Below are 56967 nucleotides of genomic sequence, written 5' to 3'. Positions count from 1 at the left end.
CGGACCAGGGGGACAGCAGGAGCGTGACGGTCCCTAGCTGCGACGAACGAGGCGGTGATAACTAGCTTGCCCGGGTCTGCCTGGCCGTTGGAAATGATCGAGGCGGGCTCTCCTAGTTCTTTATCAACCACGGCGTAGAGCAGGATCGCGCCCCGGCGGGACCGGTGAAACTCGCTGGCGTACGGATCGTCGTCGACGAGCGGGAGTGCACCAGCGATGCGCTCAGCGGACTGGCGGTGGGCCATACCTGAGATGCGGTTGAAGATGCCCGCTTTGCGGCTTCGCTGGACGAGGCTGATGGGAGCACTGCCGAGGATGCTGGCCGAAGCAGACCTTGCATCCTTTGTCTGGGGCGCGATGACGACCCAGTCATCCGTGCCGCAATCCGCACCGGAGGCGTCCCGCAGGTATTGCAGATGAGGAGCGAAGAGTTCAGGCCGCGCCCAGATCAGTCCGCTCATGATGTCCAGCAGCTGGCTGTGAGGGATGACGTACGTCTTTGCGGCGTACGTCGTGTAGTCACCGCGGTCGCTGGCAGGGAGGTGGACGAACGGTACGGGGTCCTGGCTGAGACCTGTGAGAATCGGCCGCCACAGTTCCGCGTTGTGCCGCAGGTCCGCTGTCGTCTCCGGATAGGCGGTCGGCTCCACCAACTCTCCCGGCTTCCGTATCTCCACCAGTTCGGCGTTGAACATCTTGTTCCGGGCTGACGGCTTGATCCAGGGCAGGTGCTGCGAGACCAGTGGCGGGATTTGGGCGGGGATTACCTGCGGTTTGCCGTCGATGAGAGTCGCATAGCGGGACAGTTCCGCGCGGAACGCCTCCTCGTCCCGGCATATTGCCTCGAACGCCTCGTAAAGATCGACGGTCTTCGTTCTGGTCAGCGGCTCCTCGCGGCCGATAAAGAGGCGGACCAGGTCGCGGTACCCCGGACGGAAGCCGAACCAGCGGCCCATTTGCATCAAGGTGTCGGCTTGCTGTGTGGTGCGGCGGTAGTAGGTGATCGTGAGGCCCTCCACCGTGAAGCCGCGAGACAGCTTTGTGCCGCCGACCAGGATCTTCCAGACATGCGGGGTGCGGTCGAAGTCCAGGTCGATCTGGGAGAAGTACCTATCGGTGTCGCCGTTGACGACGATGACCGGATTGCCGCCCGAGTTGATGAGCTGTCGAGCCCGGGAGACGTAGGGCTTCAGATCGGCGTACGAGGCTGGGGTGGGCAGGTCCTCGTCGGTGTACCGCTGGAAGTCAGCTGTGAGCAGCGCCTCCAGGCGGGCGTGGCCGGCCGGGCCCGTGTAGGCCGCTTGGTGCCACATGGTGTTGATGCGCAGAGCGAGCTCCGCGTGGTCGTTCGTCCGGACGGACTCGTGAACGAGCATCGTGTGGTGGCGGAAGGGGCCTTCCGGCACGTCGTGGTCGGCGCGGTACAGCTTCAGGGCGCCCGTCAGGAGGAAGGAGTCCATCGCCTCCTGGAGACGATCGCCCGTGGCGTCGTAAATGCCACGGATATAGGTTTCCTCGGCGTTGCTGTTGGAGCCGTCGAGGTCATGGAAGTCCTGGACGCCCATGTAACCCGAAGGCCGCGGCAGGGAGATCAGGAAATCGCGCGGGAAGATGTTCTCGCCGTCCCCCGGGTCAACGAAGACGTTGGCGAAGGGGGTTGCCGTGTAGCCGACGTACTGAGCGCGGGGGAGAAGCTTCAACAGGTCGGAGATTTGCCCGTTGATGGCCGACCGCGTGACCTTGCCGGCCTCCCACTTCTTCGGGTCCGTTGTATTGACGGATGCCTGGTCCGATTCGTCGTCGATGATCAGGGCCGGGATCTCTCCGAGAATCGGGCCGATCCTTCTGAGGTCCTGAACGAGCTTCGTCAGCACTGACTTGTTCTTTTTGACGACCATGACGCGGGCTGCCGCGTGGTGCAGATTCTCCGGGGCATGGAGGGGGAGTGGGCGGGCCTGCTTCTCGAATTCGAGGGCGCGGATACCGCCCAGCAGCGACTTGTAGTCGACTTCGCGAGTGGTGAGGCGCTCGATGTCGAAGGCGCCGAGCGTGGATGGACGGCCGCCGTGGGAGACGAACTCGGTCGGCCAGTCCTCGTCGTCCTGGTAATCGACGCCCACCAGCGCATCCAGATCCTGAGGGTCGGCGCCGCGCAGGATATTTTCCTGGCCGATAAGTTCCATGTCGAGGCGGCGCTGCGTCTGTCCGCGCAGCAGGTTGAGGGTGCCGCCCAGGACGATGACCAGGCGGTAGCCGGCGTCGATGGCCTTGGCCGTGACACCTGTGAAGTTGGCGGTCTTGCCGGACTGCACGTATCCGACAACCAGCCCCCGGGCCCGGTATGCCTCCATGCGCGTCGGGTCCGAGAGGCGTTCGACGACCGCGTGCGACGCCTCGTCCAGTGAGCAGATGGCCGCGTCGCTCCAGCCTTTGCGGCGCAGCAGCCGCTCATACGAAGCCCAGTAGAAGGAGCGGTTGGCCGCCGACTCACGGGTGTACCAGGCTTCGAAATTCTTGCTGATAATGACCGCGCCCGGCTCCTTGAAGACTGGGGTGATGGTATCCAGCGCCTTGCGCAGTTCGGCGCCGAAGTCGAGCCGGCTGTACGTATCGGCGCGCCTCTCTTCCGTACGCGGCGGGGAGTCCGACCAAGTGGCATGTTCATCGAGATCCCAGGCGGTGAGGGCTCGGTGCCACAGTGTGGTGAGTTCGTCGCCGGTGGAGGAGGTCACCAGGCGGTCCTGGAAGTGAGTGAGGGTGGCGTCAGTGGGCTCTTCTGCCTCGGAGAGTGCGAAGGCCAGTTTGGAGAACGGCTTGGGGCCGCGTCGCATCGCGGCCAGCACGTCGCCGTGCAGATTGAGCATGTGGTCGGGCATCTGGGGTCCTCAGCGGTCGTTCTCGAAGCGGGAGATCTCACAGCGGGCGGCCGAGAGCAGGACGCTGTTCCACAGAGCCATCTCGTCATCACGCTGGGCACTGGAGCGGCCCATCCGGAAGTTCTTCTCCAGCATCAAATAGAGCATGGCCTTGAGCGCGGGAGCATCGTTCGATCCGGCTCGCCGGTCGCCGTTAAAGGCCTGCCGGTACTCCTTGTTGAGGCGTACGACGTGTTCCTCCCGGACAATGTCGAAGAAGACCTCCTCCGGGAGGGCCTCCCATCGAAAGGTGATCGGATCCTCGCCTTCCAGCTCCGGCAGCTCGTCGCGCAGCGTGCGCTTCAGCCTGGGGTCTATGCCCTTGCCTGGCGGGACGGCCTCCTTGCGGTGCACCTCAGATGAGCGGCGCGCGGCCTCACGGTAGGTCGTCTCGGCCTCAGCGAGGTACGCGGCGAAGGTGTGGCCGTTGGCATCCGTGGCCTTTTCCAAGCCGCGGGCGAATGCCGGAGTGACGTTCACACCGTCCTTCTTGACGGTAAGGGAGAAGACGTCGTTGGGTTGGGGCGGAAGATCGATGGCGATACGGCTCAGGTTGTGGTGTGTCTCGCCACTGCGCGTGCCGTTCCAGCCGCCGGCCTGGACGAGGCGGTCGTTGCGGTAGATATAGAACCCCTGGCGCTCGGTCAGCGCTCCGATGCCGCGGTATGCGACGAGCGGGGACTTTGGCGGCCAGATGTGCGCGGACATCCGCAGTTCACCGACACCTTCGATGGGCGCGGTGTACGTACGCGGGTACCCGGCGCGTCCAGTGACGCGGTGGCCGAAGGGGTCGATTGCCTCGATGCCCCGGTGGTCGAGCTCGTCGCGGGTACTGACATCCTCGACGACGATGTCCACGTGGAAGCCCTCGCGGCCCAGGAACCGGTGCAGGTAGAGCCCCAAGTGGGTCTCCAGCCGCTCGATCGTCTCGTTGAGGAACCGGTCGGTCTGGCCGGCGGTGATGGTCTCGAAAGAACGGACGCCGTCCCAGCGCACGATTGTGCCGTGCCAGCCGATCACGCCGTCGTACCGGTCGATTAGATCCTGGCAGTACTTGGCGTCGACGATGTCACAACTGAAGTCAGCTTGTGCCCGGGTGGTCAGCCAGCGCCGACCCGTGGACGGGCTGCGCTTGGTACGGCTAATGACTGTGAGCGCGTCGGCGTGCGAGAGCGAAGCTGCTTTCAGGCCGGCGCCGAAGTGGCCGAGCGCGGAGGCGGCGTAGCCCTGGCGGCCACCGACGGTCATGGCGACATCCACCTGCTCGTCGTTCATTCCGCCGCCGTCGTCGATGACGAGTAGCGAGACGAGATGGTCCTCGTCGCGCAGGAAGCTGATGACGACGTTGTGCGCGCCCGCGTCGATGGAGTTGTCGACTAGGTCCGCGATGGCGGCTTCGAAGCCGTATCCCTGATGGGTCAGGGACTCGATGTAGCGAGCCGCAGGCGGGAGTCGCTTGCTGCCGCTCGTCGGGACGTCGTACTGCCAGCCGGCACCAGGCTCGTAAGGCATGGATCTTCCTTGCACACAGGGACTGGGTCTGTGTGGGGGACAGAGTGGGCCAGTCGGACGGCAACGTTCAATGTGAAAGTACTGTAAGTGAGTGGGAAAGGGCAGACGGTTACGCTGATATGGGCCCAATCGCATGGAGATTGGCGCCAGGTGCAGGCTCAGAGTGCTGCGTATACCGCCAGCGCCACGGGCGAACACACGTAGCGAGACGCCCTACGCCATCATCGGACGTGGCGTGTACGTCTTATTCGTGTTCTTTCACCGCGCGGGTCGGGGCCCTCGTTGTTGACCGAGGTGTCCTTGGGCAGCCCCGGGTGGTGGTTGGTGTTCAGGGGGCAGGGCGAAAGACCTGGCCTGAGAGGGTATGCCAGCCTGGGGGTGGGGCCCTCGAGGCGGTGGCCGCGCGCTATGACGCCCCTTGTACGGGTGCCCGGACGCCCAGCGGACGCATGCCGCGCAGGCCCTGCGGGGCGGAGTGAATCGCGCGGGCTCCGAGTGCGAGGGCGGAGCTGATGAGCAGGCCGAACAGGCTCATGACTGGTGGGGCGTCCCGTGGCAATCCCGGTACGCCGCCCCCGACCCGCACCAGCACGCCGCCCCCTTCGCCGGCGGCCATGCCACCGCTCGGCCCCTCGCCGCCAGTGTCGTTGCGTACTGCGGGAGCAGGTCCGCGTTCGCCGGTGACGACTGTTCCGAGGCCGCGAACGCCTCGTACGACGGGACCGTCGCCGTCACGATGCCCAGGTTCTCCGTGCCCGTCGACGACAGGTCCCGCAGCGAGGCCTCGATGTCCGTCAGGTGGGCCGTCCGGGTCGGGTACTCCGATTCCAACTCGGGGTAGGCCGCGAGCAGTTCGTTCAGTTCGTCCTCGGGCCAGTGGAGGACCGCCACCGGGAACGGGCGCGACAACGCCGAGCGGTACGAGCCCAGTTCGGACCTCAGGCGGGCGATTTCCGCCTTGAGTTCGGCCGGGTTTTCCGAGCCCAGGGCCCACAGGCGCTTCGGGTCGTGGAGTTCGTCCAGCGAGATGTCCGCCGTGTGGGACGTGTGGATCGTGTCGGCCAGGGCGTCCCGCTCGTCGTGCGGCAGGCCCAGGAGGCGGCGGACGCGGTGGCGGCCCGTGAGGAGGGACTGGGTCGCGTAGGAGACCTCGTCCTCGCCCGGGGGGAGGAGCAGGGTGAGGGCCGCGGTGAAGCAGTCGTGGGACGCCTCGAGCTCGTCGTGGGACTCCAGCGTCTCCGCGACGATCTCCCAGGGCGCCGGGTCGGCCGGGGCCGCCGTGCGGATGCCGGTGATCAGGGCGCGGGCCTCCGCCTCGTGGCCGTACTCCCAGAGGTTCGCCGCCTGCAGGGCCTTGATCAGCAGAGGGCGCTCGGGGTCGGCCGCGAGCAGGCGGTCGTAGAGGGTGGAGGCCTGTTCGCGGTCGCCCGCCAGTTCCAGGTGGGCCGCGGCCTGGAGCAGCAGTGGCTCATGGTCCTCGGGGTACTGCGCCGCGGTACGCAGCAGGCGCTCGGCTTCGGTGGTGTGATCGGCAGGCGTGTCGGGGCGCATGGTGGACACGGTACTGCTGTACGGGGGTTCAGAGGGATGAGCCGATTCTCACGAGTACCGCCATGAGCGATCCGAGCCAGAGCGCCGTGCCCAGGGCCAGCGTGAGGAGCGCCGACGAGCGGGCGGCCGGCGAGTCGATCTGGGCGTGTTGCGGATTGTGCGGGGTGTAGAGGACGCGGACCTGCGAGCCCTCGGGGAGCCGGTGCGGGCTGCCGCTGCTGTCGATCAGCGGCTGCTCGACCTCCGTGCCGTCGTCCGTCGTCCAGCGCACGACCGGATGAGCCGTGGAGTAGGAAGCCTCGCGCGTGGCTATGTGCCCCGTCACCGTGCCGAGCGCGCTGCGGCCGGTGCTGCGTACGAGCTCCGCAAGGATGTAGTTCGTGCCTTGTACGGCGCAGATCGCCAGCCCTGCGAGTAAGGGTACGAGGGTCAGAAACCAGAAGGGACTCATACGGCGCCATCGTAGGAGGTCGTGGGTCTGGTGAGTTGATGGACCAGCACCTATCGTGCCGCCGTGCGGCAGCGGGCGAGGGAGCGGGAACGGATACCGGTCGTGGTGCAAGGGCGCGGCTCGCGGCGTCGGGCCCGGTTCGCCCGTGGGCTGTGGACGAGCGCCGAGGTCACCGTCACCCTCGGGGTCGTCGTACTCCTCCTCGTCGTACATCAGCTGTGGTGGACCAATCGGCAGGCCCGGCAGGGTGCCGAGCACAAGGTCCAGGCCCTGGAGCGGGAGTGGGGGAGAGAAGGGGGAGAGGGGGAAGGGGAGGCGCGGTCCGTCGATGTGCCGGGCCGGCCCGTTCCGGTCGGGACGCCCACCGCCGGGGAGACCGGCACCGGCACCGGGACCGAAGCGCCCGACGCGCCGCCCGCCCGCGCTCCCCGCTGGGACCAGGCCTACGCCGTCCTCCGCATCCCACGGCTCGGCGTCGTCGCGCCCGTAGCCCAGGGCATCGCGAAGAGGGGCGTACTCGACAAGGGGTACGTCGGGCACTATCCGCAGACCGCCCAGCCCGGCCAGGCCGGGAACTTCGCCGTCGCCGGGCACCGCAACACCCACGGCGAGCCCTTCCGGTACATCAACCGGCTGCGCGGCGGTGACGAGGTGCAGGTCGAGACCCGCGAGGGGGTCTACGTGTATGTGGTGGACAAGAGGGTGGCGCAGACCTCGAGCCGGGACACCGGAGTGATCGCGGCCGTGCCGCGCAGTCTCGTGAAGACCGGCGCCGGGTACAGCGCGCCCGGGTACTACCTCACTCTCACCACCTGCACGCCGGAGTACTCCTCCACGTACCGGCTCGTCGTGTGGGGGAAGTTGACGTCGATGCGGCCGCGCTAGGGTCCCGGACGTGCTCAAACGTCGCCCTCAGCTGCTGTGGCTGCTCGTTCCGTACGTCGTCTTCCTCGGCGCGCTGCCGCTGGTGAACCGCGTCCGGCCGCTCGTCCTCGGACTGCCGTTCCTCTTCGTATGGCTGCTCGGGGCGACCCTCGTCACGCCCCTTGCCGTGTGGATGGCCTGGCGAGGGGATCACAAGTGAACGGCGCGATCGCGACGTCGATCTTCGGCGTCTTCATGGTGGCGACCGTCGCCCTCGGGCTGCTCGCCGTCCGCGGCCGCGGCGGCGGGACCGGTGGGCTCGCCGAGTGGTCCGTCGGCGGGCGCAGCCTCGGCGCCGTCTTCATCTGGGTGCTGATGGCGGGCGAGGGCTACACCAGCTTCAGCTATCTCGGCGCCGCCGGCTGGGGCTACAACTACGGGTCGCCGGTGCTCTATGTGGTCGCGTACCTGTCCTGCGGTTACGCCGTCGGCTATGTGGTCGGGCCCATGTTGTGGGACTACGGCCGCAAGCACGGACTCGTGGGGATCACCGATATGGTCGCCCACCGCTACGGGCGGCCCTGGCTCGGCGCGGTCGTCGCCGTACTCGCGACCGTCTTCCTGCTGCCCTACATCCAGCTGCAGATCACCGGCATGGGTGTGGTCGTCTCGACGATCTCGTACGGCGCGATCAGCCTCAACTGGGGCTATTTCCTCGCCTTCGCCGTCACCACCGGCTTTGTGGTGGTGAGCGGCCTGCGCGGCAGCGCCTGGGTCTCCGTCCTCAAGGACGGTCTGGTCATCGCCACCCTCGCCTTCCTGGCGATCTATGTGCCGCTGCACTACTTCGACGGGTACGGAGCGTTCCTCGGGCGGCTCGTCGCCGAGAAGGGCGAGTGGCTGACCCTGCCCGGGCACGGCGGCAGCGGGTTCGGCGAGGCCTGGTTCGCGACGACGACCGTCCTCAACTCCCTCACCGTCGTGATCTTCCCGACCACCGTCGCCGGCTATCTCGGCGCCCGTGACGCGGACGCGCTCCGTCGCAACGCCATCTGGCTGCCCGTCTACAACGTCCTGCTCTTCGTCCCGATGCTGCTCGGCATGGCCGCGATCTTCGTGGTGCCCGGCCTCGTCGGCGCGGAGTCCAATCTGGCCCTGTTCAAGCTGGTCGTCGACTCGCTGCCGGCCTGGGCGGTCGGGATCATCGGGGTCGCCGCCGCGCTCTCCTCCATCGTGCCGATGGCCGTCTTCATGCTGGTCATCGGGACGATGTGGGGGCGGAGTGTCCTCTCGCTCGCGCCCTGGCTACGACAGCGGCAGAAGGGTGCGGCGCAGACCGTCGTCGTGGTGGCGGGCGGGATCGCGCTGCTGTTGACGTACACCGCGCCCAACACGCTCGTACGGCTCTCCCTCATCTCGTACGAAGGGATGGCGCAGCTCCTGCCGATGCTGCTGCTCGGCCTGGTCTGGCGGCGGCTGACCCTCGCCGGAGTGGTGAGCGGGCTCGCGGCCGGAGTGGCGATCGTCTGCGTGCTGGTCTTCACCGGGCGCGATCCGGTGTGGGGCGTCAACGCGGGGATCGTCGCGCTCGCCGCCAACCTGGTCGTGGCGCTGGCGGTGACGTACGCCGGTCCGCCCGATCGTGATCCGCGGCCGGACGAGGACGTGCTTGCGGAGGATCCGCTCCCCGATGCCGATCGTGTATAACGGCTGGAGGTTCGAATTCGACGAGTGCGTCAGTGGCGAGTACGTCAGTGACGAGTGCGTGAGTGAGAGGAGGAGCATGACCGGTCGTACGACGCGGCTGCTCCGGCCCGCCGCGCTGCTGATCCTCCTCCTCGTCGAAGTGCTGCTGATCGACGGAGGCAGCCTCTCCGCCGCGGTGGCGCTCGCCGCGACCGCCACCGCTGCCGCCGGTTCCGCGCTCGTCGTCTGCGCCGTCATCAGCGCGCGCTGCGCGCCTGCCGTGCCACGCACCCGGGTCCGCACCGCCATTCGCGACCGCGAGCAACGCACCGCGTTCCTGCCGCAGCGCGACCCCGACGCGAAGGGCCGGACCCGGCCCCGAGCGCCCGGCCGTTCCCTCCTGACGGCCGCGTAGGGGTATCCCCACCTCGTACAACACCCCTCGCGGGTCGTCATGCCGCCATGTCCTCATCCCGGCACGACGAGACCCTCGGAGGGCTCACCCATGTCCGTTTTCGCCAGCCTGGTCGCACACCTCGCCGACCTGCTCCAGCCGCTCTTCCACGCGTCCGCCACGGCCGCCGCGATCATCGTCTTCACCGCGCTCGTACGGCTCGCCGTCCATCCGCTCTCCCGGGCGGCCGCCCGCGGCCAGAAGGCCAAGGCCAGGCTTTCGCCGCAGATCGCCGAGCTGCGCAAGAAGCACGGCAAGAACCCGGAGCGGATGCAGAAGGCGGTCATGGAACTGCACGCCGAGGAGAAGGTCTCGCCGCTCTCCGGGTGCCTGCCGAGCCTGCTGCAGCTGCCGGCGTTCTTCCTGATGTACCACCTGTTCTCCAGCACGCGGATCGGCGGCGAGCCGAACGGTCTGCTCAGCCACACGCTCGGCGCCGCGCCCCTCGGCGACCGCTGGTCGGACGCGCTCGCGCACGGCGGTGTCTTCGGCGGCGCGGGACTGGTGTACGTCGCGCTCTTCGCGATCGTCGCCGCCGTGGCCACCTTCAACTACCGGCGTACGAAGCGTCAGATGGCGGCCGCGCCGCTCTCGTCCGACCAGCAGATGCCGGGCATGGCCGCGATGGGCGCGATGACGAAGGTCATGCCGCTGCTCTCCTTCGCCACGCTCCTGACCGTGGCCTGGGTGCCGCTGGCCGCCGCGCTCTATGTGGTCACCACCACGACGTGGACGGCGGTCGAGCGGGCCTTTCTCTACCGGGACATGCCTGTCGCGGGCGCGCTTGCTACCGCCGCGTAACGGTCCAGGTTGTGAACGGGGTCTTGCAGAGTGGTCCGATGTCTTGGAGGATCGGCCAATCCTCCGATCCCCCGATGGCCGCTACCCATCGACCGGGCTCGCACACGACCAGGGGAGATTGACCATGAAGCTGCTGCGAGTCGGTACAGCGGGCGCCGAGCGCCCGGCTCTGCTCGACGAGGACGGGACGACACTGCGCGACCTGTCCGGCCTTGTCGCGGACATCGACGGTGAGCTGCTCGCCGATGCGTCGGCGCTCGCCCGGATACGGGCCGCGGCCGACGACGGTGAGCTGCCCGTACTGGACGCCGACGGCCTGCGTACGGGTGCGCCGCTCGCCCGTATCGGCAAGGTCGTGTGCATCGGGCTGAACTACCACGACCACGCCGCCGAGACGGGCGCGGAGCCTCCGGCCGAGCCGGTCGTCTTCTTCAAGGCGGCCGACACGGTCGTCGGCCCGTACGACACCGTGCTCGTACCGCGCCGCAGCCGGAAGACCGACTGGGAGGTCGAGCTCGCGGTCGTGATCGGACGTACGGCCCGCTATCTGGAGGACGACGAGGACGCGCTGTCGTACGTCGCCGGGTACGCGGTCTCGCACGACGTCTCGGAGCGCGAGTTCCAGATCGAGCGCGGCGGCACGTGGGACAAGGGCAAGAACTGCGAGACGTTCAACCCGCTGGGCCCATGGCTGGTGACGGCGGACGAGGTGCCGGACCCGCAGGCGCTCTCGCTCAGGCTGTGGGTGAACGGCGAGCTGAAGCAGAACGGCAGGACCGGCGACCAGATCTTTCCGGTGGCGGAGGTGGTGCGGTACGTCAGCCAGTTCATGACGCTGTACCCCGGGGACGTCATCAATACGGGTACGCCGGCGGGCGTCGCGCTGGGGCAGCCGGAGCCGAAGCCGTTCCTGCGGGCGGGTGATGTGGTGGAGCTGGAGGTCGAGGGGCTTGGCCGGCAGCGCCAGGAGCTGAAAGACGCGTAGCGCCTTCCGGCGGGGGCCGTGGGGGTGGGTGCCGTGTCCCGTTGGTGCGGGCTGCCTTGGTGCGGGGTGCGTTGGAGCGCCGGGTCCGTCCGGGGGGCGGGTCCGTCCTCAATCGCCGGACGGGCTCAAGACGGGTCCCCCGGGAGGCGGGGCGTTCTCGATCGGCGGACGGGCTTCATTCCCCCGGCCGGGGCCGTGGAGCTGCGTTGGAGGGCCGGGTCCGTCCGGGGCGCGGGTCCGTCCTCAATCGCAGGACGGGCTCAAGAGTCCAGGTGGCGAGGGGTTCTTGATCGCCGGATGGGCTTCATTCCTCCGGGTGGGTGCCGTGGCCCCTGGGGTGGGCCCGTCCTCAATCGCAGGACGGGCGCATTGTGAGCCCGGCCGGCGATTGAGGACAGCGCTGCCGAAGGCAGCGCAGCCTTGGCTCAAGCAGTGATGAAACGCTCCAGCGCCTCGACCACCATCGCGTGGTCCTCCGCCTGGGGCAGGCCCGAGACCGTGATCGAGCCGATGACGCCCACGCCCTCGACCGTGATCGGGAACGAGCCGCCGTGGGCCGCGTACACGTCCTGGTCGAGGCGCGAGGACTCCTCGAACGTCGTGCCCTTCGCGCGGTGGCGGGTGCCGACCAGGAACGAGCTCTGGCCGTACCGCTCGACGACCCGCCGCTTGCGGTCGATCCATGCGTCGTTGTCGGCGCTCGAGCCCGGCAGCGCGCAGTGGAAGAGCTGCTGTGCTCCGCGCCGGATGTCGATCGCGACCGGCGACCGGCGCTCGCGGGCCAGCTCGACGAGCAGGCTGCCGAGCATCCAGGCGTCCTCGTATGTGAACCGGCGCAGGGTCAGTCGGCGTTCCTGGGCGACGAGCTCGTCGACGGTGAGCGGTGCGGGCGCGGCCGGGCTGGAGGGGATCGGCGAGGCGGAAGGGGTGGGCGAGGCGGACGGCGTGGGCGAGGCGGTCACGCGGAGACCTCCACGGTGATGCCCTCACGGGCGGAGCGGCGCGCGGCCTCCAGGACGTCCAGCGCGGCCGCCGCCTCGAGAGCGGTGACCGGCGGGGCCGTGCCCTCACGCAGAGCGGTGGCGATGGCCGCGTAGTACGCCGGGTAGTCGCCCGGAACCGTCTCGACCGGGCGGCCGCCGCCGGTCAGCGGGGACTCGCCCGCGCCGACGCGGCCCCACAGCGACTCGGGCTCGACGCCCCAGCTCGCGTCGGAGTCGGGACGCCTGCCGTCGCGGAGGGCGGCCTCCTGCGGGTCCAGGCCGTACTTCACATAGCCCGCCGTCGAGCCGAGCACCCGGAAACGCGGGCCGAGCTGCGCGGTCACGGCGCTGATGTGCAGATGCGAGCGGACGCCGTTCGCATGCGTGAGCGCGATGAACGTGTCGTCGTCGGTCTGGGCGCCGGGGCGGCGGACATCGGCCTCGGCGTACACGCGCACGACCGGGCCGAACAGGGTCAGCGCCTGGTCGACGACATGACTGCCCAGGTCGTACAGCAGACCGCCGATCTCCTGCGGGTCGCCCGACTCGCGCCAGCCGCCCTTGAGCTGCGGGCGCCAGCGCTCGAAGCGCGACTCGAAGCGCAGTGCGTCGCCGAGCTCGCCGTCCGCGATCAGCTTCCGGACAGTGAGGAAGTCGTTGTCCCAGCGGCGGTTCTGGAAGACGGAGAGCAGCAGACCGCGCTCCTCGGCGAGGGCGGCGAGCTCACGCGCCTCGGCGGCGGTGCCGGCGATGGGCTTGTCGACGACGACCGGGAGGCCTGCCTTGAGGGCGGCCGTGGCGATCGGGACATGCGTCTTGTTGGGGGAGGCGATCACGATCAGATCGAGCTCGTCGGCCCGCTCCCACAGCTCGTCGGGCGAGGCCGCGAAGCGCACGTCGGGGAACTCGGTGCGGGCCTGCTCCTGCCGCTCCGGGTTCGAGGTGACGATCGTGTCGAGGGCGAGCCCCTCGGTCGCGGCGATCAGCGGGGCGTGGAAGACGGAGCCCGCCAGGCCGTAGCCGACGAGTCCGACGCGGAGGGGGGTGCCGGTGCCAGTCATGCATTCCACTTAAGCAACGGTGTTGCCAAAGTGCAAGCGGAGGGGACAATGGGGTCCGTGAACAGGACCGTGAGGAGCAGTACGGGAGCTATGGGAGCTACGGGCGCTACGGTCGCTACGGGAGCGAACCTGCTGGCGTTGCGCAGCCATAACGCGGCGCTGGTGCTCGACCTGCTGCGTACGGCGGGTGAGAGCGGCATCAGCAGGATGGAGCTCGCCGAGCGCACCGGGCTCACCCCGCAGGCGGTCAGCAAGATCACGGCCCGGCTGCGCGAAGAGGGGCTGGCGGTGGATGCGGGCCGCCGCGCGTCGACCGGTGGCAGACCGGGCACGGTGCTGCGGCTGGTCCCGTCGGCGGGCCACGCGGTCGGGCTGCACCTGGACCGCGACGAGCTGACGCTGGTGCTGCTGGACCTGGCGGGCGCTCCGGTCGCGGTCAGCACGGTGCCGCTGGACCTGGGCGCGCGGGCGGAGGCGGTCGTGGAGCGGGTGGCGACGGAGGTCGAGGCGCTGTCGGTGCGGGCCGGGGGGAGCCCTCCCCTCACCCGCCCCTTCCCGAAACTTGGGGCGGGGCCCCAGCCCCCCGGGCCGGCGGTGCAGGCTTCGCCGCGTCGGGGTGAAACGACGGGGTCGGGGCCCCAGCCCCCCGGGCCGGGGGTGCAGGCTTCGCCGCGTTGGGGCGAAACGACGAGGTCGGGGCCCCGGGCCGTGGGCCCGGCCGAGCATGCGCCTGCGGCGCCTGCGGCCGTCCCGCGCGGGGCCGGGTCCGCCGTGCGGCCTGGGGCCACGGATACGGCCGGCGCCCGGCCAACTGCCGGGCGTGAGCCCGCAGCACCCGAGCCCGCAGCACCCGAGCCCGCAGCACCCGAGGCCGCCTCCTGCCGACCCGAGGGCGGCCCGCCGCTCGTGCTTGGTGTTGGCGTGGCCATGCCCGGACCGCTTGATCACGCCACCGGTGTTCCGCATCGCGTCACCGGGTTTCCGCAGTGGGACGGGTTTCCCCTCCGTGACGCGCTCGCCGCGCGGCTCGGGTTGCCCGTCGTCCTTGACAAGGACACCAATGCCGCCGCCCTCGGGCTCGCACTGCGCGGGTCCGGTGACTCCTTCGCGTATCTCCATCTCGGTACGGGACTCGGCGCCGGTCTCGTCCTCGGCGGCTCGCTCTACCGCGGCGCGCGCACCGGCGCGGGGGAGTTCGGGCATCAGGTCATCCAGCTCGACGGGCCCGAGTGCGGGTGCGGAAAGCGGGGCTGTATCGAGGCGCTCTGCCTCGCGGCCGTCGACCGTGGCGATCTCGACCTGGCCGCCCGCGTCCTCGGTACCGGCGCCGCGAACCTCGTCGAGCTGCTCGACATCGACCGGGTGCTGCTCGGCGGCCGGGTCGTCGCCGCGGCCGCCGAGCCGTTCGTACGGGGAGTCGGCGAGTGTGTCCGCGTCCCGGTCGGCCTCGCCGAAGGCGGCGCACACGTCGTCGCGGAGGGCGCCGCGCAGTTGGTCCTTGCGCCCGTCTTCGGACGTGCGGAAGCGTCTCCCGCCGCACCGAAAATAGGCTGATAGGGCGAAATTGCGAGGCTGTGCGGCCGCATGAGGCCGTGGTGTCCGCGCGCGCGTGGCAGGGTCTCGGAGTACGACCGGGTGATCCCCCGGCGGTTCGTGAGCAGCCGAGCAGCAAAGGTCACCCATGCGACTGCGCAATGTCCTCGCCGCCGGAGTCACCGCAGCCACGATCGCGCCCGCGGCGCTCACCGGCTCGGCCGCGGTGGCCGCCGCCGTGACCGCACATGCCGCCGCCGAAACGTCCGCCGAGCCTGCCGAGCTTGCCGAGCCTGCCGAGGCGCCTGAGCAGGTAGCGGCACCTGAGCAAGCAGGGGCGCCTCAGGCGGCCACGGTGTCTCAGTCGGCCGCGGCACCTGGGACCGCCGCCGCGCAGGTGCCGGGACCCGGTGCCGGAAAGCCCGCAGCCGACAAGCCCGGAGAGCAGCAGCCCACCTGCGGCAAGGTCTCCGACCCCGACTTCCCCATCGACACCCGCATCCACGGCGGCCCCACCGTCCACCGCGCCGGCGGCGGCTTCCAGGAGTGGTCGGTCGACCTCGCCAACACCACCGACGAGAGCTGCCGCAGCATCCACCCGGTGATCATCTTCAGCGGGCGCGACCCCGGTCTCACCCCGGCGCGGATCACCTTGGAGTTCCACGACGACAAGGCAGCCCTCTGGCGCCCCGTCACCCTCGAGACGACCGCCGAGGACGAGGTCGTCGGCGTCCTCGACGGCGGATTCCCCGGCTTCGTCGTCCCGGCCCGTAAGTCGGTCACCGCCAAGGTCCGGCTCTCCCTCGCGCCCGACACCCCGCCCAACCAGGTCACGGTCAATGCCGCGGTCGTGCAGCGGAAGGGCAACGACGGCGACTGGGTGGGTGAGTCCGGCGACTACCGCTTCGCCGTTATGGACGACGACGGTTCCGGGGCGTCCGTCACCCTCGACGAGCTCGCCACGACCGGCATCGGCTCGCTGCTCCGCCTCGGTGCCGCCCTCGGTGCCGTACTGCTGTGCAGCGGGGCGCTGGTCCTGGCCTCCCGGCGGCTGCGTGCCTGGCGGCGCTGAGCGTTCACATCCGTCTGCGAGCATTCCCGGGTGGACTACCCGAACGACCAGGCGCCCGGCGCCGCTGTCCGCTCCGGCATCCCGGAGCACGGACGCATCCCCAAGTACTACGCCGTCAAGGCCCGTGTCTCCCTCCTGATCGAGGAGTTGGGCGAAGGGGGACTGCTGCCCACGGAGCGCGATCTCGCCGTACGGTACGAGGTCTCGCGCGAGACGGTGCGCCAGGCGTTGCGCGAACTGCTCCTGGAGGGCCGGCTGCGCCGCCAGGGCCGCGGCACGGTCGTCGCGGGCCCCAAGCTGGAGCAGCCCCTTTCGCTCGCCAGCTACACCGAGGGCGTACGGCGCCAGGGGCGCAGGCCGGGCCGCAGCCTGATCAGCCTCGACCGCTTCCCGTGTTCCGACGCGCTGGCCGCCGAGATCGGGGCGGCGCGCGGTGAACCGGTCTGGCACATGGAGCGGGTGCTCCTCGCGGACGACGAGCGGGTCGGCCTGGAGAGTACGTATGTCCCGGTGGCCCGAGTGCCGCGGCTGGACGCCGACTTCGACCCCGATTCGTCCTTCTACGCCTATCTGCGCGAGCGCCTGGCGATCTCCTTCGGCGACGCGGACGAGCGGATCGAGACGGTGCTCGCGACGCCGCGCGAGGCGCTGCTGATCGGTACGCCGCCGGCCCTGCCGATGCTGCTGCTCCACCGCGTCTCGCGGGACACGGCGGGCAAGCCGCTGGAGCGGGTGCGCACGCTCTACCGCGGCGACCGCTTCAGCTTCACTGCCCATCTGGGGAATCAGGGCTGAGGGCCGAGGGTCGGGCGACGGCTGACTCAACTTCGCAACGGCCTCTGGACGCATCACCCTGATAACGAGAGGGTAACGGGTCTAGTCCAAGTTTGGGTGCCCGTTCACCCTCCCGTTGCTGCCCGGAGTCATCCGGGTCACCAGCCCCCAGGAGCGTTGCCGCCGTGAGAGTCATCGTCGTAGGAGCCGGCGTGGTGGGAACCATGCACGCCTGGCACGCAGTGGAACGCGGCCACGAGGTCGTCCAGATCGAGCGCGAGACGGAGGCGCGAGGCGCGAGTCTGCGTAATTTCGGGCAGATATGGGTCAGCGGCCGCGCGGGCGGCGAGGAGCTCGAAACCGCGCTGCGCGCCCGCGAGTTGTGGGAGTCCATCGGGGAGCGCGTGCCCGGTCTCGGCTTCCGGGCCATCGGCTCGCTCACTCCCGTACGGAACGACCTGGAGCTGGCCGTCGCCGAGGCGGCCGTGGCCAGGCCCGACGCGGCCGCTCGCGGCTACAAGCTGGTCACCGCCGCCGAGGCGCGCCGGATCAACCCGGCGCTGCGCGGCGGGTTCGCGGCGGCGCTGTGGTGCGAGCGGGACGCCGCCGTCGAGCCGCGACCCTCCCAACTCGCCCTGAAGAATGCCCTGTTGGCGTCCGGGCGATACACGTATCTCGGCGGGCGCGAGGTCCGCGATGTGCTGGGTGAGGGATCCGTCCGCGACGACCACGGCGATGTGCACACCGGCGACGCCGTCGTCCTCTGTACGGGCGCATCGCTCTCCGGTCTCGTCCGCGAGCTCGCCCCCGGCCTCCCCGTACGCCGCGTGCGCCTCCAGATGATGCAGACCGACCCGCTCGGCGAGCCGCTCACCACGTCCATCGCCGACGCCGACAGCTTCCGCTACTACCCGGCGTATGCGAGCGATGCCCTGGATGCGCTCAACGCGGGGCAGGCCCAGGCGCCGACCGCCGCCGCGCACAAGATGCAGCTGCTGATGGTGCAGCGCCGCGACGGGGGGCTCACCATCGGCGACACCCACGAGTACGAGCACCCCTTCGCCTTCGACATCCTCGAGGATCCGTACGAGCACCTGGCCGAGGTCGTCGAGTCCTTCCTCGGCCGGCCGCTGCCGAAGATCCGCCGCCGCTGGGCCGGGGTGTACGCGCAGTGCACCGACAAGAGCCGTGTCGTGCACCGGGAGCAGGTGCGCGACCACGTGTGGCTGGTGACGGGACCGGGCGGGCGCGGCATGACCTGCTCGCCCGCCATCGCCGAATCAACCGCGAACGAACCGGGCTGGTGAGGAAATTGACGAAGCTGAACCTCGTCGTACTGGACATGGCCAGTACGACCGTCGCCGACGGCGGACTGGTCGAGCAGGCCTTCGCGTCGGCCGCGGAGCGCGTGGGAGCCGAGCCGGACTCGATGCCCGGCATGCTCGACCACGTCCGCGCGACCATGGGCGAGTCGAAGATCTCCGTCTTCCGGCATCTCTTCGGTGACGAGGCGCGCGCCCGGCAGGCCAACGCGGCGTTCGAGGAGGCGTACGGGGAGCTGGTCGACGCCGGCCGTATCGCGCCGGTTCCCGGCGCGCGGACGGCCGTCGAGGAGCTGCGGGCCCAGGGCCGCACCGTCGTGCTGACCACCGGCTTCGCCCGCCCCACCCAGGACGCGATCCTCGCCGCGCTCGGCTGGCAGGACCTGGTGGAGCTCACCCTCTGCCCGGCCGACGCGGGCGGCCGCGGCCGCCCCTACCCCGACATGGTGCTCGCCGCGTTCCTGCGCACCGGCGCGGTGGACGGCGTCCAGCAGATCGCGGTCGCGGGGGACACCTCGTACGACATGCTCAGCGGCGTACGCTCCGGCGCGGGCGTCGTCGCGGGAGTGCTGACCGGCGCACACGACAAGGAGCAGCTCGAGCAGTACGGCGCGACCCATGTGCTGGGCTCGGTCGCCGAGTTGCCGGGCCTGCTCGCCGGAGCGGACCGATGACGAGCGGCATCCGCTTCGAGAACGTCTCGGTCGCGTACGGGAGGCACGGCGAGACCACAGCGCTCGACTCGCTCGACCTCTCCGTCGAGCCGGGAGAGTTCATGGCGCTGCTGGGGCCGTCCGGATCGGGGAAGACGACGGCGCTGCGGGCGGTCGCCGGTTTCGTGCAGCCGGTCTCCGGGCGGGTGTTCATCGGCGGGCGGGACGTCACCGGGCTGCCGCCGCACCTGCGCGGCATCGGCATGGTGGTCCAGCAGTACGCGCTCTTCCCGCATATGCGCGTCAAGGACAACGTGGCCTTCGGCCTCCAGGCGCAGAAGGCCGCGAAACGCGAGATACCCGGCCGGGTGGCCGAGGCCCTCGAGATGACGGGCATGGCGGCGTACGCGAGCCGCTACCCGCGCGAGCTGTCAGGCGGGCAGCAGCAGCGCGTCGCGATCGCGCGTGCGCTCGCGATCCGCCCGAACGTCCTGCTCCTCGACGAGCCGCTGTCCGCGCTCGACGCGCAGCTCAGGTCCGGGATGCTGGCGGAACTGGCGCGGCTGCACCGGGAGTTGCCGGACGTCTCGATGCTGTACGTCACGCACGACCAGGCCGAGGCGCTGACGCTCGCGGACCGTATCGCCGTCATGGACAAGGCGCGGCTCCAGGACTGCGGTACGCCGCAGGAGCTGTACCGCAGCCCCCGTACGGAATTCACCGCGTCCTTCGTCGGCAACGCGAATCTGCTGCCGGTGACGGTCGGTTCCGGTGCGGTCTCCTTCGCCGGCGCGGAGGTGAAGGTCACCACGGGCGAGGCGTCGGCCGGCGCGACGGCCACGCTCTGCGTACGCCCACACCTGGTCGGCCTCGGCGAGGGCCCCAACGCTCTGCGTGGCAGTCTCACGGAGATCCAGTGGCGCGGCTCCACGCATCGCCTGTACGTGGAGGTGGCGGGCCACCGCGTGAAGGCGGACGTCCGCGAACTGCGGGAGACGCCGGCGCTGGGTGACGCGGTGACGTTGCACTTCGCTCCGGAGGACGCGGTGCTGCTGCCGGCGGGGCCGGGGGCGTCCGATGCCTGACGCGTCGCAGTCGGCTGCGGACCGTCGTGGGCTGCGCCCGACGGATGGCCCCCCGGCGGGCGGCAGCACGCCGCCGCCGCCCGCGCGCGACGCGGCGGTCGGCCCGGACCGGCCGGAGGCGGCAGGCTCACGTGCTGCGGTCGGCCCCGAGCGTCGGGAGGCGGCAGGCTCACGTCCCGGCGTCGCGGGCGACGGAACCGCCGTCGTCATCAAGGCGATGCACGACTTCGGCGGCAAGGAGCCGGCGATGGCGTACCTCAAGCAGCTCCAGGCCAACAACGTCGGCCCGTCGCCCTCCACCTCCAAGCTCGCGCCCAAGGTCGACAAGGGCGAGATCCTGGTCGCCAACGGCGACGTACAGATGAACTTCGCGCAGTCCAGGTCCATGCCGAACCTCGGCATCTGGTTCCCGGCGAAGGACGGCGGCAAGCCCACCACCTTTGCGCTGCCGTACGCCGCAGGGCTCGTCAACAAGGCCCCGCATACCGAGAACGGCAGGAAGCTGCTCGACTTCATGCTCACCGAGAAGGCCCAGCGGCAGGTCAGCGCGGTCGGCGGCGGCTTCTCCGCCCGTACGGACGTCAAGGCCACCGACGCCAACGCCATCGAGCTCGCCAAGCTGATCGACGGTGTCGACATCTTCGAGCCCGACTGGCGGGACATCGACAAGAACCTTCCGTCGTACGTCGACGCCTGGAAGTCCGCGACCGGCAGCTGACAACGGGTACCCGGTATCGACGGGGTCAAGATCAGCACTACTTGATTAGGCTGGGGTGCCGGAGGGCCACAGAGCCGTGCCTCCGGCGTCCCATGCACAGCACACTGCACAACTGCGTACGGCAGGAGTCCCAGTCTGATGGCAGAGCGCAAGCCGATCGAATCCTGGCTCACCGACATGGACGGTGTCCTGATCCACGAGGGCGTGCCGATCCCTGGCGCCGACGCCTTCATCAGGAGGCTGCGGGAGACCGGGACACCGTTCCTGGTGCTGACCAACAACTCCATCTACACCGCTCGCGACCTGCACGCACGGCTCGCCCGGATGGGCCTGGACGTGCCCGTGGAGAACATCTGGACCTCGGCGCTCGCCACCGCGCAGTTCCTGGACGACCAGCGTCCCGGCGGCACGGCGTACGTCATCGGCGAGGCGGGTCTGACCACCTGCCTGCACGACATCGGCTATGTCCTGACCGACCACGAACCCGACTATGTGGTGCTCGGCGAGACCCGTACGTACAGCTTCGAGGCGCTCACCAAGGCGATCCGGCTGATCAACGCCGGGGCCCGGTTCATCTGCACCAACCCCGACGAGACGGGCCCCTCCGCCGAGGGCCCGCTGCCCGCCACCGGAGCCGTCGCCGCGCTGATCACCAAGGCGACCGGCAGGGATCCGTACTTCGCGGGCAAGCCCAACCCGCTGATGATGCGGACCGGACTGAATGCCATCGGTGCGCACTCCGAGACCAGCGCCATGATCGGCGACCGGATGGATACCGACGTGCTGGCCGGCCTGGAAGCGGGTATGGAGACGTTTCTGGTGCTGACCGGGCTCACGAACCGCGAGACCGTGGACAAGTACCCGTTCCGGCCGTCCACGGTGGTCGACTCGATCGCGGATCTCGTCGACCGCATCTGAGCACGTCAGAGGGCCATACGGAGCAGTGGGCCGCTCCTGCGGATGCGAAAACGCCCGGCGCGGGTGAATCTTTTCGGTATCAGGAGGTTCACGATGCGTTCAGGTTTGATTGCTCTCCGTGCCGTCGGGGCGGCCGCCGTACTCGTCCTGGCGCCCGCCGCCACCGCCGCGTACGCAGACGATTCCGTGAAGGTCACGATCGCCCCGGCCTCCGCCGCACCCGGCGGCAGGATTGAGCTCCGTGTCTCGGGCTGCAAGGGCACGACGGGAGCCGTCGCGTCGCAGGGTTTCGTCGCGGACGCCGAGCTGTCGCGCCGGGTCGGACAGAACACTCAGCTGTTCGGGAACACGATGGTCAAAGTCGGCGTGAAGCCCGGCGCGTACGACGTGAATGTCACCTGCGACGGCCTTGGCCACTCCGCCTCGGGCCGCGTCCAGGTCGTCCAGCACCAGCCGGCCCAGCAGCCGACGAACCAGGCGACCCAGCAGCCGACGAATCAGCCGTCCCAGCAGCCGACGCCCGTCGCGCCGGTACGGGCGGGCGGCGGTGGCGCCGCCGCGCAGCTCGCTGCCCGGGACGCGAGCGTGAACCGGCAGAACGCGGGCCCCGGAGTCCCGCACACCGTGATCGGCCTGGTCCTCGCGGGCGTGGCGGCGGTCGCCGTGGCCTCCCGCACCTCGCGGCGCCGGCGTACGGACGCTGACTGACATGTCCGCCGCCGAACGTCCGGCGGGCAACGGCCGGCTGCTCATCGGAGTGGCCTGGGCGGTACTGCTGCTCGGGCTGTGGCTGTGGGGCCGCGAGGTCGCCGACAGCACTGGCGGCAGCTCCGCCCCCACCACCGGCGATGTGGCTGCGGTCGGCCGCCCGCTCGGCGTCCCCATGCCGCCCGCCCACGACCCGATCCAGCCGGCGAAGCCGCACCAGGTGGACATCCCGTCGATAGGCATCACCGCGGCGGTGGTCCCGCGCGGCCTGGATGCCACGGGCGCCGTGGACCCGCCCCCGTACGCGATGCCGCGCACGGTCGGCTGGTACGGCAGCGGTACACAGCCGGGCGCGGTGGGTGCCGCGCTGCTCGTCGGCCATGTCGACACCGAGTCGAAACCGGCCGTCTTCTACGGTCTGAGTGCCGCCAGGCCGGGCGAGAAGGTACGGGTGACCAGGACCGACGGCTCGGTCGCCGAGTTCACCATCGACGACGTCCAGGTCTTCGGCCGGGACCGGTTCGATCCGCGGAAGGTCTATGGGCCGCGCAAGGACGGGCGCGCCGAGCTGCGGCTGATCACCTGCGGCGGCACCTTCGACCGGGCGACGCGCACATACAGCGCCAATGTGGTGGTGTCGGCCTATCTCACCGGCGTCGCCACGAAGTGAATCAAGAAGTCAAGAAGTCCATGCCGTGAAGAAACAGCCTCGGAGGGCGGAACAGCTGCGGAGGGCGGCAACCTGGCTCGACCGACGACGCGCTCCCCCCGGAGCCGCCGGCCGAGCCGGTCCTCTACCGCGGGTGCCCGGGCTGCGGGAGAAGCCCGGGGCCGGCACAGGAGGCCGTGTGGTCCGGTTGCGCGTGAGCCGGGGACCGGGGCCGTTGCCCCACACCTTAGGCCGGGGAGATGGTCCGGCCTAGAGGGCGGATGACGCCTTGTTGCGAGGCCGTCGCCCTCAGTTCCCGTCGGCGGCCTCCCGCAGCGCCTCGAAGGGCAGTGAGCCGTCGGCGATCTGATGCGCAAGGCGGGAGAGCGGCTCCCGCTTCGTCCGTGCGTACCGGCGCATTGCCTCGAACGCCTCGTCCACGGAGACGCCCCACCGTTCCGCGAGCATGCCCTTGGCCTGCTCCACCCGGATCCGGCTGGTGAGCGCCGACTGCAGCTGTTCGGCGAGGAGTTCACTCTGCTGTATGGTCCGCTGCTGCAGAATGCCGATCGTGGCGGCGTCCGCGAGTGCCTGCGCCAGTGTCACCTGCCCCTGTGACTGCTGTTTCTGATGTTTCGTCAGAAAGAGATTCAGTGCGCCGATCACGTTCTCGCGCAGCCGCAGGGGTACGGCGTAGGTGGCCTCGAAGCCGTACTGCTGGGCCTGTGGGGCGAACTGCGGCCAGCGGAGCTTCGCTTCGCGGCTGTTGAGCGAGATCGGCGGCACTGCCGTACCGGTGCCGTAGGTGTCGAGGCAGGGCCCCTCCCTGTGCTGGAGCTCCAACAGCTCGAGCAGCCAGGACCGTTCGTCGGAGGACGCGGCGGTCTGCAGCTGGCCGCGCTGGTTCACCAGCATCAGTCCGGCGGCCTCGACGTCCAGCAGGTCGACGCAGTGGCCCGACAGCCTGTGCAGGAGTTCGATCACGTCGAAGTCGGCGACGAGCGTGTCGGCGAGCTCCACGAAAGCCGAGGCGATCCGTTGTTCGCGCAAGGTGCTGTCCATCCTTGTCACCCACCTCCGTCGGGGCTTCGGGTGCCGGTGTCGTCGCCGTCCCGCTCCGCCTCATCGGCGGGAAGCCGGAGCTTCCGCGCCACGATGTCCCTCGCCACATCCACGATGGGGCGTTCTGTCGCGTATGCGTACGCTCGCAGTCGTACGAGCGCCACGGCAGGTGTGACACCCAGCCGTACTGCGATCATCCCAGTCGCCTGGTGCACTTCGGCACGGTGCAGCGAGGCATGCTCGGCGAATCCGTGTGCCACGTCCCCCAGCAGGGTCAGGGTCAGCGCGTCCGCGAACACCAGGGCATCGGACAACGCGGTCGCGTCGAGCGGTCCCGGCGTGGACCGCCGACAGGTGAGTACGCCCACCTGAATGGCTCCGATCTGCAGGGGAAAGGCGAAGACCGCGCGCAGCCCCAGTGTTTCCGCGCTGGAGAGAAAGCCCGGCCAGCGTGCGCGCGGGACCAGCCGGAGATCGGCGTCGAGTACCAGCACGCCGCCGTCCACTGCGTCCATGCCAGGTCCTTCACCGAGGGTGAACTGGAGGTCGTCGAGCTGGGCGCTCAGCGGGTCGCTCGCCCACACCAGTTCGCCGAAGGAATCGTCGCCGGAGAGTGTGACCGCCAGTCCGTCGATCCCGAGGGCATCGGCGCACCGGCGCGCGAAGGACGCGTCGAGTCCGTCGGTCCGCTGAACCGCCAGCTCGTCCAGCAGGGCAGTCATACGAGCACTGACCAAACCCTCCTCCAGGGAGTGCGACGGAGCAGCTGGCACATCGTATCCCCGCAACCCGGTCACAGGATGTCCACGAAGAGAACCGGTCTCGTGACGCTCACGGCGGTTGTGCCAGGATGGATTCGACCGGTCTTGTCCGGGACGGGGCGCCTGGAGACGGCCTGGGATTGAGTGCACCCAAGGGGGAGTGGATGTACGGGAGTTGCACCGGGCGTGCCCGGCTGTGCGTGGCCGCGGCGGGGGCGGTGCTGCTTCTGGCGGGCTGCTCGTCCGACGGGGAGAAGGACAAGGACAAGAAGCCGGTGGTGAGCCAGCAGCCCAAGGCGAAGGATCCTTACTGGGTCAATCCCGACGGGAACGCCGCCAAGCAGGTCGCCTCCTACCGGAAGGACGGCGACGACAAGAACGCCGAGCTGATCAGGAAGATCGCGGATCAGCCGGTCGGCGAGTGGATCGGTCCGGACAATCCGGAGGCCGAGGCGAAGGGCTTCACCGAGGCGGCCGCCAAGGCCGACCGGGATGCGCTGCTGGTCCTCTACAACATCCCGCACCGCGACTGCGGGCAGTTCTCCAAGGGCGGCGCGGCCGACGGCGACGCCTACCGGGCGTGGGTGGACAAGGTCGCGGGAGGTATCGGCGACCGGCGGGCCACGGTGATACTGGAGCCGGACGCGGTGCTGCACCTGGTCGACAGCTGTACGCCGCAGGAGTTCCACGAGGAGCGCTTCGACCTGCTCAAGGGCGCGGTCGAGCGGCTGAAGAAGCAGCCGAACACAAAGGTGTACCTGGACGCGGGCAACGCCGGCTGGTCCCAGCCCGACGCGCTCTTCGAGCCGCTCCAGCGGGCCGGGGTCGACAAGGCGGACGGCTTCTCCGTCAATGTCTCCAACTTCTTTCCGACCACGGTGAGCAAGGACTTCGGCAAGAAGCTCTCGGCGAAGGTCGGCGGCAAGCACTTCGTCATCGACACCAGCCGCAACGGCAACGGCCCGTACACCGGCGGCGACCCGAAGGAGAACTGGTGCAATCCGCCGGGCCGTGCGCTCGGCGAGGAGCCCACCGCCAGGACCGGTGATGCGCTGGTCGACGCGTATCTGTGGGTGAAGCGGCCCGGTGAGTCGGACGGGGACTGCAAGGGCGGGCCCAAGGCGGGCGAGTGGTGGCCGGAGTACGCGCTCGGTCTGGCGCGCGGCACCAAGTAGCTTTCGCGGTAACGGTACGTGGGAGGGCCGGCAGCTGAGGAAGCTGCCGGCCCTCCCACGTACGGTCAAGCGCTACGGACCTGCGGGCCTACGGCGCTACGGACCTGCGGGCCTACGGCACCTCGGACCTGCGGGCCTACGGCGCTACGGACCTGCGGGCCTACGGCACCTCGGACCTGCGGGCCTACGGCACCTCGACCCACACACCCTCGGACGGCGTGCCCTTGTCGTCCGTCACGAAGAGCATGTACCAGCCGGACGGCACCAGCGCCCGGTTCTTCGGCACGGTGACCTGGATTCCGTCCGCCGTCTTCTTCATGTCCAGCGCGATCGAGCGCTGGTCGGTGTCGGTGACATGCGTGACGGCGCTCGGCCGCAGCAGCTTCGCCGTCTTGACGGACGCGGCGTTCTTGACCTTGAACGTGCCGGTGTCCCCGCGCTTGATGGCCTTCGGCCCGCCGCTCACCTCGGGCTTGGAGTCCCGGTAGAGGTACGGCGGGGTGTAGATCTCGATGCGCTGCTCGAAGACGCCCGGCTTGGTGTCGGCCTTGTCCGCGTAGAGCGAGTCCGAACCGAAGATCATGACGCGGCCGTCGGGGAGCAGCACCGAGCCGGAGTGGTAGTTGCGCCCCACCGCGGGGTCGGCGACCCGCTTGTACGTGCCCGTCTTCGGGTCGTACGTACGCGCCTGGAGGACATTGGAGCCGCCGCGCCCGCGGTAGTCCGCGGAGCCGCCGGTGACCAGGACCGAGTCGTCGGGCAGCAGCGAGGCGCTCGGGTAGCGGGTGCCCTTCTCCAGTGAAGCGCCGTCCTTGAAGCGGGGGTTCGCGGCCTTGAGGTCGACCAGCCGGGACTTCTCACTGGCCTTCTCGGACTCGCCGACCCCGCCACCGCCGATGACCATGAACCGCTGGTCCTGGGCGGGCGGCAGCATGACGGTCGCCGAGGTCTCCATCCTGTCCGGGTCGCTGAGGCCCGGGATCTTGTCGAACTTGTTCGTCCTCAGATCCCAGACGCCCGGATCACGGCCGACGTTGGCGGGCCCGTACCCGGCATTCGAGCCGGAGTAGAAGAGCTTGCCGTTGTCCATCAGGAAGATCGCCGGATAGGTGGGGAACTTCCGGATGATCCCGGTGTACTTCCAGGTCTTGGTCTTCGGGTCGTAGATCTCGTCCTTGCCGGGGACGATCTGCCCGATCTCGTCGAGACCGGAGAGCGAGAGGACCTTGCCGTCCTTGAGCGTGGTCAGCGTCGGGTACCAGCGGGCCTCGTTCATCGGGTCGACGGTGATGTACTTCTCCGCCACCGGATCGAACTCGTAGGCCTCCTTGATGCCCTGGAAGTCCTTCTTGTCGAGCGCGAGCTTCTGCGCGATGCCGTAGACATTGCGGGCGTCCGCGCCCTTGAGGCCCTGCACCCGGTAGTTGTCCTCGGTGCCGGTCTCGTATTCCTTCCCGGACTCCTCGGCCTCGACATAGATACGGCCGAGCCCGGGGTCGTTGCGCAGGAACTTGCCGGTCTTCTTGTCGAAGACCTTCTTCGCCTTCTCCACCAGGACCGGGTCCTTGGAGACGAAGGTCTTGCCGCCCTGCTTGCCGGTGAACTTCGTTCCGGCGGGCAGGGTCTTGGGCTCATCCGGGTCCTCGTTGTGGACGACCATCAGGCCGCCGGCCTTGGTGGCGTCGCCCTGGAGCTTCTCGTACCGCTTGGTGCCGCCCGCGACCAGCAGCTTTCCGTCGGGCAGCTGGGTGTGCCCGGCGCAGAACATGTCCTTGGGCGTGGGGATCTTCTTGAAGTCGTTGGTCTTCGGATCCCACAGCACCGACTCGAACTTCTTCGCGTCGAAGTTCTTCTGGTTGTTGCCGGAGCCCGCTATCAGCAGCACCTTGCCGGTGTGCAGCAGCGCGGCGTGAATCGAATTGATCTTGTACTCGGCGGGGACGTCCAGAAAGTCCCAGTGGCCGTTGGCCGCCTTGTACTCCGGCTTGTTGATCTTGTAGTCGTGGTACTGCTCCGAGCCGAAGCGCCACATCGCCGGCCCGTTGAACCCGGCCACTACGACGACCACCGCCGCGCTTATCGCCACACGACGGGCGCGGTTCTTGCGGTGGTTCGGCCGCACGGGCATCGTGCTCATTTCTTACGTCCCCCAAGGGCGATCTGCATGGTCTGGTCGGTGGTGGCAGGCTGCGGCCGCTGCTGCGGCACATGGGCTTCCGGGGTGGCGGCGGGCGGCTGTCCGCCGCCGTGCCGCCTTCTGCGCTTTTTCTTCTTCTCCGCACGGATGCCGTGCCGCCAGGCGAAGATGGGGGCCGCGGTGATCAGCAGGGCCAGCGTGGCCCAGGTGATCATGGCCGGATGGTCGTGCCCGAAGTAGAAGGACGAGCCGAGCGATCCGCCGAACACGAGGATGAAGAAGAGATGGATCCGGAAGGTGCCGAAGAGGGTGTCCGGGCTGGACGAGTCGCCCTTGGGGGTCACGACGAAGCTGCTCTTGCGGCGCAGTACGGCGTCCATCAGCGAGCGTGCGTAGATCGGCGCGGAGAGCGCGGACATCACCATGCCCGCGAGTCCGCCGGAGCCCTCGGGCTCGTGCGGCGAGACATTGTGGCGGCGGTTCCAGATGTAGAGGCCGATCTGGAGCGCCGAGGCGTTGCCGTACAGCATCATCCAGATCGTCGGGTCGATCTGCACACCGGAGGCGCCCATGCCCAGGAACAGCGCACAGCTCAGCGCCGCCAGGATCCAGTTGAGGGCCGACATCGGGTAGAAGATGATCATCATCGTGTAGTTGAAGAGCTTGCCCGGAGGCAGGGAGTAGAAGCCCTTCCAGTACTGCTTCATGATCGTTTCGTATGTGCCCCGCGACCAGCGCAGTTGCTGGGTGAAGAAGTCGGTCCAGGCCGTGGGCCCTTCGCCGACGGCCAGCACGTCCGGGGTGTAGACCGAGCGCCACTTGTTCCCGGTGTCCGGGTTGCTGGCACGGTGCATCTCGAAGCCGGTCGCCATGTCCTCGGTGATCGAGTCGTACAGACCACCGATCTGCTTGAGCGCCTTGATGCGTACGGCGTTGGAGGTACCGACGAACATGGGCGCGCCGTAGCGGTTGCCCGCGCGCTGGATCAGGGCGTGGAAGAGGAACTGCTGCGACTCGGCGGCCTTGGTGACGAAGGTGTCGTAATTGCCGTACACCTGCGGGCCGATGACGAAGCCGACGTCCGGGTCGCGGAAGTAGCCGAGCATCCGCTCCAGGTAGTTGGGCAGCGGGATGTGGTCGGTGTCGACGGAGGCGAAGAAGTCGTAGTTGCCGCCGTGCGCCTCGAGCCAGGCGTTGTAGTTGCCGTGCTTGGTCTTGGCCCGGTGCGGGCCCTTGGCCTGGTTCCAGTGCGCAACGCCCTTGCGGGAGAAGTGGTGGACACCGAGCCGCGCGCAGACCTCCTTGACGGCGGGGTCGTCGCCCTCGTCGAGCAGCCAGACGTGCATCAGCCCGCGGTGCCGGATCCGCACGGCCGCCTCGAGCGTCTTCGTCACCATCTCCAGGGGCTCCTTGCCCGGTACGAAGGAGGTGAGGAAGGCGACCTTGGTGCCGGTCTCGGGCACCACGGGGACCGGGTCGCGGGCCACCAGCGTGGCGTGCGCGTTCGACAGGACGTTCATCGTGCGGAAGAGCTCGATGAGACCGATCGAGACGAGCATGACGACGTCGAGTATGAGCAGCGTGTCGTTCTTGAGGTTCGGGTCGCGCTCGGTCCAGTGCTGGGGCTGCATCAGCCAGGCGAACAGGCCCAGCGAGACCAGCGGCGCGGCGCCGAGCAGCAGGGCGGCCCGGATACGGTGCGGCTCCTGCGAGAGCAGCGAGCGGTACTGCACGGTGTACGGCTTGGCCGGGTCGGGCTGGGTCAGGGGTCCGGCGAGCCTGCTGTAGTGCTCGTAGTCGTACCGCGGCAGTGCCTTCTTGGGGCGCAGCCGCTGCCCGGCGGTGCGCAGGTGCGCCGGTATCCGGAGCTGAGTCGTCCGGGAAGGGTCGTTGGGCTGCCGGGCGCCGTCTGGCGTCGACGTCATGAGTCATCCCCCCGCACGCAAGCTGGCTGCGTGAGCTGTGGTCGGTCGTTTCGTCCTGACCGCCGGTCCCCCTCGACCATCAGTCCTGGACGCATCATTGGCGGGCCACCGTCACTACAGACACGAAACGGTCACCTGCTGGTTGCATGATGCCCGTAGCGTGTTCGATCTGTGAACGGGACCCCTGTCCCGTGTCCCTGCAACGGGATTATCCCCTCCAAATACGCCCAACTGTGCTAAAGGGATGCCCCATTGAGGGTATTGGCTCCAGGACAGGGTCTACGACCCCCTGTCATGATCGCAAGGGTGAAACGGGGCGTTAATCGGCTATATGTGCGATTTGAGGCCCTCTTGCGAGGGGATCACGCCGGGGCTGGAGTGGCTGAAAACGTCTGGATGTACGACCAAGGCCCCCTCATGTGTGGTGAGGGGGCCTCAGTTCTGCGTGCGCCGCCAGGGACTCGAACCCCGGACCCGCTGATTAAGAGTCAGCTGCTCTAACCAACTGAGCTAGCGGCGCCTGCTGGCCTGAAGAACTTTACCCGACAGCCGCGGGTGCTCATGACCATTCTCTGATCATTCCGGCCTGTCGAATCGTCTTTTATTACCTTCATTCCGTCAAAATGCGATGAGACGGGACAGTTGGCGGCTGATAGGGGACGCCGGAAGTGGACGCCGGCACCCGTGCGACAGAGCCAAAAGAACTTGATGAGTGCGGAGGGTCCGTATGACCGTGCCGGTGTTCGAGGAGTACGAGCCTGCGGCCGACTGCGGCTGCGCGGGCTGTGCCCAGCAGCGCCGCATCCTCGCGGCCGGAGGCCACCCGAACGCGCACGGCTTACGCCGGGTGCTGGCCGTGCTCGCCACGGCGGGCGTGGTGCTCGGCAGCGGTGGAGCAGGAGTGGCGGACGCCGTCGGCCCCGCGGCTGCCGGTACCGCGCGGCCGGGTGAGGCCGTCGACGCGCAGGCCACCGCCGACCCGGTGCCCGTGACCGAGCAGGGCCGCAGCGGACCGCTGCACGGCCCCTCGGGCAAGGCGGCCACGGCCGCCGCGCCGCTGCGCAAGACGACCCGGGCCGAGATCATCAACAGGGCCAAGAAATGGGTGAGCGCGGGGGTCCCGTACAGCATGGAGCTGTACTGGACCGACGGATACCGCCAGGACTGCTCGGGCTATGTCTCGATGGCATGGGGCCTGGCAGGCAATGAGTGGACGGGGAGCCTCGCCGAGTACGCCACCCCGATCACGCGCGAGGAGCTGCAGCCCGGCGACATTCTGCTCTTCCACAACCCGGACAATCCGACCCGGGGCTCGCACGTCGTGCTCTTCGGCGGCTGGACCGACTACACGCACACCTCCTACATCGCGTACGAGCAGGTGAAGCCGCAGACCCGTAGGCAGGCCACGCCCATGGCGTACTGGACCAACTCCAGCAAGTACCTGCCCTACCGCTACAAGGGCCTCACCGGCGCCGCGGTGGAAGCGCCGTCCGTCGCCACCGTTCCGGGGACGGGCGCCAAACCCGGCACGGGCGCCAACCCTGGCACGGGCGCCAAACCCGGCACGGGCGCCTATCCGGGGATGGCGGCCTTCGGACCCGGTGCGAACAACAAGTACGTCACCCGGCTCGCCGAGCTGCTCTCCACCCGCGGCGGAAAGCACTTCTACCCCCAGGGGCCCGAACCGCGCTGGGACGACATGGACCGGCTGGCCACTCAGGCGTTCCAGCTCTCCCAGGGATGGCAGGGCGCGGAAGCGGACGGGATGCCCGGGCCGGGCACCTGGCGGCTGCTGGTGACCAAGAAGGGCAGGAACATCATCGGCGCGGGGGCGAGCGGGCCCGGCGGTAAGAGCGCGGTCGCACCCGCCTTCCCGGGGCGCGGCTACTTCCTTCCCGGCCGGTCCAGTACCTACGTCACCCAGCTCGGCCGGCAGCTGGTGAAGCGCGGCTACGGCAAGCACTACACATCGGGACCCGGGCCGGCGTGGGGCGAGGTGGACCGGCGCAATGTCGAGGCGTTCCAGCAGGCCCAGGGCTGGCGCGGCGCCGCGGCCGACGGCTTCCCGGGACCCGAGACCTGGCGGCGGCTCTTCGCCTGACGGCGCGGCTGTCCGGCGCCAGTCGGCCGACGGAGCCGACCGGCAGAGCTGTGCGGTGGAGCTGACCGGCACGGCGACGGCAGTACGGAACGACCAGTGGAGGTGGCAGTCATGAACACCACGACCCCGGAGCCGGACGGCACCGCGCCGTCCGACAGCCCGCGGCACACCCCGGTCATCGCCCAGGAGGTCACCACCGAGATCCCGGTGCATCTCCTCTTCCGCGAAGACGACTCCCTGCCGCTCGCCCCGCGGTCCGCCGTCGTCGGGTGGCGGCACGGCACCGGCGAGCAGCCGAAGGTCGGCCGCAGAACCGCGGTGCCGCGGTCCGCAGTGGTCCCACCGCGGCCCGCGCCGCCCGTCGATCCGGACCTGGTCGAGCGGGCCGCGCCCGCGCTGCCCGGCTGGACCGGGGTGGTCGCCGGGCTGTGCGCGCTGGCCGGGATCGGCGCGTTGCTGTGGGGGGTCGGAGTGCTGCCGGGCAGGGTGACGAGGCTGCTCGGGCTGCCCTCGTATCCGTACAACGGCATCGGGATCGGGCTGTGGTGCCTGGTCACGCTGGGCGTGGTGCTGGCGCTCTTCGCCTTCGGCGGGCTGGGATGCGGCCGGGTCGGACACGCCTGGGTGCTGACGATCTTCGGCGACTACCAGGGGAGTGTGCGGCGTACGGGGCTGGTGTGGGTCAATCCGTTGCTGCTGCGCCGCGGGGTCGACGTACGGCTGCGGCACTGGCGCAGCGAACCGATGCCGGCGGTCGACGCGGACGGCACGGCTCTGCGCGTCGTGGTGCTCGTGGTGTGGCGGGTCAAGGACACGGCGCGGGCGGCGCTCGGCGTCGAGGGCCACGAGAACTATCTGAGCGAGCAGGTCGAGGCGGCGATGGCGCGGGTGCTCTCGCAGCTGCCGGCCGATGCCTTCCACGAGGACGCGCCCACCCTGCGCGATGCCGAGGCGGTCGGCGACGCGCTGACGCGTCTGCTGTCGGCGGAGTGCGCTCCGGTGGGGATCGAGCTCTTCTCGGCGCAGCCGACGGGGATCGAGTACGCGCCGGAGGTGGCGGTCGCGATGCAGCGCCGACGGATCGCCGCGATCGACGCCAAGCACCGGGACAGCGAGCTGACTTCGGTGGTGAAGGCGGTGGACGACGCGGTGAACCGGCTCACCGAGCGTGGGCTTGTCGCGCTCGACGACCACGAGCGCAAGGCTCTGGTGAAGGACCTCACCGTCGCCTTCTGCAAAGGGGGTTCGGGGCCCGCGGAAGGTGCGTGATTGGTCTGGACATGTTCAAGTTCTGTTAATACTCTGGGACTTGGTCTAGACCGGAAACCGGAATGCGTACCACCGCACGCGTGCAGCACGGCCCACAGAACTCCCCCACGTTCTCCTGGAGCGAAGCATGCGCAAGAAGATATGCGCGGGCGTGGTCGGCCTCGTAGTGGCGGGCACCACCATGCTCGCGACCGGCAGCGCCAGCAGCCATGGCTACACCGACTCGCCCATCAGCCGCCAGAAACTCTGCGCCAACCGCACGGTCGCCAACTGTGGCGAGATCATCTACGAACCCCAGAGCGTCGAAGGCCCCAAGGGCTTCCCGGCGGCGGGTCCGGCCGACGGAACGATCTGCGCCGGCGGCAACAGCCGCTTCGCGCAGCTCGACGACCCGCGCGGCGGCACCTGGCCCACCACCAAGGTCTCCTCGGGGCAGAACTACACCTTCCGGTGGCAGTTCACCGCCATGCATGCGACGACCGACTTCAAGTACTACATCACCAAGAACGGCTGGAATCCGAGCCAGGGGCTCACCCGTGCCTCGCTCGAGTCGCAGCCGTTCCTGACGATCCCGTACAACGGCCAGCGCCCGCCCTCCACGCTCAGCCACTCCGGGACGCTGCCGTCGAAGTCCGGCCGGCATCTGATCCTCGCGGTGTGGACCGTGAACGACACCGGCAACGCCTTCTACGCCTGCTCGGATGTTCAGTTCTGACGGATAGTCAGTTACCGTGCGGCGCCATGAGGAACGCGGAAGCAGGCACCCTCGCGGAGCTCGTACAGCGCCAATGGGGCGACCACCGGGTGGGGCTGAGCGGCCAGGACTTCGCACTCAGCCACCACCAGGTCGCCGCGGGCGCCGCCGCACGGGCCGCGCTCCTCGTGGATCTCCTGCCGCGCGGAGCCGAGCCGCACCTCGGGGTACTGCTCGACAACACCCCGGAGTTTCCCCTGTGGCTCAGTGCGGCGGCCCTGGCCGGGGCCGCCGTGGCGGGCATCAACCCGACCCGGCGCGGGTCCGAACTGGCCCGCGACATCCTGCACACCGACTGCCGGGTGCTGGTCACCGAACGCGCCCACCTTCCCCTCCTCGACGGGCTCGGCCTGCCGGAGGTCCGGGTGCTGGTGACCGATCCCGACAACGCCGCCTACGCCGAGCTGCTCGCCCCGTACGCCGCCGCGGAACCCGGCGACGCCACGCTCGGTCCTGTCGGGCCCGGCAGTCGGCTGCTGCTCTACTTCACCTCCGGTTCGACGGGCGCGCCCAAGGCCGCGATCTGCACCCAGGGCCGGCTGGCGGCGGCGGGCGCGTCGCTGGTGCGGTACTTCGGCGTGCGCGAGGACGACGTCCACTACATCTGCATGCCGATGTTCCACGGCAATGCGGTGATCGCGGACTGGGCGCCGGCGCTCGCGGGCGGGGCGGGGGTCGCGCTGCGCCGCCGCTTCTCGGCGTCCGGTTTCCTCGACGACGTACGGACGTATCGTGCGACCTATTTCACTTACGTGGGGCGGGCGGTGCAGTACCTGCTGGCCACGCCCGAACGGGACGACGACCGCGAGCACAGGCTGCGGCTCGGCTTCGGCACCGAGGCGGGCGCCGTGGACGCGGCGCGCTTCGAGGCGCGATTCGGGGTGCGGCTGGTGGAGGGCTACGGCTCCTCCGAGGGCGGCGCGGCGATCCAGCGCACCCCCGACACCCCGGCCGGCGCGATCGGCAGGGCGAGCCCGGGGGACGACCTGGCGGTGGTCGACCCCGACACGGGGAAGGAGCGGGCGGCCGCGGTACTGGACGCGGGCGGACGGCTGCTCAACGGGGCGGATGCGATAGGGGAGCTGGTGAACCGGGGGCCGAGCCCGTTCGAGGGTTACTGGCACCACCCGGAAGCGGACGCGGCCCGGACCCGCGGCGGCTGGTACTGGACGGGCGACCTCTTCTTCCGCGACGTGGACGGCTTCCTGTACTTCGCGGGGCGCACGGACGACCGGCTGCGGGTGGACAGCGAGAACCTCGCCGCCGCGATGATCGAGAACATCCTGGCCCGGTGGCCGGAGGCGGCAGGGGTGGCGGTCTACGCGGTGCCGGACCCGGTGGCGGGCGATCAGGTGATGGCGGCGGTCGCGTTGCGGGACGGCGTCTCGTTCGATCCGGTGGGATTCGGGGATTTCCTGGCGTCGCAGCCGGACTTGGGTACGAAGATGGCGCCGCGCTTCGTGAGGGTGCTGCGGCAGCTGCCGGTGACCGCGACGAACAAGATCCACCGCGTGGCGCTGCGGCGCGAGGGCTTCGGCGGCGGCGAGGGCGGCGGCGAGGTGTGGTGGGCGGAGCCGGGCAGGAGCGGCTACCGCCGGCTGACGGAGGCGGACAGGACGACGCTGCTGGCCCAGTACGGGCACCACGGCAGGGCGGGTCTGCTCATGCCCTGAACGATGTGGGTTCCGGTCCGGAAATGCATCTGGGGCTTCTCGGATGACCGAGAAGCCCCAGATGATCAGTTGTGCGCCGCCAGGGACTCGAACCCCGGACCCGCTGATTAAGAGTCAGCTGCTCTAACCAACTGAGCTAGCGGCGCTTACTGGCACCAGCCGCGCGGCGGCCGATGACTCGGTAATACTACCTGGTCCCGAGGGGTGCTTCGGACACCCGGCGGCGTCCGCCCTAGATCGCCAGCGACAGCACCACCGGCGCCGCCTTGCGGTTCAGCGTGTCCGCCGCCGAGCGCAGCCGGTGGGCGTGCTCGATCGGGAGGGACAGTGCCAGGCAGCCCACTGCCGAGCCCGCCGTCAGTGGAACCGCCGCGCAGACCGTGCCCACCGCGTACTCCTGGAGGTCCAGCATCGGGACCGTCGGGGGCTGGCTGTCCAGTTTGGAGAAGAGCAGCTTCTCGCTGGTGATCGTCCGCGAGGTGAGGCGGGCGATCTTGTGGCGCGACAGGTGGTCGCGGCGGCCGTTCTGGTCGAGCTGGGTCAGCAGGCATTTGCCGACCGCGCTCGCGTGGGCCGCCGAGCGGAAGTCCACCCACTCGTTGACCTTCGGCATACGAGGGCCGTCGGCGAACTGGGTGATCTTCACCTCGCCGTCGATGTACCGGCTGATGTAGACCGCCGCGCCGACCGAGTCGCGCAGCTCGGCGAGGGTCTCCTGCAGTTTTGCCTGAAGTGCCTGCTGACGGGTGACCCCGGAGCCCAACAGGATCAGTGAGTCGCCGATCATATAGGCGCCGTCCGCGACCTGTTCCACATAGCCCTCGCGGCGCAGCATCGCCAGCATGGGGGCCAGGTGGCCGGTCGGCAGACCTGTCTCGCGCGCGATCTGGACGTCGGTGACACCGCCACCGTGCTTGGAGATCGTTTCCAGCACGCGCAGGACATACTGTATTGAATGGAACGGCGCGGTCGGCTCGGGCTTCAGCGCCACGGTTTCCCCCTAGCAGGTTGTGACCGCAAATTTCCCTACCACGATAGCGGCCAAGAGCCGTTTAGAGGGCTGCTGTTGGCGAGAATGATGGTGCGCCCCAGTCTCATACGCTGGGGCGCACTCGCTTGGCATATGCCAGGGTCACACTTATCGGTAGGAGTAAGTGGTCAGAGCACCGCACCGAGAAACTCGCGAGTACGTTCGTGCTCCGGTTCGGAAAAGATTTTCTCCGGAGATCCGGACTCTATGACCTTGCCGGAGTCGAACATCAGCACCTCATCCGAGATGTCCCGGGCGAAGTTCATCTCGTGCGTGACGCAGAGCATCGTGATGTCGGTGGAGCGGGCGATGTCCCGCAGCACGTCCAGCACACCGGCGACCAGCTCAGGGTCGAGCGCCGACGTGACCTCGTCAAGGAGCAGCACCTGCGGCCGCATCGCCAGCGCTCGGGCGATCGCCACCCGCTGCTGCTGGCCGCCCGACAGCTGCGTCGGCTTCGCGTCGCAGCGGTCGCCGAGACCCACCAGGTCCAGTAGCCCCTTGGCGCGCTCCTCCGCCTCGTCCTTGGACATGCCGAGCACCCGCACCGGCGCCTCGGTGATGTTCCGCAGGGCGGTCATGTTCGGGAACAGATTGAACTGCTGGAAAACCATGCCGATCTGCTTGCGTGCCTCGCGGCGTTCCTTCTCTGCGGCCGGAAACAGGCGCTGCCCATTTACCTGGATCGTGCCCCGGTCGGGCGACTCCAGAGTCATCAGCAGCCGCAGGATCGTGGTTTTGCCGGAGCCGGACGGGCCGATCAGCGTGACGTGTTTACCGGGCTTCACCGAGAAACAGAGGTCGTCCAGCACGGTGTTGCCGCCGAAGCTCTTCGTCACATTCTCGAAGCGGATCAGCTCACCGGACGTGCCGGGGGTCGTGGTGTCGAGGGTGGTGGTGTCGGGGGTGCTGTCAGGAGACAAGGCGGCGCTCCAGGGCTCGTACGAGAAGAGAAGCCGGGTAGGCGATGAGGATGAAGGCGATGCCGATCACGGTCAGCGGCTCGGTGTACTGGAACGTCGCGGCGCTCTCCAGCCGGGACTGCTGCAGCATCTCCAGTACGCCGATCGCAGCGAGAAGCGGTGTGTCCTTGAGCATCGCGATGACGTAGTTGCCAAGGGCCGGAGTGATGCGCCGGACCGCCTGCGGCAGGATCACCGCGAACCAGGTGCGGTGGGCGGGCAGGCTCAGCGCCTTCGCCGCCTCCCACTGACCGGCCGGCACGGCTTCGATGCCGGCCCGGTAGACCTGTGCGGTGTACGTCGAGTAGTGCAGCCCGATCGCGATCGTGCCGGTGGTCAGCGCCGAGAACTGCACGCCCCACTCCGGCAGTACGAAGTAGAGGAAGAAGAGCTGCACCAGCAGTGGGGTGGTGCGGATGAACTCCGTGACGACGTTCACCGGCCACCGTACGAAGCGGGTCGGCGCCCTGAATCCGATCGCCCAGACCAGGCCGAGCGTGAAGGAGATCAGCGAGCCGAGCACCAGGATCTGCAGCGTGACGAGCACGCCGTCCCAGAAGCGCGGCATGAAGTCCGCGACCGCGGACCAGTCCCAGGTCACTTCGAACCACCTCCGGAGGTGGAAGTGGTGACGGCTCGCCTGGCGAACCGCGCACCGGGGCCGCTTCGGGGAACCGCGATGCCGATGTTCCGCTTGGTCTTCTTCTCCAGCGCCTTCATGGAGCGCGTCACGACGAAGGCGAGCACGAAGTAGATCACCAGGCTGATGGTGTAGACCTGCGCGCTCTCCTGCGTGGCCAGGCGCACCAGATACGCGGCGAAGGAGACATCACCCACGCCGAGCAGCGACACCAGCGCCGTGCCCTTGAGCAGCTCGATCAGCAGATTGCAGAACGGCGGGATCATCTCCGGCACCGCCTGCGGCAGCAGGATCAGCCGCATCCGCTGCCAGGGTGTGAAGCTGAGCGCGACCCCCGCCTCGCGCTGCGCGGGAGTGACCGAGTTCAGCGCGCCACGCACGATCTCGGCGCCGTACGCACCGTAGGAGAGGCCGAGCGCGAGCACCGCGGCCCACATCGGGACCAGCTGCCAGCCCAGCAGCGGCGGCAGCACGAAGAACAGCCAGAACATCAGCACCAGCGCCGATGTGCCGCGGAAGACCTCGGTGTAGAAGCCCGCGAGGAAGCGGACGAAGCGCGAGCGGTGGGTGCGGGCGATGCCGACCGTGAAGGCGACCGCCGCGGCCAGCGCCGCGCTGTACACCAGCAGTTGGACGGTTATCCAGATACCCGGGAGCACCCAGTTCTGCCAGAGTCCGGCTGTCATCGGCACAGCTCCTTGGCAGTGAGCTTGGTCATCTCGTTCTCGGTGAAGCCGAACGGCCGCAGAATGCGGAAGAGTTCGCCGCTCTTCTTCATCTTGTGGATCTCGAGATTGAAGGCGTCGCGCAGCTCCGTGTCGGTGGGCCGGAAGGCGAACCCGCCGCCGTCGATCATTTTCTTGCCGTCGACCACGGCCGCGAACGGCTCGGTCGCCTCCGCCTTCGCGCTCTTCTTCACCACCTCGCGGGTGGTGAGCGCGGTGCCGGCGAAGACGTCGACCCGGCCCGACTCGACCGCGTTCAGCCCCGCCACCTGGTCCTGGAGGATGACGATGTCCTTCTCCGGGTAGCCGGCGGCGACCGCGTAGTCGATCTCCGCGTAGCCGGTGCCGGTGGCGAACTTCGCCTTGGCCTGCACCACGTCCTCGTACGTCTTCAGGTTCTTCGGATTGCCCTTGCGCACGACGAACGAGTCGAGCATCTGGTACTCGGGGTCGGCGAATATGACCTGCTGGCAGCGCTCCTTGTTGATGTACATCCCGGCCGAGACGACATCGAACTGCTGGGAGTTGAGCCCCGGGATGAGCGAGGCGAAGTCGGTGGCGACGGGCTGGACGGTGTCGATACCCAGCCGCTTGAAGATGACACGGGCCAGCTCAGGAGCCTCGCCGGTGAACTCGCCGTTCTTGTCGACATAGCCGTAGGGCACCTCGCCCGCGATGCCCAGGCGCACCGTGCGCTGGGACTTCAGCCGGGCCAGGGCGTCCCCGGAAGGGACCCGGGCGCAGCCCGCAGCGCCCGCGGCGCCGAGCGCGCCGGCAGCGGCGGTGCCGAGCAGCAATGTGCGTCTGCGTATCGATCCTGGTTGTCTTGTACGAGCCATGGCCGCGCGGCTACCCGGCTCCAGGCGGGGTATGCGTACGAGATGGCCGACCGATACGTGACCGTAGCCCTCGACAAGCGCGGTGTGCAGTGCACCGCGAAACTGCTGACCGACAAGGCCCCGCTGACCTGCGCTGCCGTGTGGGACGCGCTGCCCCTGGCCGGGGATGTCTACCACGCGAAGTATGCCCGTAATGAGATCTATGCACTGCTGCCGGCGTTCGCGGAGCAGGAACCACCGCTGGAGAATCCGACGGTGACTCCCATTCCGGGCGACCTCTGCTATTTCACCTTCTCCGACGTGCAGTTGGGCACGGCGTCGTACGGATACGGGGAGCAGGCCGCCCACCACGGCCGCCGTACCGTCGTCGACCTCGCCCTCTTCTACGAGCGCAACAACCTGCTGCTCAACGGCGACACCGGCTGGGTCCCCGGCATCGTCTGGGGCTCGGTGGTCGACGGCCTCGACCGGATGGCCGAGGCCTGCCACGACCTGTGGCGGGCGGGTGCGCTGGGCGAGACACTCAGCTTCCGCCGGGCCCAGTAGGAGAGGGCACGGGCATCGCGGCCGCGCCCGACTCGTAGAGGGCGTGCGCCGCCCGCAGTACCAGCGCGTCCGCGTGCCGCGGCCCGATCAGCTGGACGCCGATCGGCAGCCCGTCCTCGTCCACGCCGCACGGCACCGTCGCGGCGGGCTGCTGAGTCATGTTGAAGGGGTACGTGAACGGCGTCCACCCCGTCCAGCGGCGGTGCCCCGAGTGCGCCGGCGCCTCGACCCCGGCCTCGAAGGCCGTGATCGGCAGGGTCGGCGTGACCAGCAGGTCGTACGAGGTGTGGAACCGCCCCATGCGCCGGCCCAGCTCCATCCTGGTGTCCACGGCCGCCAGATACTCCAGCGCGCTGTACCGCGCCCCGATCCCGGAGATCTCGCGCAGCCCCGGGTCCAGCAGCTCCCGCTGCTCCGCGCCGACATGCTGCAGCAGCCGGGCCGCGCCGCTGAACCACAGGGTGTGGAAGGCCTCCACCGGGTCGGCGATATCCGGATCGGACTCCTCGATGTACGCGCCGAGCCCCGCCAGCGCCCCCACCGCCCGCCGCACCGCGGACGCGACCGCCGGACGCACCGCGACCTGACCGCCGAAGGACGGTGAGTAGGCGATCCGCAGCCCCTTCACCCCGTCCGCGAGGCCGTCGCGGACGCTGTCCGCCGGGCCCAGATGCGACCAGTCCCGCCAGTCCTCGCCGCTGATCACATCGAGCATCAGCGCGGCGTCCGCGGCGTCCCGTGTCATCGGGCCCGCGTGGGCGAGCGTCCCGAAGGGGCTGGACGGATACAGCGGCACCCGTCCGTACGTCGGCTTCAGGGCGAAGATCCCACAGAAGGACGCGGGGATGCGGACCGAGCCGCCGCCGTCCGTGCCGATCGACAGCGGACCCGCGCCGAGCGCCACGGCCACCGCGCTGCCGCCGCTGGAGCCGCCGGATGTCCGCGCCGGATTGTACGGATTGCGCGTCACCCCGTGACGCGGTGAATCGGTGACGCCCTTCCAGCCGAACTCCGGCGTCGTCGTCCTGCCGAGGAAGACCGCGCCGTGCGCGCGCAGCCGGGCGACGGACGGTGCGTCCTCGTCCCAACTGCCCTCCGCCCGTACGGTTCGGGAGCCGCGCAGGTTCGGGACGCCGCGCTGCAGCAGGAGGTCCTTCACCGTCACCGGCACTCCGTCGAGCAGCCCCTGCGGCTGCTTTCTGTGCCACCGCTCGGCGGACGCCCGCGCCTGGGTCAGCGCCTGTTCGGCATCGACCCGGACGAAGGCATTGACCAGCGGTTCCACCACCTCGATCCGTTCCAGCGCAGCGAGGGTCGCGTCGACGGGGGTGAAGTCGCCCTTCTCGTAGCCGGCCAGCAGTTGGCGTGCGGTCAGGTCAGTCAGCGGAGACATCATGCATGGGGACGTACCCACGTTTCTTGTCCACCACGTTCGGGAACGGCTTTCCGGCCTCCCACAGTTCGTACAACTCGACGAACTGTTCACCCAGACGGTCCCGCCAGCCGACCGTGTCGCCGCTCATATGCGGCGAGACGATCAGCCCGGGGACGTCCCACAGCGCGCTGTCGGGCGTGAGCGGCTCCGACTCGAACACATCGAGGGCCGCGCCCGCGATCCACCGGTTGTTGAGCGCCGTTACGAGATCGTCCTCCACGACGAGCGGACCGCGCCCCACATTGATGAAGCGCGCCGACGGCTGCATCACTCCGAAGCGCCGCCCGTCGAACATCCCGCGCGTCGCATCGGTGAGCGGTGCGGCGCAGACGACCCAGTCGGCGCGGGCGAGCAGCCGGTCGAGATCCTGCGTGCCGTGGATTCCGGGCCGCTCGGTGCGGCCCACGACCGCCACGGTGACACCGAGGGCCTCCAGCGTGCGGGCCACTGCCCGGCCGATGGGGCCCGCGCCGACGACCGTCGCCCGGGTACCCGCGACCCGCAGCCCCTCGCGGTGGCGCCAGCGCCGCTGCCGCTGGAGCTCCAGGGTCCCGGGGATGTCCTTGGCCATGGCGAGCACCAGTCCGGCCACATATTCGGCGATCGGTTCCTCGAAGACCCCGCGGGCGTTGGTGACAACCGTGTCGGAAGCGATCAGCTCGGGGCACAGCAGCCGGTCCACGCCCGCGCTCGGGGTGTGCACCCAGCGCGGCCGCGGGCCCTCGCCGGGCCAGCCGACGCGTACCGCGTCGGAGGTGAAGTCCCATACCAACAGGACGTCTGCGTAAGGGAGTTGAGAGGAGAGCGTCTGCTCGTCGGCGTACTGGACGCGGACGCGTCCGGTCAGTCGGCCGAGGCGCGGCGGGGGATCGGCCGCGAGTACGAGGAGGGTGGGTTCAGACATCAAGCGGAAGCCGTTTCGTAACGTCTGACATGTACGGATTGACCCACGCTCGCACCCGAACCTAACGTCGTCAATAACACGCTAAGGGGGCCTGCGATGGATGTCTCCTTTCTCGGCGGACCACGGCCACAGCGCGGAGTCGGTGTGGTCGCCCCGTTCGATTTCGCCCTGGACCGGGAGCTGTGGCGCTGGGTCCCCGACGATGTCTCGCTGCGTCTGACCCGTACGCCGTATGTGCCCGTCGAGGTCTCGTTGGACCTGGCCCGTCTGGTGAGCGAGCACGAGACGCTGCGCGAGGCGGTTCGGGCGCTGGGCGCGTCCGAGCCCGAGGTGGTCGCCTATGCCTGTACCTCGGGAAGTTTCGTCGGCGGCCTGGCCGGGGAGCGGGCCATGTGCGAGGCGATGAGCTCGGCGGGGGAAGTGCCTTCGCTGACCACCTCCGGCGCCCTGCTCGAAGCACTCGACGAGCTGGGCGCCGGCCGAATCGCCCTCGTCACGCCCTATACGGAATCGGTGACCCAGGCGTTGGAGGAGTATCTGGGAGAAGCTGGGGTAACGGTCACGGGCCGCGCTTTTCTGGGACTGACCCGGCACATCTGGAAGGTGCCGTACCGGTCGGTCGTCGACATGGCGCGGCAGGCGGTGGTGGGCGCGGCGGACGCGCTCTTCATCAGCTGCACGAATCTGCCGACGTACGACGCGATCCCGCAGCTGGAGGCCGAATTGAGGATGCCGGTGCTCTCGGCGAACCAGGTCACGATGTGGGCGGCGCTGCGCGGAATCGGGGTGCACGCGGTCGGCCCGTACCAGGCGCTGCTGCTGCAGCCGGAAGCCCTGGAGCCGGAGCCGCCGCAGGTGCCGCCGGCTCACCAGGCGCCGCAGCCTCAGCAGGCTCAGCCCGAAGAACAGGAAGGCTGGACATGACCACGGTCGGACTTCTCTACCCCGGGCACTCGGCCGAGGACGACTATCCCCGGTTCGAGGTGCTGCTCGACAGCGACATCAGACTGCCCGTCGTCCACACCGACATCGGCGAGGACGCACACCGCGTCGACGCGCTGCTGGAGATGGGCGCGTCGCAGCGGCTCGCCGCGGGAGTGGAGGAGCTCCGGCTCGAAGGAGCGGAGTCGGTGGTCTGGGCGTGCACCAGCGGGAGCTTCGTGTACGGCTGGGAGGGGGCGCACGAGCAGATCCGCTCGCTCGCCCGGGCCGCGGGCCTGCCCGCGTCGAGCACGTCGTTCGCCTTCGCCCACGCGGTACGGGAGCTGGGCGCGGCACGCGTCGCGGTCGCCGCGACCTATCCGGAGGACGTCACCGCACTCTTCACCGCCTTCCTCAAGGCGTCCGGCGCCGAGGTGGTCGCGGACAGGGCGAGCGGGATCATCACGGCGGCCGAGGTGGGCAGCTGGGGCCGGGCGGAGGTGCTGGAGCTGGCGCGCGCGGGCGACCATCCGGACGCGGAGGCGGTGCTGCTGCCGGACACGGCCCTGCACACCGCGGCGTACCTCGCCGACCTGGAGGCGATGCTGGGCAAGCCGGTGCTCACCGCCAACCAGGTGACGGTGTGGGAGGGGCTGCGGCTCGCTGACCGCAGGGCCTGGGTGTGGGGGCCGAAGCTGGGCACGCTGTTCGCCAAGCGGGAATAAACGGAGAGGCCCTCCTGTTGCCCTGTGCTGTACGTATCTTCATGCGCAGGAGGGCCCCACCGGTGGACGAGATTCGAGGCACGGCGGACGGAACCGCACCCGTACCGCTGTCGGTACTGGACCTGGTGACGGTCGGCAGCGGCCGCACGGCGACCGACGCCCTGCGCACCAGCGTGGACATCACACGGCTCGCCGAGCGCCGCGGCTTCCACCGCCACTGGGTCGCCGAGCACCACTCGATGCCGGGTGTCGCCTCGTCGTCCCCGGCCGTGATCCTCGCTCACCTCGCCGCCCACACCGAGCGCATCCGCCTCGGCTCCGGCGGTGTGATGCTCCCCAACCATGCGCCGCTCGTGATCGCCGAGCAGTTCGGCACGCTCGAGGCCCTCGCGCCGGGCCGGGTCGACCTGGGCCTGGGCCGCGCGCCGGGCACCGACGGTGCGACCGCCGCCGCGTTGCGGCGTACCGACCGGCTCGGCGAGGGCGCGGACGAATTCCCGCAGCAGCTCGCCGAGCTGACCCGGTTTCTCGACGACGACTTCCCGGACGGCCATCCGTACGCCCGTATCCACGCGGTCCCCGGTCCGGTCCAGGGTCCCTCGGCCCGCCCGCCGATCTGGCTGCTCGGCTCCTCCGGCTTCAGTGCGCGGCTGGCCGGCGTACTCGGACTGCCCTTCGCCTTCGCCCACCACTTCTCGGCGCAGAACACCGTCCCGGCGCTGGACCTCTACCGCGACTCCTTCCGCCCCTCGGAGCTGCTGGACGCCCCGTACGCGCTGATCGGCGTCTCCGCGCTCGCCTCCGACGACGAGCGGGAGGCCCGCCGCCAGGTCCTGACCGGCGCGCTGTCGATGGTCCGGCTGCGCACCGGCCGGCCCGGGCTGATCCCCACGCCCGAGGAGGCGGCGGCGTACGAATTCAGCGCCATGGAGCGGGAGTTCGTGGACAGCTGGCTGTCGAACGTCATCCACGGCCCGCCCGACGCGGTGCGCACCGGCCTGGACGACCTCCAGAAGCGCACCGGCGCCGACGAGTTGATGATCACGGCCAATGCGCACGGCGGCGATGCGCGGCTGCGCTCGTACGAACTGATCGCGGATGCCTACGATTTGCCGGGTGGAGTGGTTCATTCCTGAACCGCTTGCCCGCGGGCCCTTAAGAGAGTCCTAAAACCGCTCGTCACCGATGGTGGCGGGCGGTTTCGCATACCGGGTGCGGGTGCCTGACAAGCGGTTTCTCCAAGAAATTGGTCTAGTCCTTATTTGGTTCAGACCATTGACGCGGCGGTGGCCGGCTCGCTATCTCTTCTCCAACTCCCGTTCTGGATTCCACTATTTCGATCCTTCACGCACCCCCGGAGGCTGTACGTGCGCTCCCGCAGACCCTTGCTCGCGGCCCTGACGACCGCGGCCCTCGCCGCCGGCGCCCTGGCCGGTTTCACAGGCCTCGGCACCGCCGGTGCCGCGGCCCGCGACGATGTCACGACCGCCGCCGCGTCGACCGGCGGGGTGAAGATCGCGTACTACGACCAGTGGAGCGTGTACGGCAACGCCTTCTACCCCAAGCACCTGGACACCCGGGGCATCGCGGACAAGCTCGACGTCATCAACTACTCGTTCGGCAACATCCACCCCACCGATCTGACCTGCTTCGAGGCGAATAAGGCGGCGGGCGACGACGCCAACCCCAACGCCGGTGACGGCGCAGGCGATTCGTACGCCGACTACCAGAAGTCCTTCGCCGCGGCGGACAGCGTCGACGGCGTCGCCGACACCTGGAACCAGCCGATCGTGGGTGTCTTCAACCAGTTCAAGGAGCTGAAGGCGAAGCACCCCAAGCTCAAGATCAATATCTCGATCGGCGGCTGGACCTACTCCAAGTACTTCCACGACGCCGCGAAGACGGACGCGAGCCGCAAGAAGCTGGTCGCCTCCTGCGTCAAGCAGTACATCGCGGGCGACCTGCCCGTCGACGGCGGCTACGGCGGCGCGGGCGCGGCCGCCGGGATCTTCGACGGCATCGACATCGACTGGGAGTACCCGGGCTCGGAGGGCGGCCACCTCGGCAACCACTACGGCGCCGAGGACAAGGCCAACTTCACGCTGCTGCTGGCGGAGTTCCGCAAGCAGCTCGACGAGTACGGCGCGGCGCACGGCGGCAAGAAGTACCTGCTGACGGCGGCGCTCCCGGCCGGCCAGGACAAGATCAAGAACATCGAGACGGACAAGATCGGCGCGTACCTCGACTACGCGAACATCATGACGTACGACATGCACGGCGCCTGGGACGCGGACGGACCGACGTACCACCAGTCGCCCCTGTACTCGCCGGCCTCCGACCCGACGGACGTGATCGCGCCGGGCACGCAGAAGTACTCGATCGACAACGCCATCGACTCCTGGCTGGACGGGAACGCGGCGTACGGCATCGCGGGCGGCTTCCCGGCGAACAAGCTGACGCTGGGGTACGAGTTCTACTACCGCGGCTGGAAGGGTGTCCCGGCCGGCGCGAAGAACGGCCTCGCGCAGTCCGCGACCGGCGCCTCGGGAGTTCGCCCGGTCAGCCAGCAGGCAGGCATCGCGCACTACAAGGAGCTCGGCGGCATCGTCGACAACGCGGCGACGACGTTCTGGGACGACGAGGCGAAGGCGGCGTACTTCTACAAGGACGGGGAGTTCTTCACCGGCCTCGACAAGCGGGCGATCCAGGAGCGCGCGGACTATGCGCACAGCCGAGGTCTGGCGGGCGCGATGATGTACTCGCTGCTCGGCCTCGACGAACAGACCACGCTGCTCAACCAGATCGTGACGGCGGTCGGCGGCTCGACCACCCCGGACCCGACCCCGTCGGCCACGACGCCGACCCCGTCTCCGTCGGCCCCGACCCCCTCCCCGAGCAACCCCACTCCGTCGCCGTCCGCCCCGCCGGCCGGCTGCACGGCACCGGCCTGGTCCGCGACCCCGGCGTACACCGGCTCGACGCAGGTCTCCCACAAGGGCCATGTCTGGAAGGCCAAGTGGTGGACACAGGGCGAAGAGCCGGGCACCACAGGCGAGTGGGGCGTCTGGCAGGACCTGGGCGCCTGCTGAGCTGACCTCCCCCTTCCCCCCACAGGCGACCGCCCCCGCCGGAATTCCCTTCCGGCGGGGGCGGTTCGGTGTTTCTGGACTCCCGGTCGAAGACCTCAGACCGACAGCGCGCCGACACCGATCAACTCCGCGATCCGCTCCGGCGCCACCGCCCGTGAGTACAGCCAGCCCTGACCCGTGTCGCACCCGATCCGCCGCAGACGCGACGCCTGGCCCGCGGTTTCCACGCACTCCGCCGTGACCGTCAGGCCCAGCCGGTGCGCCAGTTGCACCATCGCCTCGACGACCGTCTCGTCCGCCGGGTTCGGGTGCGCCTCGTCCTGGAAGCCGCGAACAAACGATCCGTCGAGCTTCAGTACGGATACCGGCAGCCGGCTCAGATACGCCAGGTTCGAGTACCCGGTCCCGAAGTCGTCGATCGCGATCTGCACGCCCATGTCGCTCAGCGCCTGCAGCGCCTGGAGCGGGCGGCCCGCCGAGCCCATCACCGCTGACTCGGTGAGCTCCAGCTGCAGCAGATGCGGTGCCAGACCCGTCTCGGCCAAGATCTCCGCCACGTCCGCGACCAGGTCGGAGTCCCAGACCTGCCGTACGGCGACATTGACGCTCACGAACAGCGGCAGGGCGTCCGGGTGGTCCGTCTGCCACCGGCGGGCCTGTCGGCACGCCGTACGCAGCACCCACCGGCCGAGCTGGACGATCGAGCCGTCCTCCTCCGCGATGGCGATGAACCGATTCGGCGCAAGCGTGCCGAACTGCGGGTGGTTCCAGCGCACCAGCGCCTCCACACCCCGCGGCACCCCGTCCGCCATCCCCACCAGCGGCTGGTACTCCAGCGCGAACTCGCCGCGCTCCACGGCCGGCCGGAGTGTGGAGGAGAGCGCCTGCCTTGTCATCCGGTGCGCGTTGCGCTCGGGGTCGAAGAGGGTCCAGCGAGCCTTGCCGTCCGCCTTCGCCCAGTACAGCGTGGTGTCCGCGGCCTGCATCAGACCCGTCGCGCTCGTCCCGGCCGCCGCCCGCTCCACGACCCCGATCGACGCCGAGACCGAGAGCCGCTGTCCCGACAGGTCGAAAGGCTGCTGCAGCGCGACCAGTACGGACCTGGCGAGATCGGCGAGCTGCTCCGTACCGGTGGAGTCCTCGACCAGGATCGCGAACTCGTCGCCACCGAGCCGCGCCACCAGATGGCTGCCGCTGCGTGTGTGGGCGTCGCTGTCCGCGCACTCGGTGAGCCGGGTGGCGACGGCGGCCAGCAGTCGGTCGCCGACCCGGTGCCCGAGCGTGTCGTTGACCGCCTTGAAGCCGTCCAGATCCAGGTAGCAGAGCCCGATCCGGCCGGTGGAGCCCTGGTCGTACGCCGATGACTCCAGCGCCGCCGAGAGTCGCTCGAAGAAGAGCGTGCGGTTGGGCAGCCGCGTCACCGGGTCGTGCATCTGGACCTGCCGCAGTCGCGCGAGCAGCTCGCGCCGGTCACTGATGTCCGTGATGGAGAGCAGCACATTGCGGCTGTCCGGCACCGGCGCGACGGTGACCTCGGCCCAGAGCGTGCGCCCGTCGGGGTGCTTGAGGCGGCGCGTGCAGCGGAACCGGGAACGGCGGCCGCGCAGCACTTCGCGGTACGCGTGCCAGGTGCGGCCGTCCGACGCCAGGTCGACGAGATCGGCCGCGGACTGCTCCAGCAGGGTGACGGGCTCGGTGCCGAGCAGCGCGGCAAAGGCCTCGTTCGCGGTGACCACGACGCCCTCGTGGTCGACGACGGCCATCGCGAGGTGCGCGGCGTTGAACGCGGCGCGGTAGTCACGCAGTTCGGCGGCCGTCCGGCCGACGCTGTGACGCTCTGTGATTAACGGCCGGTTGCTACCGGGGACTGCGACTCCGGCCGGCCCTGTTCCTTCGGAGGTTCCGCTCACCGCTCGCTCCCGCAGTGCAGTTGTTTCGTACAGGGTCCGTACAGGTGTGCTCGGTCCGGCCGCCCCATGCGATCGGCGATGAAGCCGGTGTGAACTCGGGGAAGACGCCGGGAAAGTGTGCCGATCATAGAGGCCGCCCGGCGGCTGTTCCAGCTGTGGCGCAGTGGATCAGCCCGCCCCGGGGCTACGGACGATCGTTTCTGCACAGGTCTGCGCGGTGGCCGATTCCGTCCTGACCGAATGTGACGTTCCGTGAGCCATCGGAGTGTCGACGGGTCTCGGGTCGGTGTCAGCCCGGTGTCGGGTCGGTCACCCGAGTGGGGCAGTCGGCAGGGCGTACCACCTGAAATCAACACAGGGTGGGTGAGGTGTCTCGCATTCCTCAGCCGGAGGTCCACGTGGAGGGTCAGCAGTCACCCGAGGGAGCACCCGTGGGAGTGGCGCCGGGAGCTGCCCGAGGAGTGGCCCAGGGGGCGGAACGCGGGCGCCTGCGCAGCGCCGCGGCCGCCTTCACCTCCCTGATCGCGCTCGCCGCCACTGGCCTGGTGGCCGGCCCGGCCGTGGCCGAGTTGTCCGGGGGGCCCTGCGCGCTGCCCCGCACCGCTGCCCACCACTCGCTCGGGGTCGACTCCTGGAACTCCGACTACCCGCGACCTGTCGGGAGCATGGACGCGGTCATGATCTTCCTGTCGTTTCCGGACTCGGTGCCGCTGAACTCACCGGACGAGCTCGCGGCCGACCACTTCCCGGCCACCAGCCAGTTCTTCGAGAGTGCCTCGTACAGGCAGTTCGCGCTGCGCCCGCATCCGCAGCGCCAGTGGGTGAAGATGCCGAAGTCCTCGACCGCGTACGGGATAAGGCGGGACTGGGACTCGGCGCGGCGCAGCGGGTATCTGCGCGACGCGATCGCCGCGGCGGACTCGACGGTCGACTTCTCCCGCTACGGAATCGTCTATCTCGTCGCCGACCCGGACGCGCCCGGTGTGGACGCCGACGCGACGAAGGTCGTCAACCTCGATCGGCCGCTGCATGCCGACGGCACTGACATCGAACGGGTCGTCACCGTCTTCGAGAGCCATCCGCCGGACCACAATGTGCTGGCCCACGAGACCGGCCATGCCTTCGACCTGCCGGATCTCTACCACCGGCCGACGGACGGCAAGGGTGACTGGGACACCTATGTCGGGGACTGGGATGTGATGGGCAGCCAGTTCGGGCTCGCACCCGATCTCTTCGCGTGGCACAAGTGGAAGCTGGGCTGGCTGGACCAGCGGGCCGTGCGGTGCGTGCAGAAGTCGGAGCTGATCACGCTGGAGCCGGTGGACGCCGCGCGGGCCCCCGGCGGGAGCCTCGGCACGCGGCTCGCGGTCGTCAGGACCGGGGAGGACACCGCGCTCGCGATCGAGGCGCGCGGCTCGACCGGCAACGACCGGGAGACCTGTACGGAGGGGGTGCTGCTGTATCGGGTACAGGCCGAGACGGCGTCGGGCGGCGGCCCGATCGAAGTGGTGGACACACATCCGGAGACCGAGGCGTGCTGGGACCGGTCGGTCTATCCGCCGCTCGCGGACGCGCCGCTGGGGGTCGGCGAGACGTTCACGATGCCGGGGACGCCGGGCGAGCGGACGAGGGTGCAGGTGGCGGACCGGACGCGGTCGGGCGCGTGGACGATCAGGGTCACGACGGCGTAGTACGGCGCAGGTGCGGGTCGCTGGGGTGTGGGCGTCCGAAGGTGCGGGCGGCAGGTGCGGGTCGCTGGGGTGTGGGCGTCCGAAGGTGCGGGTCGCCGGGTCGCCATGGTGCGGGCACACGAAAAAGCCCCTCGCTCTCGCGAGGGGCTTTTCCCGTCTGTGCGCCGCCAGGGACTCGAACCCCGGACCCGCTGATTAAGAGTCAGCTGCTCTAACCAACTGAGCTAGCGGCGCCTGCTGACGTCGTAGACCTTAGCATCCTGATCGGCGGGAGGAAAAATCGATATACGCACGGTCGGGGACGAGGCCGCACGGACCGCCCGCACGCACGACCAGAGCAGTACCTCGGGCCCCGGCAGCCACGGATGGCGGGCGTCCGGGGCCACCAGCCAGCGCGGGTCGGCGGCGTCCTGGCCCTGCGCCAGTGGCGGGACGGTCACCGCGTCGCCGATGCCGTGGCAGAGCATCGGCGGTACGGAATCGCCCCACTCCTCCCAGTCGAGCAGGGACGGCAGTCGCTGGGCGGTGCCGGGCGCGGCGAAGAGCATCATCCGGCCGCGGTGCATGGCGACAGGGCCGGATCCCGGCCCCTCCTCCCACAGCCGGTCCAGCATCCGCCGGCCGAAGACCGTGGGCACGTTCACGACGTCGAAGACGGCGCCGCAGGGCAGTACGGCGGGCGCGGTCGGCCGGGTCTCCCAGAGGGCGAGCATCGAGCGCGGATACGCCCCGGCGGAGGTGAGCCAGCGGGCGCCGGGGGCGGTGACCTGTGCCGCGCGATGACGGCCCTCCTCCTGCAGGAGGGCGAGGATGTCCGTACGGCGCTCGTCGTCAGGGGCGCCGGGGTCCCGCAGGGGTTGGTCTCGCAGCCATGCGCTCATGACACAAGATTTACCGGGAGTGACGGTTCCGTTCCTGAGAGTTGGCGGAAATCGGGACAGGGCACGGCGGGGAGGCGTATCTTGCGCCCCGGCATATGCCAGGCGCGAGGTTGGCCGGCGGTGCGTGCGGGTGCAGACGGGTGCGAGCGTGCCTGTTCGGCGGCCTCCGGTGGCTACGGGGTGGTGTTACGGAGGAGGTCGCGGCCGAACTCGATCATCTTCTTGGCATAGTCCTCGGTCCACTCCGCCCGCTGCGCGATGTCCGCGGCGGTGAGCCGGTCGAAGCGTCGCGGGTCGGCGAGCTGGGCCGCCGCGAGTGCCTGGTACTCCGCCGCCCGGTCGGTCGCGGCACGGAACGCCAGGGTCAGTTCCGTGGCCCGGGCCAGCAGCTCCCGCGGGTCCTCGATGGACTCCAGGTCGAAGAAGTGCTCGGGATCGGCGGCAGCCTCCGACGGCTCGAAGAGCAGCGGGGCCGGTCGCAGCTTCCGCTCACTCCGTTCGGGATCCGCCATGTGGTTCTCCTCCTCGTACGGGTGCGGCCCCTGATCCGGCCGCCTTTCGTTGACTCGCGCGCTTGGCCGGACTCCGCCGGGTGCCCGTGGCCACCGTCCATTGTCCCGTTCTCCGCAAGGGGGTCTACGGTTGCCGGCTCATGCGGTGTTCCGGGGGTGCTCACGGTTGCGGGCTCATGCGGTGTTCCGCCAGGTGGGCCGGCGCCGCGTGGTTTGCCTCCCACCTGTCCGGGCTGTTTCTGTCTGCCGCCCTCGCGCTGCTTCGCAGGCTTCGGGCGGCGTGCCGGACTGCGTCCGGCGCCTGTGCTCACGGTTGCCAGCTGACGCGGTGTTCCGCCAGGTGAGCCAGCACCGCATGGTTCGCCTCCCACCCGTCCGGGAACTTGACCGTGACGCCCAGCTGGACCGGCTCCGTCGACGGGTGCTCGTCCAGCAGGTCCGTGATGCCCGCGCGGCACACCACGATGCACGCGTGCCGGTGGCGGGAGGCCAGTACGCACAGCCGGCCCGTCTCCAGATGGAACGCCGTCGCGTCCGGGCGGCCCGACAGCGGGTGGAGGACCACCGTGACGTCGAACTCCCGGCCCTGGAGACGGTTCGCCGTGTCCACGGTGACGCCGGTGACGCCCACCTCGGCCAGCGCCGCCCGTACCGCCGCCGCCTGGTCGCGGTGGGCCGTGCCGACCGCGATCCGCTCGGCGGTCACCGGGACCGGGTCCGCGGACCGCTCGCTGGTCGCCGCGCCGCCGCGGTCCAGCAGCCGGCGGACCACCTGGGCCACGGCCCGTACCGCCTCGGGGTCCGTACGGGGCGTACTGCGCGCGGGCAGCTCCAGCAGGCCCCACCCCGACTCCGCCGCCTCGTCCAGCACCCGGTCAGGACCCGAGCCGTCCGACGGCACACCGAAGGCCAGCCGCCGGTCGTCCGGGCCCGTACCGCTGCGGAAGGGTGTGTACGGGTAGAACGCGTCCGAGACCAGCGGCGCAGCGGACGCCGGGAGCCGCCAGGAGACCGGCAGCCGGTGCTGCGGAAGCTCCGGGTTGTGCGCGAGCAGTGTCGAGACCGCACTCGCGGACGGGTCGTACGACAGCCCGGCCCACTGGTCCGCGCCCACGATCGAGAACGGGTCCAGCTGGCCGGGGTCACCGACGAACAGCGCCCGTTCGAAGAGGCCGGCGACGGCGAGCAGTGCGTCGGAACGCATCTGGTACGCCTCATCGACGATGGCGTGCCGCCAGGGCTCCACACCCTGCACGTGCGCCCACTTCGCGGCGGTCGAGATGACGATGTCCAGGCCTGCCAGGTCACCGGCCTTCGCGGACTTGCGTACGTTGTCGAGTTCGTCGAGGGCCTTGTCGTACGGGTCGGCGTCGTTGCTGTGCAGCCGCCCGACCGGCAGGTCGGGCTCCTTCTCGGCGAGCCGGAGCACCAGGTCGTCGACCTGCGCATTGGTCTGCGCGACGACCATCAACGGCCGCCCGGCGGCGGCCAGTTCACGCGCGGCGTGCACGACGAGCGTCGACTTGCCCGCGCCGGGCGGCGAGTCCACGACGACGCCGCGGTGCGTCCCGTGCAGCGTGTCGGCGAGGATCGCGTCGGTGGCCCGCGCGGCCTCGGCAGAGGGATCGAAGACGCGCCCGCTCACAGCGCACCTCCATGGGCGAGCTCCCGGGGCGGCGCGAAGCCACTGCCACCTGCAGTGGCGGACGCGTCAAAGATGGCCGTCACAGAATGTCCTCCGGGGTCACGGGGTCCGGGCTCTCCGCGTCCGTGCCCGGAGGGCCGCCGTGGGTCCATGGGGTTTCCTCCGGGTCCGGCAGCTTCGGGCCGCCCCGCTGGTCGTGCTCGAACAGGGTCCACGCGATCCGCTCGCCCTTCTCCGGTACAGAGCCTTCCGCAGGGTCCTTGGACCGGCCCATGCGGTCGGTCAGCCGCAGCACCAGAACTCCCTCGGCCTCGTACCGTACGAACTCAGCGGTCTGCGGCTTGCCGTCCAGCGAGCGGTACACCTTCACCCGCTCGCCCAGATGCGGGCGGTCGTCCGTACGGACGGTCAGCAGAGGACGCGGGCTCGGCCGCTTCGACTCGGACCAGGCCATCACGACCTCGGTCACCTCACTCGTGAACGCCTCGCCCGCCAGCCTGCGCCCCGCCAGCACCAGCGGGTCGTCCAGCGCCTCCTGGGCCTCCAGCTGCGCCTGTGCCGTCTCACGGGAGGCGAGCTTCTGCGCGGCCGTCACCGCGTCGTCGCGCCGGGGCTGCGGCGGCTCCCCGGCCCGTACGCGATCGCGGTGCGCCGTGAACGACCAGCGGTCGCGCGTCCAGCGGTCCGCCGCCCGCGGCCCCTCCGGCAGCTCCCGCAGCAGCTCGAGGCCGCGCCACACCGCGTGCCATGTGGGCTTGAGCTGGGTCAGCAGAAGGCGGCGGATCTCCCGCTCGGCGAGGGTCAGTTCACCCAGCCGGGCATCCGCCTCGGGGCCGTCCTCAGCAGCGCCGAGCGCCTGGCGCGCCCGGTCGTACCGCTCCACGGCGGGGGCCAGCAGCCGGTTGTCGAAGGCCGGGTCGGTGGCCGGTCCTGCGGGCGGGCACAGCAACTGGCCGCGGGCATCACGTGCCAGCTCCGCCCACAGCGCCGCCTCTGCTCCCGTCTCACCCTCGGGCGGGTCGATCCAGGTGAGCAGCGCGCCCAGGTGTTGGTCCTCCAGGCTCGACTGGCCGGTCGCCCAGTGCCGGTTCAGCAGATCGGTCGCCGCGAGCAGCAGCGAGGAGCCGGGCACCCGGGCCCGCTCGCCGTAGTGCGTCAGCCAGCGGCCGAGCAGCGGGACGTGTGGCGGCGCGGGATAGGGCGCATCGGGGTCCTGCTCGGCCGTGCGCCGGAAGCGCATCGAGCGGCCCAGCAGCCGCACGAAGTCGATGCCGGCCCGGCCCGGCACGATCAACTGCGGTGCGTCCGCGCACAGTTCGACCTCGACCTTGACCCTCTTGCCGGTCTCCGGGTCGGTCTCGTTGCGCTCGGCGGGCTCGACATCGTCGGCGTACGCGTCCAGATGCGGCAGTACCGCGTCGGCGAGCTCGGCGAGGAAGGTGAAGCGCAGATCGCGGTCGCGGGGCTGCGCCACGACCAGCAGCCGCGGCTCCTCCTCGTCCGTGCCGACCAGCGCGCCCAGCGGCGCCCCCGCCTCACCGGCCGTCGTCAGCGGTACGAGGACCAGCGGACGCTCGGACAGATGCCGGTGCCGCACGGTCGCCAGCGGCGTGGCCCGTCCCGACTCGACGGCCTCCAGCCGGGCGAGGGTGGAGATCAGCGACATCCGGCCGCCTCCAGGGCCTCGGCCCGCAGCGCGGCGGCACGGCGCAGGGCCACGACCGCCGGGTCGTCCGGATCACCTGCTTCGCTCCGTGCCGCCGCCAGCACCTCGCCGATCGTCGTCAGTCCGCCCAGCTCGCCGCGCACCCCGCGCCCCAGCGCCTCGACCACGCCCGCGTCACGGGCCCGGTCGCGGCAGTGGAAGGCCAGCTCGCAGGCGGCCAGGCACTCGGGCGCGTACGCCGCGGACACCGACTCGACCGCCGCGGTCAGCTCACCGGCCGGGCGCTCCAGGTCGAAGGTGGTGCCCTCGGGAAGCGCGGCGGCGATGTCCTCGATCCGGGTCAGCCGGGCCAGCTGGCGGCGGGTCACCGAGAGCTGCTTGCGTACGTCGACGACGGACGCGGTCGGCAGGTTCGAGAAGTCCTTCGGGCAGACCAGCAGGATGCTGTGCGCGACCTGAGCGCCGTCCGTCAGTGCGGCGACCCGCTCCAGCGCCAGTACGTACACCGCGGACTGACGCGCCGCCGCGCCCACCTTCGCCGCGTCCGCCGAGCCGTCGATCATCGGGAAGGACTTGATCTCGACGACCGTCCACCGTCCGTCGGGGTGCACGACAACCGCGTCCGGCTCCAGATAGGCGGGGGAGCCCGCGACCTGCAGCGCGAGCATCGGGTGGTCGAGCAGCGTCCACTCGCCGGCCGCGGTGGACTCGCGCAGCGCCAGTGCCGTACGCGCCGCGCGGCCCTCGGGACCGGCCGCCGTCAGATCGGGCACCCGGACCTGTGCCGATGCGTCCACGCCCAGCAGCCGCATCAGTTCCGTACCGCCGTCGGCCTTGACCTTCGCCTCGAAGGCGTTCCCGCGCATGAAAGCGAACTGCGACTGCCCGAAAGCGGCCGGCGACCCCAGCGCGGAGGCGAGCGCCGCCTTGTCCACCCCGGCGCCGTCCAGCAGCGCGCGCCGTTTGCAGCCGGGGTTGGCGGCGAGGGCGGCCAGCGCGCGGGCGTCGAGCGGATGGGGCTGGGCGGCGGGGCCGCGCAGCTCAGCGAGCCGTTGCCGGAGTGCTGTCGTCGGCGCCTGCGGAGGAGGTCCGCTGTCCAGGGATTCGCTCACCCGCGGAAGTCTCGCATCCGGCACTGACAAACGGGGACTTCGAGCCGGAAGGGCCGGCGGTGAAGCGCGTACGCAACCGGTCGGCGATGCGCAGCGCGGGCCGGGTCAGCAGCGCACCGACGCCCATCACGGCGCAGCCCGCGACCGCGTCCAGGAAGTAGTGGTTCGCCGTACCCATCACC

49 protein-coding genes, 3 tRNA genes and 2 pseudogenes (2 of these 54 only partly in view) are annotated in these 56967 nt (G+C 69.8%); 27 read left to right on the top strand and 27 right to left on the bottom strand.

Going from position 1 to position 56967, the window contains the following annotated elements; all coding sequences use genetic code 11:
• From AB0D12_RS25385 to AB0D12_RS25370, 4 genes are all read right to left on the bottom strand, one after another.
• On the bottom strand, positions 1-2876 hold the 5' portion of the coding sequence (locus tag AB0D12_RS25385; protein WP_362687106.1) for a Z1 domain-containing protein. The gene continues 55 nt to the left of window position 1, outside the view; only the first 2876 of its 2931 coding nucleotides appear in the window; it begins with the start codon at positions 2874-2876; the stop codon falls past the left edge of the window.
• A 9-nt stretch (positions 2877-2885) separates the two neighbouring features.
• On the bottom strand, positions 2886-4427 hold the full coding sequence (locus tag AB0D12_RS25380) for an ATP-binding protein (RefSeq protein WP_362687103.1): 1542 nt from the start codon (positions 4425-4427) through the stop codon (positions 2886-2888).
• Between the two features lie 531 nt (positions 4428-4958).
• On the bottom strand, positions 4959-5978 hold the full coding sequence (locus AB0D12_RS25375) for an SEC-C domain-containing protein (RefSeq protein ID WP_362687100.1): 1020 nt from the start codon (positions 5976-5978) through the stop codon (positions 4959-4961).
• 28 nt (positions 5979-6006) lie between these two features.
• A complete protein-coding gene (locus AB0D12_RS25370; RefSeq protein ID WP_362687097.1) occupies positions 6007-6429 on the bottom strand; it encodes a DUF3592 domain-containing protein in 423 nt (140 codons plus the stop codon).
• Positions 6430-6534: 105 nt separating this feature from the next.
• On the opposite strand from AB0D12_RS25370, the gene AB0D12_RS25365 reads away from it, so the two are divergent.
• The 6 genes from AB0D12_RS25365 to AB0D12_RS25340 all read left to right on the top strand — a co-directional run bounded on the left by AB0D12_RS25365 (position 6535) and on the right by AB0D12_RS25340 (position 11219).
• Positions 6535-7314 carry a class E sortase gene (locus tag AB0D12_RS25365; RefSeq protein ID WP_362687357.1) on the top strand — a complete coding sequence of 260 codons (780 nt, stop codon included), beginning with the start codon at positions 6535-6537 and terminating at the stop codon, positions 7312-7314.
• A 10-nt stretch (positions 7315-7324) separates the two neighbouring features.
• Positions 7325-7513 (top strand): DUF3311 domain-containing protein, encoded by a 189-nt coding sequence (locus tag AB0D12_RS25360; protein WP_362687094.1) that lies wholly within the window; start codon positions 7325-7327, stop codon positions 7511-7513.
• Entirely contained in the window at positions 7510-9000 is a 1491-nt protein-coding gene (locus tag AB0D12_RS25355; RefSeq protein WP_362687091.1) for a sodium:solute symporter family protein, read from the top strand. Before AB0D12_RS25360 ends, AB0D12_RS25355 begins: the two co-directional genes overlap by 4 nt.
• Positions 9001-9076: 76 nt before the next feature.
• Positions 9077-9394, top strand: coding sequence for a DUF6412 domain-containing protein (locus AB0D12_RS25350; protein ID WP_327323795.1), 318 nt, complete (start codon positions 9077-9079; stop codon positions 9392-9394).
• Between the two features lie 90 nt (positions 9395-9484).
• A complete protein-coding gene (locus tag AB0D12_RS25345) occupies positions 9485-10234 on the top strand; it encodes a YidC/Oxa1 family membrane protein insertase (RefSeq protein WP_362687087.1) in 750 nt (249 codons plus the stop codon).
• 124 nt (positions 10235-10358) lie between these two features.
• On the top strand, positions 10359-11219 hold the full coding sequence (locus AB0D12_RS25340) for a fumarylacetoacetate hydrolase family protein (RefSeq protein ID WP_362687084.1): 861 nt from the start codon (positions 10359-10361) through the stop codon (positions 11217-11219).
• A gap of 425 nt (positions 11220-11644) precedes the next feature.
• Here AB0D12_RS25340 and AB0D12_RS25335 read toward each other — a convergent pair whose 3' ends face one another.
• Positions 11645-12130 carry a heme-degrading domain-containing protein gene (locus tag AB0D12_RS25335; RefSeq protein WP_362687355.1) on the bottom strand — a complete coding sequence of 162 codons (486 nt, stop codon included), beginning with the start codon at positions 12128-12130 and terminating at the stop codon, positions 11645-11647.
• 47 nt (positions 12131-12177) lie between these two features.
• Positions 12178-13263: a Gfo/Idh/MocA family oxidoreductase gene (locus AB0D12_RS25330; protein ID WP_362687081.1), complete on the bottom strand. Its 1086-nt coding sequence runs from the start codon at positions 13261-13263 to the stop codon at positions 12178-12180.
• 138 nt (positions 13264-13401) lie between these two features.
• On the opposite strand from AB0D12_RS25330, the gene AB0D12_RS25325 reads away from it, so the two are divergent.
• From AB0D12_RS25325 to AB0D12_RS25280, 10 genes and pseudogenes are all read left to right on the top strand, one after another.
• Complete coding sequence (locus AB0D12_RS25325) at positions 13402-14817, top strand: ROK family transcriptional regulator (RefSeq protein WP_362687078.1); 1416 nt, start codon at positions 13402-13404, stop codon at positions 14815-14817.
• A 127-nt stretch (positions 14818-14944) separates the two neighbouring features.
• A complete protein-coding gene (locus AB0D12_RS25320) occupies positions 14945-15868 on the top strand; it encodes a hypothetical protein (RefSeq protein ID WP_362687075.1) in 924 nt (307 codons plus the stop codon).
• Between the two features lie 30 nt (positions 15869-15898).
• On the top strand, positions 15899-16663 hold the full coding sequence (locus tag AB0D12_RS25315) for a GntR family transcriptional regulator (protein ID WP_362687072.1): 765 nt from the start codon (positions 15899-15901) through the stop codon (positions 16661-16663).
• A 164-nt stretch (positions 16664-16827) separates the two neighbouring features.
• A complete protein-coding gene (locus tag AB0D12_RS25310) occupies positions 16828-17949 on the top strand; it encodes a TIGR03364 family FAD-dependent oxidoreductase (RefSeq protein ID WP_362687069.1) in 1122 nt (373 codons plus the stop codon).
• A 5-nt stretch (positions 17950-17954) separates the two neighbouring features.
• Positions 17955-18638 carry a phosphonatase-like hydrolase gene (locus AB0D12_RS25305; protein WP_362687066.1) on the top strand — a complete coding sequence of 228 codons (684 nt, stop codon included), beginning with the start codon at positions 17955-17957 and terminating at the stop codon, positions 18636-18638.
• Positions 18635-19702 (top strand): ABC transporter ATP-binding protein, encoded by a 1068-nt coding sequence (locus AB0D12_RS25300; protein WP_362687063.1) that lies wholly within the window; start codon positions 18635-18637, stop codon positions 19700-19702. Before AB0D12_RS25305 ends, AB0D12_RS25300 begins: the two co-directional genes overlap by 4 nt.
• 175 nt (positions 19703-19877) lie before the next feature.
• Positions 19878-20420, top strand: a pseudogene (locus tag AB0D12_RS25295) (extracellular solute-binding protein); the annotation flags it as partial.
• 138 nt (positions 20421-20558) lie between these two features.
• Positions 20559-21338 carry an HAD-IIA family hydrolase gene (locus AB0D12_RS25290; RefSeq protein WP_362687060.1) on the top strand — a complete coding sequence of 260 codons (780 nt, stop codon included), beginning with the start codon at positions 20559-20561 and terminating at the stop codon, positions 21336-21338.
• A gap of 93 nt (positions 21339-21431) precedes the next feature.
• Positions 21432-22046 (top strand): hypothetical protein, encoded by a 615-nt coding sequence (locus AB0D12_RS25285; protein WP_362687057.1) that lies wholly within the window; start codon positions 21432-21434, stop codon positions 22044-22046.
• 1 nt (position 22047) lies between these two features.
• Positions 22048-22716: a class F sortase gene (locus tag AB0D12_RS25280; RefSeq protein WP_362687054.1), complete on the top strand. Its 669-nt coding sequence runs from the start codon at positions 22048-22050 to the stop codon at positions 22714-22716.
• A gap of 288 nt (positions 22717-23004) precedes the next feature.
• Here the strand turns inward: AB0D12_RS25280 and AB0D12_RS25275 are convergent, their stop codons facing one another.
• Positions 23005-23757, bottom strand: a complete 753-nt coding sequence (locus tag AB0D12_RS25275; RefSeq protein WP_362687052.1) for a GAF and ANTAR domain-containing protein — start codon at positions 23755-23757, stop codon at positions 23005-23007.
• A 5-nt stretch (positions 23758-23762) separates the two neighbouring features.
• Positions 23763-24479 carry an ANTAR domain-containing protein gene (locus AB0D12_RS25270; protein ID WP_362687049.1) on the bottom strand — a complete coding sequence of 239 codons (717 nt, stop codon included), beginning with the start codon at positions 24477-24479 and terminating at the stop codon, positions 23763-23765.
• Positions 24480-24682: 203 nt separating this feature from the next.
• Here AB0D12_RS25270 and AB0D12_RS25265 point away from each other — a divergent pair, with 203 nt between their 5' ends.
• Positions 24683-25693 (top strand): glycoside hydrolase family 6 protein, encoded by a 1011-nt coding sequence (locus tag AB0D12_RS25265; protein ID WP_362687353.1) that lies wholly within the window; start codon positions 24683-24685, stop codon positions 25691-25693.
• 184 nt (positions 25694-25877) lie between these two features.
• Here AB0D12_RS25265 and AB0D12_RS25260 read toward each other — a convergent pair whose 3' ends face one another.
• The 3 genes from AB0D12_RS25260 to AB0D12_RS25250 form a co-directional block, all read right to left on the bottom strand.
• Positions 25878-27821, bottom strand: a complete 1944-nt coding sequence (locus AB0D12_RS25260; RefSeq protein ID WP_362687351.1) for a galactose oxidase-like domain-containing protein — start codon at positions 27819-27821, stop codon at positions 25878-25880.
• Between the two features lie 5 nt (positions 27822-27826).
• Positions 27827-29755: a glycosyltransferase family 2 protein gene (locus AB0D12_RS25255; protein WP_362687046.1), complete on the bottom strand. Its 1929-nt coding sequence runs from the start codon at positions 29753-29755 to the stop codon at positions 27827-27829.
• A 446-nt stretch (positions 29756-30201) separates the two neighbouring features.
• Positions 30202-30275: transfer RNA gene (locus AB0D12_RS25250), tRNA-Lys, on the bottom strand.
• Between the two features lie 207 nt (positions 30276-30482).
• Here AB0D12_RS25250 and AB0D12_RS25245 point away from each other — a divergent pair.
• The 4 genes and pseudogenes from AB0D12_RS25245 (at position 30483) to AB0D12_RS25230 (ending at position 35552) form a co-directional block, all read left to right on the top strand.
• Positions 30483-31856 (top strand): peptidoglycan-binding protein, encoded by a 1374-nt coding sequence (locus tag AB0D12_RS25245; protein ID WP_362687043.1) that lies wholly within the window; start codon positions 30483-30485, stop codon positions 31854-31856.
• Between the two features lie 156 nt (positions 31857-32012).
• Positions 32013-33125: pseudogene (locus tag AB0D12_RS25240) on the top strand (SPFH domain-containing protein); the annotation flags it as partial.
• Positions 33126-33252: 127 nt separating this feature from the next.
• Complete coding sequence (locus AB0D12_RS25235; protein ID WP_362687040.1) at positions 33253-33840, top strand: lytic polysaccharide monooxygenase auxiliary activity family 9 protein; 588 nt, start codon at positions 33253-33255, stop codon at positions 33838-33840.
• A gap of 26 nt (positions 33841-33866) precedes the next feature.
• Positions 33867-35552, top strand: a complete 1686-nt coding sequence (locus tag AB0D12_RS25230; protein WP_362687037.1) for an AMP-binding protein — start codon at positions 33867-33869, stop codon at positions 35550-35552.
• Positions 35553-35624: 72 nt separating this feature from the next.
• On the opposite strand, the gene AB0D12_RS25225 is transcribed toward AB0D12_RS25230, so the two are convergent.
• From AB0D12_RS25225 to ehuB, 6 genes are all read right to left on the bottom strand, one after another.
• Positions 35625-35698 (bottom strand) — tRNA-Lys (locus AB0D12_RS25225).
• 86 nt (positions 35699-35784) lie between these two features.
• On the bottom strand, positions 35785-36543 hold the full coding sequence (locus tag AB0D12_RS25220; protein WP_362687034.1) for an IclR family transcriptional regulator C-terminal domain-containing protein: 759 nt from the start codon (positions 36541-36543) through the stop codon (positions 35785-35787).
• A 167-nt stretch (positions 36544-36710) separates the two neighbouring features.
• Positions 36711-37439 (bottom strand): amino acid ABC transporter ATP-binding protein, encoded by a 729-nt coding sequence (locus AB0D12_RS25215; RefSeq protein ID WP_362687348.1) that lies wholly within the window; start codon positions 37437-37439, stop codon positions 36711-36713.
• 55 nt (positions 37440-37494) lie between these two features.
• Positions 37495-38145, bottom strand: coding sequence for an ectoine/hydroxyectoine ABC transporter permease subunit EhuD (ehuD, locus tag AB0D12_RS25210; protein WP_362687031.1), 651 nt, complete (start codon positions 38143-38145; stop codon positions 37495-37497).
• Positions 38142-38870 (bottom strand): ectoine/hydroxyectoine ABC transporter permease subunit EhuC, encoded by a 729-nt coding sequence (ehuC, locus tag AB0D12_RS25205; RefSeq protein ID WP_362687028.1) that lies wholly within the window; start codon positions 38868-38870, stop codon positions 38142-38144. Before ehuC ends, ehuD begins: the two co-directional genes overlap by 4 nt.
• Positions 38867-39748 (bottom strand): ectoine/hydroxyectoine ABC transporter substrate-binding protein EhuB, encoded by an 882-nt coding sequence (gene ehuB, locus AB0D12_RS25200; RefSeq protein WP_362687025.1) that lies wholly within the window; start codon positions 39746-39748, stop codon positions 38867-38869. Before ehuB ends, ehuC begins: the two co-directional genes overlap by 4 nt.
• 42 nt (positions 39749-39790) lie before the next feature.
• Between ehuB and AB0D12_RS25195 the strand changes: the two genes are divergently transcribed.
• The gene (locus AB0D12_RS25195) at positions 39791-40294 is read left to right on the top strand and encodes a DUF3830 family protein (RefSeq protein ID WP_327323771.1); all 504 of its coding nucleotides are present in this window, start codon (positions 39791-39793) and stop codon (positions 40292-40294) included.
• On the opposite strand, the gene AB0D12_RS25190 is transcribed toward AB0D12_RS25195, so the two are convergent.
• Entirely contained in the window at positions 40272-41687 is a 1416-nt protein-coding gene (locus AB0D12_RS25190; RefSeq protein ID WP_362687345.1) for an amidase, read from the bottom strand. The genes AB0D12_RS25195 and AB0D12_RS25190 overlap by 23 nt on opposite strands.
• Complete coding sequence (locus AB0D12_RS25185; RefSeq protein WP_362687022.1) at positions 41671-42633, bottom strand: D-2-hydroxyacid dehydrogenase; 963 nt, start codon at positions 42631-42633, stop codon at positions 41671-41673. The genes AB0D12_RS25190 and AB0D12_RS25185 overlap by 17 nt, the downstream gene beginning before the upstream one ends.
• A 96-nt stretch (positions 42634-42729) precedes the next feature.
• On the opposite strand from AB0D12_RS25185, the gene AB0D12_RS25180 reads away from it, so the two are divergent.
• From AB0D12_RS25180 to AB0D12_RS25165, 4 genes are all read left to right on the top strand, one after another.
• The gene (locus AB0D12_RS25180) at positions 42730-43557 is read left to right on the top strand and encodes a decarboxylase (RefSeq protein WP_362687019.1); all 828 of its coding nucleotides are present in this window, start codon (positions 42730-42732) and stop codon (positions 43555-43557) included.
• Positions 43554-44279: a decarboxylase gene (locus tag AB0D12_RS25175; protein ID WP_362687016.1), complete on the top strand. Its 726-nt coding sequence runs from the start codon at positions 43554-43556 to the stop codon at positions 44277-44279. The genes AB0D12_RS25180 and AB0D12_RS25175 overlap by 4 nt, the downstream gene beginning before the upstream one ends.
• A gap of 62 nt (positions 44280-44341) precedes the next feature.
• Positions 44342-45415, top strand: a complete 1074-nt coding sequence (locus AB0D12_RS25170; RefSeq protein ID WP_362687013.1) for an LLM class flavin-dependent oxidoreductase — start codon at positions 44342-44344, stop codon at positions 45413-45415.
• A 231-nt stretch (positions 45416-45646) separates the two neighbouring features.
• Positions 45647-47368: a glycosyl hydrolase family 18 protein gene (locus tag AB0D12_RS25165; RefSeq protein WP_362687010.1), complete on the top strand. Its 1722-nt coding sequence runs from the start codon at positions 45647-45649 to the stop codon at positions 47366-47368.
• A 95-nt stretch (positions 47369-47463) separates the two neighbouring features.
• On the opposite strand, the gene AB0D12_RS25160 is transcribed toward AB0D12_RS25165, so the two are convergent.
• Entirely contained in the window at positions 47464-49278 is a 1815-nt protein-coding gene (locus tag AB0D12_RS25160; protein ID WP_362687007.1) for an EAL domain-containing protein, read from the bottom strand.
• A 431-nt stretch (positions 49279-49709) separates the two neighbouring features.
• On the opposite strand from AB0D12_RS25160, the gene AB0D12_RS25155 reads away from it, so the two are divergent.
• Positions 49710-50969 (top strand): M6 family metalloprotease domain-containing protein, encoded by a 1260-nt coding sequence (locus AB0D12_RS25155; protein WP_362687004.1) that lies wholly within the window; start codon positions 49710-49712, stop codon positions 50967-50969.
• A 160-nt stretch (positions 50970-51129) separates the two neighbouring features.
• On the opposite strand, the gene AB0D12_RS25150 is transcribed toward AB0D12_RS25155, so the two are convergent.
• From AB0D12_RS25150 to AB0D12_RS25120, 7 genes are all read right to left on the bottom strand, one after another.
• Positions 51130-51203 (bottom strand) — tRNA-Lys (locus tag AB0D12_RS25150).
• Positions 51194-51850 carry a bifunctional DNA primase/polymerase gene (locus AB0D12_RS25145; RefSeq protein ID WP_362687001.1) on the bottom strand — a complete coding sequence of 219 codons (657 nt, stop codon included), beginning with the start codon at positions 51848-51850 and terminating at the stop codon, positions 51194-51196. The genes AB0D12_RS25150 and AB0D12_RS25145 overlap by 10 nt, the downstream gene beginning before the upstream one ends.
• 173 nt (positions 51851-52023) lie before the next feature.
• The gene (locus AB0D12_RS25140; protein ID WP_362686998.1) at positions 52024-52362 is read right to left on the bottom strand and encodes a hypothetical protein; all 339 of its coding nucleotides are present in this window, start codon (positions 52360-52362) and stop codon (positions 52024-52026) included.
• A 307-nt stretch (positions 52363-52669) separates the two neighbouring features.
• Entirely contained in the window at positions 52670-54007 is a 1338-nt protein-coding gene (locus tag AB0D12_RS25135) for an AAA domain-containing protein (protein ID WP_362686995.1), read from the bottom strand.
• Between the two features lie 79 nt (positions 54008-54086).
• On the bottom strand, positions 54087-55673 hold the full coding sequence (locus AB0D12_RS25130; RefSeq protein WP_362686992.1) for a hypothetical protein: 1587 nt from the start codon (positions 55671-55673) through the stop codon (positions 54087-54089).
• Entirely contained in the window at positions 55664-56785 is a 1122-nt protein-coding gene (locus AB0D12_RS25125) for a hypothetical protein (protein ID WP_362686989.1), read from the bottom strand. The genes AB0D12_RS25130 and AB0D12_RS25125 overlap by 10 nt, the downstream gene beginning before the upstream one ends.
• On the bottom strand, positions 56715-56967 hold the final stretch of the coding sequence (locus AB0D12_RS25120) for a phosphatase PAP2 family protein (protein WP_362686986.1). 626 nt of this gene lie beyond the right edge of the window; only the last 253 of its 879 coding nucleotides appear in the window; its start codon lies off the right edge, out of view; the stop codon is at positions 56715-56717. Before AB0D12_RS25120 ends, AB0D12_RS25125 begins: the two co-directional genes overlap by 71 nt.

Source organism: Streptomyces sp. NPDC048479 (assembly GCF_040651435.1).
GTDB lineage: Bacteria > Actinomycetota > Actinomycetes > Streptomycetales > Streptomycetaceae > Streptomyces.
The sequence above is the reverse complement of the archived record's forward strand: the minus strand, read 5'-3'. Positions and strand labels throughout refer to the sequence as shown.

Excerpts from the sequence above, each read along its gene's own strand:
- AB0D12_RS25275 (WP_362687052.1), bottom strand. The coding sequence starts at position 23,757 with ATGGACAGCACCTTGCGCGAACAACGGATCGCCTCGGCTTTCGTGGAG.
- AB0D12_RS25265 (WP_362687353.1), top strand. The coding sequence starts at position 24,683 with ATGTACGGGAGTTGCACCGGGCGTGCCCGGCTGTGCGTGGCCGCGGCG.
- AB0D12_RS25230 (WP_362687037.1), top strand. The coding sequence starts at position 33,867 with ATGAGGAACGCGGAAGCAGGCACCCTCGCGGAGCTCGTACAGCGCCAA.
- AB0D12_RS25320 (WP_362687075.1), top strand. The coding sequence starts at position 14,945 with ATGCGACTGCGCAATGTCCTCGCCGCCGGAGTCACCGCAGCCACGATC.
- ehuB (WP_362687025.1), bottom strand. The coding sequence starts at position 39,748 with ATGGCTCGTACAAGACAACCAGGATCGATACGCAGACGCACATTGCTG.
- AB0D12_RS25340 (WP_362687084.1), top strand. The coding sequence starts at position 10,359 with ATGAAGCTGCTGCGAGTCGGTACAGCGGGCGCCGAGCGCCCGGCTCTG.
- AB0D12_RS25380 (WP_362687103.1), bottom strand. The coding sequence starts at position 4,427 with ATGCCTTACGAGCCTGGTGCCGGCTGGCAGTACGACGTCCCGACGAGC.
- AB0D12_RS25280 (WP_362687054.1), top strand. The coding sequence starts at position 22,048 with ATGTCCGCCGCCGAACGTCCGGCGGGCAACGGCCGGCTGCTCATCGGA.
- AB0D12_RS25345 (WP_362687087.1), top strand. The coding sequence starts at position 9,485 with ATGTCCGTTTTCGCCAGCCTGGTCGCACACCTCGCCGACCTGCTCCAG.
- AB0D12_RS25190 (WP_362687345.1), bottom strand. The coding sequence starts at position 41,687 with ATGTCTCCGCTGACTGACCTGACCGCACGCCAACTGCTGGCCGGCTAC.
- AB0D12_RS25180 (WP_362687019.1), top strand. The coding sequence starts at position 42,730 with ATGGATGTCTCCTTTCTCGGCGGACCACGGCCACAGCGCGGAGTCGGT.
- AB0D12_RS25375 (WP_362687100.1), bottom strand. The coding sequence starts at position 5,978 with ATGCGCCCCGACACGCCTGCCGATCACACCACCGAAGCCGAGCGCCTG.
- AB0D12_RS25235 (WP_362687040.1), top strand. The coding sequence starts at position 33,253 with ATGCGCAAGAAGATATGCGCGGGCGTGGTCGGCCTCGTAGTGGCGGGC.
- AB0D12_RS25290 (WP_362687060.1), top strand. The coding sequence starts at position 20,559 with ATGGCAGAGCGCAAGCCGATCGAATCCTGGCTCACCGACATGGACGGT.
- AB0D12_RS25330 (WP_362687081.1), bottom strand. The coding sequence starts at position 13,263 with ATGACTGGCACCGGCACCCCCCTCCGCGTCGGACTCGTCGGCTACGGC.
- AB0D12_RS25140 (WP_362686998.1), bottom strand. The coding sequence starts at position 52,362 with ATGGCGGATCCCGAACGGAGTGAGCGGAAGCTGCGACCGGCCCCGCTG.
- AB0D12_RS25260 (WP_362687351.1), bottom strand. The coding sequence starts at position 27,821 with ATGCCCGTGCGGCCGAACCACCGCAAGAACCGCGCCCGTCGTGTGGCG.
- AB0D12_RS25245 (WP_362687043.1), top strand. The coding sequence starts at position 30,483 with ATGACCGTGCCGGTGTTCGAGGAGTACGAGCCTGCGGCCGACTGCGGC.
- AB0D12_RS25350 (WP_327323795.1), top strand. The coding sequence starts at position 9,077 with ATGACCGGTCGTACGACGCGGCTGCTCCGGCCCGCCGCGCTGCTGATC.
- AB0D12_RS25185 (WP_362687022.1), bottom strand. The coding sequence starts at position 42,633 with ATGTCTGAACCCACCCTCCTCGTACTCGCGGCCGATCCCCCGCCGCGC.
- AB0D12_RS25130 (WP_362686992.1), bottom strand. The coding sequence starts at position 55,673 with ATGTCGCTGATCTCCACCCTCGCCCGGCTGGAGGCCGTCGAGTCGGGA.
- AB0D12_RS25285 (WP_362687057.1), top strand. The coding sequence starts at position 21,432 with ATGCGTTCAGGTTTGATTGCTCTCCGTGCCGTCGGGGCGGCCGCCGTA.
- AB0D12_RS25270 (WP_362687049.1), bottom strand. The coding sequence starts at position 24,479 with ATGACTGCCCTGCTGGACGAGCTGGCGGTTCAGCGGACCGACGGACTC.
- ehuC (WP_362687028.1), bottom strand. The coding sequence starts at position 38,870 with ATGACAGCCGGACTCTGGCAGAACTGGGTGCTCCCGGGTATCTGGATA.
- AB0D12_RS25195 (WP_327323771.1), top strand. The coding sequence starts at position 39,791 with ATGGCCGACCGATACGTGACCGTAGCCCTCGACAAGCGCGGTGTGCAG.
- AB0D12_RS25145 (WP_362687001.1), bottom strand. The coding sequence starts at position 51,850 with ATGAGCGCATGGCTGCGAGACCAACCCCTGCGGGACCCCGGCGCCCCT.
- AB0D12_RS25370 (WP_362687097.1), bottom strand. The coding sequence starts at position 6,429 with ATGAGTCCCTTCTGGTTTCTGACCCTCGTACCCTTACTCGCAGGGCTG.
- AB0D12_RS25175 (WP_362687016.1), top strand. The coding sequence starts at position 43,554 with ATGACCACGGTCGGACTTCTCTACCCCGGGCACTCGGCCGAGGACGAC.
- AB0D12_RS25300 (WP_362687063.1), top strand. The coding sequence starts at position 18,635 with ATGACGAGCGGCATCCGCTTCGAGAACGTCTCGGTCGCGTACGGGAGG.
- AB0D12_RS25255 (WP_362687046.1), bottom strand. The coding sequence starts at position 29,755 with ATGACGTCGACGCCAGACGGCGCCCGGCAGCCCAACGACCCTTCCCGG.